The following is a 45,733-nucleotide window of genomic DNA, read 5'->3' on the forward strand; positions in this document are numbered from 1 at the left end:
TATTTTAAGTAACAGTTCAGCCATGCACAAGGATAGAAAAATCTGAGTGCAAACTCGTCCAAAAACAATGGCTGAACGATTACTATTTTATTTAGAATACAGCTCGACGATAAGCACTTCGTTAACCGGAACATCGATCACTTCTCTGGACGGAAGCTCTTTTACTGTTCCTTTCAGTGTCTCTGTATCAACATCCAGCCATTCCGGTACAAGGCGTCCGCCTGTTACCTCAAGAATGTCTTTGTATCTCTGAGAACCTTTGCACTTCTCTTTGATCTCGATTGTATCGCCAGCCTTTACGATGTAAGACGGAATATTTACCTGCTTACCGTTTACAAGAACATGCTTGTGGTCAACGATCTGTCTTGCTTCTCTTCTTGTTCTTGCAAGACCCATACGGAATACTACGTTGTCCAGACGGCACTCCAGAAGCATCATCAGGTTGTTACCTGTCTGTCCCGGCATTCTGTCGGCTTTCTTGTAGTAGTTACGGAACGGCTTCTCCAGCACACCGTAGATGAATTTTGCTTTCTGCTTTTCGCGCAGCTGCAGACCGTACTCACTTACTTTACGGTTTGCGCGCTTTAACTCTCTGTTTGATTTTTTATCTATTCCTAAATATACCGGATCAAGACCAAGTGATCTGCATCTTTTAAGAACTGGAACTCTGTTAACTGCCATTTCTATAGACCTCCCTGATTAGACTCTTCTGCGTTTTGGCGGACGACATCCGTTGTGCGGTACCGGCGTTACGTCGCGGATACTTACTACCTCAAGACCGTTTGCGGAAAGTGCGCGGATCGCTGCCTCGCGTCCTGATCCCGGTCCCTTTACGAATACGTCAACTGTCTTCAAACCATGTACTAAAGCTGCCTTTGTAGCAGTTTCTGCAGCCATCTGTGCTGCATACGGAGTAGATTTCCTTGAACCTCTAAATCCAAGACCACCAGCACTTGCCCATGATAAAGCATTTCCCTGTGCATCCGTCAGAGTAACGATCGTGTTATTGAAGGATGACTGGATATGTGCCTGTCCACGTTCAACGTTTTTCTTTACACGCTTTTTTGTCACTTTCTTTGTAACTTTTTTAGCTGCCATAATCTAAACTAACCTACTTTCTGTGTTTTCCTAATTATCATTTACGGGTAGGTTCGATTCTCCAAGCTCTGCCTTCGCCTGCGGCTGTCAGCGCTAAGGTCATCGAACGAAGTACGCATCAGGATTTCAACTTCGCTGCTCGCTCGTTTTATCGAGTGCTTACTTCTTCTTGTTTGCTACTGTTCTCTTCGGACCCTTACGTGTTCTTGCGTTGGTCTTTGTCTTCTGACCACGAACCGGAAGGCCTTTTCTATGACGGATACCTCTGTAGCATCCGATCTCCTGCAGTCTCTTGATGTTGAGCGCCGTATCTCTTCTGAGGTCACCCTCTACCATGTAATTCTCATCGATAATATCGCGGATACGTCCTACTTCCTCATCTGTCAAATCTCTGACACGTGTATCAGGATTTACATTCGCTGCAGCCAGAATCTTGCTTGCACTTGTTCTACCGATACCGTAGATGTAAGTCAAACCGATTTCTGCACGTTTTTCTCTTGGTAAGTCTACACCAGCAATACGAGCCATGTAATTGTTCCTCCATTTTCTTTTATTGGTTCTAATTGGGGCAAACATCGTCGCCCAGCCACCGAAGTGACCTTTCCGTTCCATTAAGCCATGAACCTCTCACACGCACCGAATCTGTATCGGCACTGTCTGTCGGATGGCGTCCGCCAGACTGTTCTTGCAAGGCATGCTCATCCTGTGCACAGCGGTTTTCGCACAGAATCGTATACTGCCAAAATCCTGGACCGGTATCAAAATCAATATCGCAACGAAATAAAATCCAGATCTCATTTATTTCATCGTTATATTGTCATGACGAGTGAACTGTAACAATCCACTGTCATTTCCGCCGTTTTCATTTTGCACAATGTTTCAGGATGTGCGTGTTGCCTAGCCCTGTCTCTGTTTGTGCTTCGGGTTCTCACAGATAATCCGGATGCTTCCCTTTCTCTTGATAACCTTACACTTTTCACAGATAGGCTTTACTGATGATCTAACCTTCATGGTTAATCCTCCTTTCACCTTTGTTCTGTTTTTGAGCATAATAAATGGGCGCACTGCACCCGTGCTCACAAAAGTACAGATGTCATTATAGTACAGCTCCCCCGGAAATGCAAGAGGAAATTTGCTTTTTTCCATTCTTTTTAGGTTGACAAATCCCGCTTCTTCAATTAGTATACTTTGTGAACTAATTATGGCAATACTGTTTTTTATTTCAGAATGAAAGAAAGAGGTACATAAATGATCCGAATACTTGTAGACTCATCCTCTGATTATCCTGTGGAAGAAATCAGACAAAAAAATCTGGAGCTCGTCCCCATCTCCATCACTATCGGGGAGCATAATTATATAGAAGGAAAAAATCTCGACCGGGATACATTTTATGAAATACTCACGGATGGCCGGGAGATCCCAAAGACATCACAGCCATCTCCGCAGGATTTTCTGACCTGTTTTGAACAGGCAAAGAAAAACGGCGATGAGCTCATCTGTATCCTGCTCTCCTCCGCATTGAGCGGCACATATCAAAGTGCAGTTCTTGCCAAAAGCATGGCAGATTATGATGGTATCTATCTGATCGACTCGCTTGCAGCTACAGTTAATATTAAAATTCTGGCTGACTACGCGCTTTGCCGCATTGCTGCCGGAGACAACGCTGCAGAAGTGGTTGCGGCTGTCGAATGTCTGAAGCCGCGCGTTAAAGTCATCGCAGCGCTTGATACGCTGGAATATCTGCGCCGTGGCGGACGTATTGGACGGGCAGCATCATTGATCGGGGAAATGGCCAATATCAAGCCAGTCATTACGCTCCTGGAAGATGGCACGATCGGCGCTGTCGGGAAATGTCTCGGCCGCAATAAAGCAGTCTCTTCCCTGATCAACCGGGTCGCAGAGCTTTCCCCGGATCCAGCCTTCCCGGTCTACTCGATTTACACGTACGGCACCGATAATTCCGAACGGTTCGAGCAGAAGCTTGTAAAAACCGGTATTTCCATCGCAGGCCGTATGCAGATCGGAGCTACCATCGGTACACACATCGGTCCCGGAGCCTTTGGGCTTGCGTTTGTTGCCAACGAGTAATAAAATGTCACAATGAAAGAGGTTGTCACAAAAATACGGACAACCTCTGACTTTTCATATCTTTAAGTTTTTCTGAGAAACAATATACCTTTAGATTTACTCATTTAAAAAGTATTTTATACACTCTGAAATTCTCCATACAGTAAAAGCAAACTCTATTATTGATCGCCATGCAAGCCTGCTTTTGCAAAATGCGCTTTATATACACCCGCTCTTTTCCAAAACCTGCTGCAAATGCATCTCCTGCTTCCCATTCAGCGGCTGAAAAGGATTTCACAGTATTTCTCCCGATAGCCGCGATCCGTTTTGTGCCATCGCCTTGTTCAAAGGACGCTGCCAATTCTGATCATTTCAAAGTAAAGCTTACAAAAATGCCCTACTCCCACTCGGTTTCGACAACTATATATTGTGTCTAATCAAGTTTTATATTTCGATATTTTATATAATCATTCTTGATATTCTATGCATTCTTCCTAATTTCGGGACCTTTTGCAAGCATTTTGCAACCACAATTACTTCGAAGCATTCCTCAGATATTTCTCTATGTATTCCCGGCACCCATCCTCTAAAATATGGAACGCACAGCTATTGTCGGTTAAAATCTGCTTACGATTTGATGTAACCATCTCATATATTTTATTAGCCTTCTTCTGAATTCGCTCTGCATTTTTCATACAAAATTGATATTCTTTATTTAACAATAGTCTGTATTTTTCATCCTCGACATCTTTGATTACCAGTTTTTCAATACATTCATCCCATTTACTTGCATAACAGCACCAAATGCAAACTTATTACGGTCTGTATACCGGATATTCGGCACTTTTGTCACTCCTCTTTTTTCCTTTTCGTATCTTTGGAGAAATCTATTATACTCCTCGTTTATGCGGTAAAAATCCATTTATATCCTCCGTTGTATAAACAAAACAGGGAGATAAGATACTTATCTCCCCGAAATTAACGATTCGCATTTTAAGCTGCGAAACACTTAAATTAAAGGTTCACATTCAAAGTAGTGAAGCACTTAAATTAAAGGTTTGCACTCAAAGTAGCAACGCACTTAAATCGAGCAAATTCCTTTGCTCACTTATATTATATGCAGTTCTGATAAAAAAATCAATATAACTTTTCAAAAACACAAGAGCCAGTTGCTGTAAAATTCCGTCTCTGAAACCAAAACACCCGCAGGATCTTCTCCAGCAAACTGCTGCAAATATATCCTGCGGGTGTGCGTGTTATTTATCTCTCCAGATGATTCTACCCTTTGTCAGATCATACGGGGAAAGCTCGATCGTAACCTTGTCTCCCGGAAGAATGCGGATAAAGTTCATACGGAGTTTTCCGCTGATATGCGCCAGCACGACGTGCTTATTCTCAAGCTCTACGCGAAACATCGCATTCGGAAGCTTCTCCAGCACAGTACCCTCTACTTCAATGACATCTGCTTTTGACATATGGACCTCCTGTCATTTCTACAATAATACGGACAGCATCACTGCCCCAAATGTTATCCCTGTTCCTGCAGCCTGCGATAATCCGCCAGAAGCTTCCTCACGTGTGCGTCCAGTGTAATGCTTTGCATCTGGTCAAGGATCTCGTCCGGCAGGTGCTTGATCACCTGCACGTGCTTACATTTCTTTTTTTTCGGCGACTCTAAAAGACGCCTTTTTCCGTCCGCCAGCCAGACGTATGTCCCGTCGTTTTCAAGAACCAGATACAGCGTATCCCTGTCATGTCCGGCTCTTGATACAGCCAGCATCCCGGCGGTCATTTCCTTCATATATTTCCTCCTAGAACGGAAACTTTCTTCCCTCTGGGCTGTCCGCACTGAGCGTCAGGATTTCCGGTTCGCCGTCTGTGATCAGGATCGTGTTTTCGTAGTGTGCAGACAGGCTCCCGTCCTCCGTCACTACTGTCCAGTCATCATCCAGCCACTCAACATCAGCACGGCCTGCATTGATCATCGGTTCAATGGCAAGCGTCATGCCCGGTACCAGACGGATACCACGGCTTCTCTGGCGGAAGTTTGGTATCTGAGGATCTTCATGGAGCTTATGACCAATCCCGTGTCCGACCAGATCTCTTACTACGCCGTAGCCAAAGGATTCTGCATAGTCACCGATCGCCGCTGAAATTTCGTGAAGACGATGTCCTGCTCTGGCAAATTCAATCCCACGGAAGAAGGATTCCCTTGTCACATCGATCAGCTTCTGCGCCTCCGGAGAGATCTTTCCCACACCGTATGTGCGCGCCGCATCGGAGTGCATCCCCTTATAGATCAGCCCTGCATCGATGCTGACGATATCGCCCTCATGAAGGATTTTTTCTTTATATGGAATCCCGTGCACAACCTCGTCGTTTACTGAGATACAAAACGACGCCGGATATCCGTTGTAGTTCAGGAAGTTCGGCTCGCATCCAAAACTGCGTATCACTTTCTCCCCAAGTTTATCCAGCTCATACGTAGATATTCCCGGACGGATCGCGTCTGCCAGCTCCTTGTGCACAATCTCAAGAAGTCTCCCGGCTTCGCGCATCAGTTCGATCTCTTTTGCCGATTTCACTGTAACTGCCATTTTTATGCCTCCAGAATCTTTGTGACTGCTGCAAATACGTCATTCATATCCTGTGTGCCATCCACGGTTTTAAGGATACCCTGTTCCGTATAGTAATCGATCAGCGGCTGCGTCTGCTCGTGATAAACACTCAGTCTCTTGTGTACTGTCTCAGGCTTATCATCCTCGCGCAGGATCAGTGTTTCCCCGCATACTTCACAGATATCGCCTTTTTTTGACGGATTGTGTACAATATGGTACGTTGCCCCGCAGCCTGTGCAGGCACGTCTTCCAGACATTCTTGTTACGATATTCTCATCCGGTACGTCTACATTGATCGCGTAGTCCATCTTCTCCCCGCGTTTTGCAAGTGCGCCGTCAAGCGCCTGTGCCTGCGGGATCGTTCTTGGAAATCCGTCCAGGATATATCCTCTGCTGCAATCGTCCTGGCTCAAGCGGTCGATCACGAGATCTACGGTCAGCTCATCCGGAACGAGAAGCCCCTGATCCATGTATTCCTTCGCTTTTTTGCCGAGTTCTGTACCGTTTTTAATATTTGCACGGAAAATATCGCCTGTTGAGATATGCGGCACCTGATATTTTGAGGCAATCATCTTTGCCTGCGTGCCTTTGCCGGCACCTGGTGCTCCCAGCATAATTATCTTCATAATTTAACACCGCCTTCGTATGTGCACTGATGAATGAACTATTCAATATCTTCATAGTTATAAAATTTTAGTGCACCTCCTCCCACCGCGTCATAATCGTCCCACGGGCCGGTTATCTTACAGCAGAAGTGAAGTACACCAATATTTAGGTAACGATGTGACCTGGATCGTTACATATTTTGCATCCGGCAGGGTCTGCCGGAGCAATCATTAATCTGTCAGGAATCCTTTGTAGTTACGAACTAACATCTGGGATTCAATCTGCTTGATCGTCTCAAGGATAACACCAACGATGATGATAAGAGAGGTTCCGCCAAAGGAAACCTGCGCTCCAAACACACCGTTAAAGAATACCGGAATGAGGACTACAAGGATAAGTCCTGCAGCACCGATAAAGATGATGTATCCAAGCACCTTATTCAGGTAATCAGTAGTCGGTTTGCCCGGACGGATGCCTGGGATAAATCCACCCTGCTTCTTCATATTATCTGCCACTTCAATCGGATTGAAGGTGATAGAAGTATAGAAATATGCAAAGAAAATGATCATTGCGATATAAAGAAGCAAACCTACTGAATAAATCGGCTGGCTGAAATTAAACCAGTTATTCTGGCTGAGCATTCCGACGATCGTAGCCCACACTCCTTTCGGAGTCGCATGAGAAAATGCGATGACGATCTGCGGAATAGACATCAGCGAGGAAGCGAAGATGACAGGAATAACACCTGCAGTGTTGACTTTAAGCGGAATGAAGGTAGACTGACCGCCGACCATCTTTCTGCCCTGCATCTTCTTCGCATACTGTACCGGAATCTTTCTCTGCGCATCGTTCAGGACAATGACCAAAACGACAGTAAGAAGGATTACGCCCAGAATGATGATTACTGCGAGTGCTCCGTGTGCAAGGGATTTTCCCTTTACGAACATCTCAAATAATCCTGTAATGTCTGAAGGAACGCTGGAAAGGATGTTCACCATCAGGATGATGGAGATACCGTTTCCGACTCCCTTCTCTGTGATTCTCTCACCCAGCCACATCAGGAATGCACTTCCTGCAGTGAGGGCAATGACTACGGTAAGGCCTTTCAGGAAGGTGATATCCGGGATCAATCCGGATTTTCCAAAGCCTACTGTCATGGCAGTACCCTCAACGAGTGCCAGAGCAACTGTGACGTAGCGTGTGATACTAGCAATTTTCTTACGTCCGTCCTCTCCATCCTTATGCATCTCCTCAAGCGCCGGAATGGCGATCGTGAGGAGCTGGATAATAATGGATGAAGTAATGTACGGCGTAATGCTCAGTGCGAAAATTGACATTCTCTCGAATGAGCCACCGGTGAATGCGGAGAAGAAATTCAGTGCATCATTGGACTGCTGTGCAAACCACTGTGAAAAGTAATTTCTGTCTACTCCCGGCACCGGAAGCTGTGACCCGAGTCGAACCACGATAATCATGCAAAATGTGAAAAACAGCTTTTTGCGGATATCTTTAATTCTGAACGCATTCTTCAGTGTCTCTAACATATTAGATCACCTCTGCTTTTCCACCGAGCTCTTCGATTTTTGCTTTTGCGCTTGCGCTGTATGCGTTAACCTTTACGTTAAGCTTCTTTGTCAGAGTACCGTTTCCGAGTACCTTAACACCGTCTTTTGCACTCTTGATGATGCGCTTCTCGAGCAGAGCCTCGATCGTAACGTCAGCATCATTGTCGAATACTTCCAGTGCGCTGATATTGATAGCTTCGATGTCCAGAGTGTTTCTGTTTGTGAAGCCTCTCTTCGGAATACGTCTGTATAAAGGCATCTGTCCACCTTCGAAGCCGATTCTCGGTGCTCCTGAACGTGCTTTCTGACCTTTATGTCCCTTACCGGCTGTCTTGCCGTTTCCTGAACCGTGTCCGCGTCCTCTTCTGAAGTTATCACTCTGTACAGAGCCAGCTGCCGGCTTTAAGTTTGATAAATCCATGATGACACCTCCTTATCCAAATAATCTATTATGCTTCTTCTACTTTTACGAGATGAGAAACCTGAGCGATCATGCCCTTAACTGCATCATTGTTCGGCATCTCTACCGTCTTGTGCATCTTTGTAAGACCAAGAGCCTTCACTGTTGCACGGTGCTTCGGAATCGCACCGATCGGTGATTTTACTAATGTGATTTTCAATGTATCTGCCATTGTTCAAACCTCCTAGCCTAAAATCTCTTCTACAGATTTTCCACGGAGTCTTGCAACCTCTTCCGGGGATTTCATCTGCTTCAGAGCTTCCAGTGTTGCAAGAACAACGTTCTGCTTGTTGTTAGATCCCAGTGACTTTGTACGGATATTCTTGATACCAGCAAGCTCCAGTACGTTACGTGCCGGACCACCAGCGATAACTCCAGTACCCTGCGGAGCTCTCTTCAGAAGTACGGAAGCACCTCCGAATTTTCCGATAAAGTCATGCGGAACACTTGCATTGTCATCCATTGCAATATAAATCAGTTTCTTCATAGCGTCTTCTTTACCCTTACGGATCGCCTCCGGAATCTCCGTTGCCTTTCCAAGTCCGGCGCCCACGTGTCCGTTGCCGTCACCAACAACTACCAGAGCTGTAAAACGCATGGTACGTCCACCCTTTACAGTCTTAGATACACGCTTGATAGACACTACCTTATCAGTCAGTTCGAACTGAGTCGGATCAATAATCTCATGTCTCATGTGTCTTTTCCTCCTTCTTAGAATTCCAGTCCAGCTTCTCTCGCAGCCTCAGCCAGTGCTTTTACCTTGCCCTGGTAGATGAATCCGCCTCTGTCGAAAACAACCTCTTTGATTCCCTTCTCCAGTGCCTTCTCTGCGATTACTTTTCCAAGATAAGCTGCTGCATCAACGTTGTTGGTCTTCTCCAGTTCTGCCTTTACATCTTTCTGAAGTGTACTTGCAGCTACCAGAGTGTTTCCAACGGAGTCATCAATAATCTGTGCGTACATATGATTATTGCTTCTGAACACAGCAAGACGCGGTCTTTCAGCAGTGCCGCTGAAACGATTACGAATTCTTTTATGCTTATTCAAACGAACTTTAGTTCTTGATTCTTTGCTAACCATTCTTCACACTCTCCTTACTTATTTTTTACCGGTCTTACCAACCTTACGTCTGATCACCTCATCAGCATACTTGATACCCTTGCCCTTATACGGCTCCGGTTTTCTCTTTTCTCTGATTTCGGCAGCGTACTGGCCAACCTTCTCTTTGCTGATACCTGAAACAACGATCTTGTTTCCATCAACCTTTGTCTCGATTCCCTCTGGATCCTCCATCTCTACCGGATGAGAATATCCAAGAGCCAGCGTCAGCTTCTTACCGCTCTTCTGAGCTCTGTAACCAACACCATTTACCTCAAGTGTCTTTGTATAGCCTTCACTTACGCCAACGATCATGTTATGGATCAGTGTTCTTGTAAGTCCGTGGAGAGATTTCATTCTCTTCAGATCGTTCGGTCTTGTAACTACTACGTGACCATCTTCGATCTTAATTTCCATTTCCTGCGGGAGCTCTCTTACAAGTGTTCCCTTTGAACCTTTTACGGTAACCTTGTTACCCTCGGCAATCTCTACAGTAACGCCTGCCGGGATTGCTACTGGCATTCTTCCAATACGTGACATGCCTTTTTCCTCCTTACTTAGATTTTCGGAGCGACACTGGCGGTCGCTCTGTTTTCAGTATAACAGTCCAGTCATGCGACAAAACAGGAAAGCAGGCTGCGCAAGTTTACTTGCAGCAGACTGGTGACTGTTTTGTGGATGGGCGGGACGCCCAGTGAGTCACAGACGAAAGCTGCTGTGCAGCGGACAACTCGCAACGCGAGCGGTCTGTGACCTGCATGACACGACATGCTTGCTTAATACGGGTAGCCGGGTATGTTCGGGCTTTTACACCAGACTCGCTACGCTTCGCCAAGTGTTCAATGCCAACGGGGCCTACCAAACGAACGCCAGAACCTCGCCGCCGACCTGAAGCTTTCTAGCTTCTTTATCTGTGATAACGCCCTGGTTTGTAGACAGGATTGCGATACCCAGTCCGCCAAGTACCTTCGGAAGATTGTCCTTGCCTGCGTATACACGAAGACCCGGTTTGGAGATCTTCTTCAGACCTGTGATGATTTTCTCATTCTTATCAGCACCGTATTTCAGTGTGATGTGGATGGTCTTGAATACGCCATCCTCTACCAGATCATATTTCTTGATGTACCCCTCATCCAGAAGAATGTTTGCGATAGCAATCTTCATCTTGGAAGCTGGTACGTCTACAGTGTCATGCTTTGCTGTGTTTGCATTACGGATACGCGTAAGCATATCTGCGATCGGATCGCTCATTGTCATGATAGTTTCCTCCTAATAATTCAGACTTTTCACGTCATTTATATATTTGCTATTTATTACCTTTTGGGGGCTGAATACCCGTTTCCTAAAAAACGGGTATGTTCGCTCAACTAAACTCATGCTGCACCTTGCGGCTTGCATTCGTTAGGTCAAGGAAGTTCGATTCACTAAGCTCTGGCGTCGCCTTACGGCTCGCCAATCGCTAAGTTCCTTCGAACGACCTTCGCACTAAATTCATGCTGCGCCTTGCGGCTTGCATTCATTAAGTGCTCTAGGTCACCAGCTGGCTTTCTTTACACCCGGGATCTGACCCTTGTAAGCCAGCTCACGGAAGCATACACGGCAGATGCCGTATTTTCTCAGTACAGAGTGCGGACGTCCGCAGATTCTGCAGCGTGTATATTCTCTTGTGGAGAATTTCTGTTTGCGCTGCTGTTTGATTTTCATTGCTGTCTTTGCCATGAAATTTCCCTCCTGTTATTTCGCAAACGGCATGTTGAACAGTCTCAGTAACTCACGTGCCTCTTCGTCTGTCTTTGCTGTTGTAACGAAGATAACATCCATACCTCTTACCTTGTCGATCTTGTCGTACTCGATCTCCGGGAAGATGAGCTGCTCTTTGATACCAAGTGCATAGTTACCTCTGCCGTCGAAAGCATTCGGGTTAACACCTCTGAAGTCACGTACACGCGGCAGCGCCAGATTGATCAGGCGGTCTACGAAGTCATACATCTTCTCGCCACGCAGTGTTGTCTTACATCCGATCGCCATACCTTCTCTGATCTTGAAGTTAGCAACGGAATTTTTTGCCTTTGTGAGAACTGCCTTCTGGCCGGTAATTGTCTCCATATCCTTTACAGCAGATTCCAGAACCTTAGCATTGTCCTTAGCCTCACCAACACCCATGTTGATGACAACCTTGTCAAGCTTCGGCACTTCCATAATATTCTTATATCCAAATTTTTTGATCATAGCATCTACGATCTCATTCTGATAAACTTCTTTCAGTCTACTCAACTTGTGCGACCTCCTCTCTCAATTAGTCAATCACTTCGCCTGTAGCCTTTGCTACGCGGACTTTCTTGTCTCCCTCTACCTTGAAACCAACGCGTGTCGGCTGTCCTTTGTGAAGGAGCATAACGTTGGAAGCATCAATAAAGGACTCTTTGTTTACGATGCCGCCCTGCTGGTTTGCTGCTGACGGTTTTGTGTGCTTTGTCACCATGCCGATCCCCTCAACGAGAACCTTGCCGTCCTTTACGTGCAGAACCTTGCCGTCTTTTCCTTTATCCTTACCTGCGATCACCTTTACTGTATCGCCCGTTTTGATCTTCTGCATTCCTGTGGCCCTCCTTATAATACTTCCGGAGCCAAAGATACGATCTTCATAAACTTCTTATCACGAAGCTCTCTGGCTACTGGTCCAAAAATACGAGTTCCTCTCGGATTCAGATCATCCTTGATGATAACTGCTGCGTTCTCATCAAATCTGATGTATGAACCGTCTTTACGGCGAACGCCTTTTACTGTACGAACTACGACAGCCTTTACAACATCGCCCTTTTTAACAACACCACCTGGCGTTGCATCTTTAACAGAAGCAACGATGATATCGCCAATACCTGCATATCTTCTTGTAGAACCGCCCATAACACGGATGCAGAGAAGCTCCTTCGCACCAGTATTATCAGCAACTCTCAGTCTGGTTTCCTGCTGTACCATGCCGATATACCTCCTAATTATTTAACCTTTTCTACGATCTCGACAAGTCTCCATCTCTTGTCCTTAGACAGCGGTCTTGTCTCCATAACTTTTACTGTATCTCCGATATTGCATTCGTTGTTCTCATCATGAGCTTTCAGCTTGTAAGTTCTCTTTACGATCTTTTTGTAAAGCGGATGTCTTACGTGGTCTTCTACTGCAACAACGATCGTTTTATCCATTTTGTCACTGACAACCTTACCCGTACGGGTTTTTCTAAGATTTCTCTCCACGGAAAATTCTCCTTTCTTTCAACCTGAGCTGCGATTTAGGCGTTTGCCTTCTCTGTGATAACTGTCTGAATTCTGGCGATGTTCTTGCGAACCTCTTTGATTCTGCTTGTGTTATCGAGCTGGTTTGTTGCGTTCTGGAATCTCAGATTGAAAAGTTCCTTCTTAGCAGCTACTAATTCTTCATTTAATTCTGCAGCTGATTTGTTCTTTAAATCTTCCACATACTTATTAATTTTCACTGTTATCACCGCCTTCTAAGTCTGCACGAGAAACGATTTTACATTTACAAGGTAACTTGTGCATAGCAAGACGCAATGCTTCACGAGCAACTTCTTCAGGAACTCCTGCAAGCTCGAACATTACACGACCTGGTTTTACAACTGCTACCCAGTACTCCAGCGTTCCTTTACCGGAACCCATACGTGTTTCTGCTGGTTTCGCTGTTACTGGTTTATCCGGGAAAATCTTGATCCAGACTTTACCGCCACGCTTGATATAACGTGTCATCGCAATACGGGCTGCCTCGATCTGGTTGGATCTGATCCAGCACGGCTCTGTAGCCACAAGACCGAATTCACCGTAAGAAATTGTATTTCCTCTTAACGCTTTTCCTTTCATGGAACCGCGGAACTGTTTACGACGTTTTACTCTCTTCGGCATTAACATAATTATTTATCGCTCCCTTCTTTTTTAGATGGAAGTACCTCGCCCTTATAGATCCAAACCTTTACGCCAACCTTGCCGTAAGTTGTATCTGCCTCTGCGAAGCCGTAGTCGATATCTGCTCTCAGTGTCTGAAGCGGAATAGTTCCTTCGCTGTAGAACTCTGTACGTGCCATATCAGCGCCGCCGAGACGTCCAGATACAGAAGTCTTGATACCAAGCACGCCTGCCTTCATGGATCTGCTCATTGTAGATTTCATAGCACGACGGAAGGAAACACGGTTCTCAAGCTGTGCTGCAATGTTCTCTGCAACGAGCTGAGCGTCCTTATCCGGTCTCTTGATCTCTTTAATATCAACGATCAGTTTCTTGTCAATGAATTTCTGAAGCTCTGCTTTGAGCTTTTCGATCTCTGCACCGCCCTTACCGATCACAACGCCCGGCTTAGCTGTGTAGATGATCACCTTAACACGATCAGATGCTCTTTCGATTTCAATCTTGGAGACACCTGCGCTGTATAATTTCTTCTTCAGGAATGTTCTGATCTCGTGATCCTGTACGAGGCAGTCTGCGAAATCAGCTTCTGCATACCATCTGGAATCCCAGTCTTTAATTACGCCAACTCTAAGACCGTGTGGATTAACTTTCTGTCCCATGATTGTCCTCCTTATTTCTCATTAAGCACGATTGTGATGTGGCTCATTCTCTTTTCGATTCTGTAAGCCCTTCCCTGTGCTCTCGGTCTGACTCTCTTCATTGTCGGTCCCTTGTTTGCGTAGCACTCCTCTACGTACAGGTTCTCAACATTCATTCCGTTATTATTCTCAGCGTTTGCGATAGCTGATTTTAATAATTTTGCGATCAGTTCAGAAGCGTATCTCGGGTTGTATGTTACAATACCGAGTGCTGTCTGTACATCTTTACCTCTGATGGCATCCAAAACGTAACATGCCTTCTGAACAGAAACACGTGCATATGATAACTTAGCTGACGGTCTCGTATCCTTCTGAGCATTTCTCTCTCTCTTGATCTGGGATCTATGTCCTTTAGCCATTGGATGTAGCCTCCTTTCAAATTTTACACCGCGAAGGTTTCCCCGGTACCCGCCTGGCAGGTACCGCCTCCGCTTCACATCAATTCCGCGCGGATTATCTTACGCCGGATCTCTTCTCATCTTTTCCATGTCCTCTGTATGTTCTGGTTGCTACGAACTCTCCGAGCTTGTGTCCAACCATATCCTCTGTGATATATACCGGAACATGCTTTCTTCCGTCATGAACGGCGATCGTATGACCTACGAACTGCGGGAAAATTGTGGAGCGACGTGACCACGTCTTGATTACCTGCTTATTTCCTGCTGCGTTCATGGCATCTACTTTTTTCAGTAAGCTTTCGTCAGCGAAAGGTCCTTTTTTCAGTGAACGAGCCATTGGTTACCTCCTTATATATTCAAACATTAGTTGATCGCTTTTCCGTCTCTTCTTCTTACAATCAGCTTGTTAGAAGCTTTCTTCTTCGCTCTTGTCTTCAAGCCGAGTGCCGGTTTGCCCCACGGTGTGCATGGACCTGGACGTCCGATGCCGGCCTTACCTTCACCACCACCATGCGGATGGTCGTTCGGGTTCATTACAGAACCGCGGACAGTCGGGCGGATACCCATGTGACGTTTTCTACCAGCCTTACCGATGTTGATCAGGTTGTGCTCTGCGTTTCCTACTACACCAACTGTAGCACGGCAGTTGAGCGGAACCATTCTCATCTCACCGGACGGAAGTCTCAGTGTTGCGTACTTTCCTTCCTTAGCCATCAACTGTGCGCCGTTACCAGCGGAACGAACCATCTGTCCGCCGTGTCCGGCATAAAGCTCGATGTTGTGTACCATAGTACCAACCGGGATCTCGGAGAGCGGCAGGCAGTTTCCGATACGTACTTCTGCTTCCGGTCCGTTCATGACCTTCATGCCCACCTTGAGTCCCTGCGGAGCAAGGATGTAAGCCTTCTGACCGTCTGCGTAGCAGATCAGTGCGATGTTGGCTGTTCTGTTCGGATCGTATTCGATACCGATTACTGTTGCCGGGATACCATCTTTATTTCTCTTGAAATCGATGATTCTGTATTTCTTTCTGGAACCGCCTCCGCGGTGTCTTACTGTGATCTTACCCTGGTTGTTACGACCAGACTGCTTCTGCAGAGATACCAGAAGAGATTTCTCCGGCGTGCTCTTTGTGATCTCAGAGAAATCAGAGCCCGTCATGTGTCTTCTGGAAGGTGTATATGGGTTATATGTCTTAATTCCCATGATGTTTCTCCTTTCGATATTAGTTATCCTACTTCGCAGTAGATATGCCCCGTCGAGCAGGACGGGTGGGTTCGCTCAGCTAAGGCTCACCCTTCGCCTTTGGCTCGGCTTCGCCAAGTCTTACAGGCCCTCGAAAATCTCGATATCCTTGCTGTCCTCTGTAAGAGTTACAACAGCTTTCTTTGTCTTTGCTGTCTTGCCAACTACCAGACCGCGTCTTCTGTTCTTTCCATCAAGGTTCATTGTGTTCACACTCTTAACCTTTGTTCCTTCGAACATTTTCTGAACAGCTTCTTTGATCTGATTCTTTGTTGCATCTGTATGAACAAGGAATGTGTATTTTTTCTCTGCCATAGCATTCATGCTCTTCTCTGTAACCACCGGTTTCAGAATGACATCATAGTACTTAATATCTGCCATTATGCATACACCTCCTCAATTGCTTCTACAGCAGCTTTTGTTGTCACTACTGTGTTGTATTTCAGGATGTCAAATACATTGATCGTATTTGTCAGGGCTGTTCTTACTCCCTCAAGGTTTCTTGCGGAGAGAACTACGTTCTGATCATTGTCAGCCAGAACTACGAGCGCCTTATTTACGTTCAGTGCATCGAGAACTGCCTTCATGTTCTTTGTCTTGATCTCGCCGAACTTCAGCTCGTCAAGAACGATGAACTTGTTCTCCTGTACTCTGGATGTCAGTGCAGACTTCAGAGCCAGTCTCTTCTCTTTCTTATTCATACGGAAAGAGTAATCTCTCGGTGTCGGAGCAAATACTACTCCACCGCCTGTCCACTGCGGAGCTCTTGTTGAACCCTGTCTTGCATGACCAGTTCCTTTCTGTCTCCACGGTTTTCTTCCGCCGCCGGAAACTTCAGAACGTGTCTTTGCTTTCTGTGTTCCCTGACGCTTATTTGCAAGCTGGTTCACAACTGCCATGTGTACGAGATGCTCATTGATCTCCACACCAAACACTGAATCATTCAGCTCCATTGTGCCAACTTCTTTGCCTTCCATATTGTAAACAGCTACGTTTGCCATGTGTGTCTTCCTCCTTTCCTGCATTCAGGCTTATTTGCCGGACTTCACTGTTGACTTGATCGTTACAAGTGCTTTCTTCGGTCCCGGAACAGCGCCCTTTACTAAAATAAGATTGTTCTGCGCATCTACGCGGATCACTTCAAGATTCTGAACTGTGATCTGCTTTGCACCCATATGTCCCGGCATCTTCTTGCCCTTGAATACCTTGCTCGGGTCAGATGCGGAACCGTTGGAACCTGCATGACGATGATACTTGGAACCATGTGTCATCGGTCCTCTGTGCTGTCCGTGTCTCTTGATCGCACCCTGGAAACCTTTACCCTTTGAAATCGCTGTAGCATCGATCTTCTCGCCTGCTGCGAAGACATCAGCCTTGATCTCCTGAGCTACCTCGTAGCTCTCTGCGTCATCGAGTCTGAACTCTCTTACATATCTCTTGTAAGAAACGCCTGCTTTGTCGAAAGAGCCCTTCTGCGGCTTTGCAACCAGCTTTTCTCTCTTATCAACAAAACCAACCTGTACTGCACTGTAACCGTCATTCTCAACTGTCTTAACCTGTGTTACTACACACGGTCCAGCCTGAAGAACAGTTACCGGAGTGAGAACTCCGTCATCACTGAAGATTTGAGTCATTCCGACTTTTGTTGCTAAAATCGCTTTCTTCATTCCTTTACCTCCTGTTTTTCTACAGCGGATCACCGCATGGTGATCATCCTAGTGAACAGAGAATGATATAAGTGGAACTAACGTTGCTTCTATATCAACCTGATAGGATTTGCTTCTGATTTAGTGGGTGATGCTTATTTCTGCTTCATCTTGATGTCGATGTAGACACCAGCCGGCATTTCCAGTCTGGACAGTGCATCAACTGTCTTCTGGGTCGGTGTAATGATATCGATCAGTCTCTTGTGTGTTCTCTGCTCGAACTGCTCTCTGGAATCTTTGTACTTGTGTACTGCACGAAGGATTGTAACTACCTCTTTCTTCGTCGGAAGCGGTACTGGTCCGCTCACCTGTGATCCGTTTTTCTTTACAGTTTCGATAATTTTCTTTGCAGATGCATCAACAAGCTGATGATCATACGCCTTCAATGTAATTCTCATTACCTGACTTGCCATAAAAAAAGTCGCCTCCTTTTCGCACTTTGTTTCAGTACGACAAGCGGTGACTGTACACTCTCCCGTGCGTATCATCAATCTACACGGTGTCCGATTGCTTTGGACCATTAAAATTTTGTACAGTGACTTGTCGCCAGTTTTATAACTTGACATTCGCTCCACGGAAAACCTGCAGTTCTAAAGCTGCAGCAACCTCGCGCTTCTACGCTATCAATGTCACAACGCCAATATTATAAAGGAAAGCTCCCGCAAGCGCAAGAGCTCTTCCGGAAAAATATTGTATTTTTTTCAGTACATTCTCCGAAACAGGAATATCTCTTCTCTTCCCCGGAAGACAGAGAGGATTGTAAGCGGCCAGCCGGCAGCTCCTGATGCTTTATGTTTTCTTTATGTTTTCTTTTTGTTCTCCTCACGCTGCTTCCTGCGGTATGCGGCCGCAGTCATCCCGTATGTTTTCCGAAAGCACTGCGCAAAATAACTCGGCGAAGAGAATCCGGAAAGCTGGGCAATCTCTGCTATGCTGTAATCCGCCGTTTTCAGAAGATCGCAGCTCATCTGCAGACGCCGCATGGACAGATAGCTCATAGGCGACTGCCCATAAAATTTTGTAAACGCATGGACAAAATAGTATTTGTTCAGGTGCGCCATCTGCGCCAGAGAATCCAGTGTGATATCTTCCTGATAGTTGGAATCAATATAGCGCTTCATCCTGCTGCACTCTCTGCTCGCATCCCTCGATACGATCTGCTCTGCTCCCGAACCGATCAGGCGGTTCAGATACAGGCACAAAAGCTCGGCGAGATTCTGGCAGACTCTCTGATAGCCGGCAGCCTCGCCTTCTACCTCTTTTAAAATTGTGTCAAAATACATTCCGACCGGATAGGGGACAGATGTACAGTCCAGCATAAAGTGCTCCTCTCTGGCCCCGAAGGAGAAACGCATCTGTTCCATCCCCAAAGCGATATACTCAAGCGGTGCACTCCCTTCCAGGGATACCTCTGTGTGCTCTACGTCAGGATTTATGATGATCAGATCGCCCCTTATAATAGGAAACTCTATTTCTTCAATAACAAATTTTCCTTTTCCTGATTTCACGTAAAACAGCTCCGCAAACCGATGGGTATGCCGGATGCTCTTCCACTCGCCCTCATACACAGAGTACGTCACATAGGTCAAAATCCCGGCCCTTGGTCCCGCTTCCTCTCCGGTTATCTGATATTTGCGTATACCCATATAATAGCATCTCCATTTAGTAATCTTGCTTTGCCCAAATGATAATTTTATTTTACCAGAGCCTTTTCATGGTTACAATATAAAATTTCTGTCAAAACCATCTTTTCTTTTTGTATATTTTGAAGAATAAACGATTCTCCATTTCGGCATATATGATATATCTTTGTCGAAATAAATCGGTTTTTTTCTGCATGAGAGCAAGATTTCTAAATTTTAGAACAATATACAGCTTGAAAACTTCGGCAGAACTATGTATGATAGAGACAGAAACAAAAGTTGTTTGAGCGTTTTTCAATCAAAAGGAGGACAAGTATGAAAGCAAAAAAAATCACCAGTTTGTTACTGACAGCTTCCATGGCTGCTGGTCTTGCAACAGGAATGGCTGTTCCGGCATCTGCTGAGGAAGAGCAGACTCTGAAGGTTGCAGTTGTGGAGACTGCATACGGACAGGATATGTGGAAAAATGTCTGTGCAAAATTCGAAGAAGCAAACCCGGGCGTAACAGTTGAGCTTACGATCGACAAGAAGCTGGAAGATATCATCACTCCGGCAATGAAATCTGGCGATTATCCGGACGTGATCATGCGTGCAGTCGGATCAGAATCTGCTCTGACAGAGACATTTGTAAAGGACAACAACGTTGAGGAAATGACAGATGTACTCGAGATGACAGTTCCGGGCGAGGACGTGACTGTAAAAGAAAAAATCCTTCCGGGATTCGTTGAGAACTCCATCACAAATCCGTACGGCGACGGCAAGACTTATCTGATGCCGATGTTCTACGGACCATGCGGACTTTTCTACAACAAGGGTCTCTTTGAAGAAAAGGGCTGGGATGTACCGACAACATGGGATGAGATGTGGACACTGGGCGATACAGCCGCTGAAGAAGGAATCGCACTGTTCACCTATCCGACAGCCGGATACTTCGACGCATTCTTCTATGCACTGCTTCATGAAGCAGCAGGCAACGACACTTTCCAGGAAGCTCTGAAATACGGCGAGGGCGTATGGGATACAGAGGGCGCTCAGGCTGCATTTGATATCATCGAAAAGCTTGCTTCCTACACAGAAAAAACAACACCGGCAAATGCAAACGACAATGACTTCCGCAAGAACCAGCAGCTCATCCTTGACAACAAGGCTCTGTTCATGCCGAACGGAAACTGGGTAATCGGCGAGATGGCTGACGCTCCGAGAGCAGATGGCTTCGAGTGGGGCTTCACAGCACTTCCGGCAGTGACAGAAGGCGGCGAGAGAGCTTCCTACACATTCTTCGAGCAGGTTTGGATGCCGAAGGGAGCTGTAAACAAAGATCTTGGAAAGCAGTTCATCGCTTACCTGTACTCTGATGAGGCAGCTACTATCTTCGCTGAAGACGGCGGAGCGATCCAGCCGATCCAGGGAATGGCTGACAAGCTTGAGGGTGACGCAAAGATCTACTACTCCATCTACGATGACGGCGCAGTTGCTGTTATGGATGCATTCGCAACGACAGATCCGGTAGAGGGCGTAACAGTTCGTACTACATTCTTTGACCCGATCAACTCTCTTGTAAGTGGAGATAAGACAAAAGACGAATGGGTTGAGCAGATTAAGAAAGACAGCGATGCACTTCGCGCAGCTCTGAAATAATCCTATTCCCATATCTATAAGATGAAGAATGAAAACGGACGGTGTTACCACCGTCCGTTTTTCGGAATCAGAGAGGAGAAAATGTTATGACAAAGAAAAAGGGAAGGAGCCGTTTTATTTTCTGTTGCCTGGCTCCCGCAGCAATTCTCTTTATTATTTTTATGATCATCCCCACCATCGATGTATTTCGGATGTCCCTGTACAAATGGGGCGGCTATACTGCCGAAAAAACGTTCGTGGGACTTAAAAATTTCGTTACCCTGTTCCAGAGCGACCGCTTCTATCAGGCGTTCCAGAACAGTATTCTTCTGATCGTTCTTGTGACGATCGTGACCTTTGCCCTCGCGATCATCTTTGCCGCAGTCCTTACACGCGAAAAACTCAAAGGGCAGACCTTCTTCCGGGTTGTGTTTTATATCCCGAATATTCTTTCTGTAGTTGTCATCAGTGCGATCTTCTCCGCGATCTACGATCCGACTCAGGGTCTTCTCAATTCTTTTTTGAACCTGTTTCGCAATGCGGATGAGCCGATCCTGTGGCTGGGCAGTCAGAAGCTGGTTATCTACAGTATCGTCATCGCTATGGTATGGCAGGCGATCGGTTATTACATGGTCATGTACATGGCCAGTATGGCAAATATCCCGGAAAGCCTCTACGAATCAGCCAAGCTGGAAGGAGCCGGACGACTGACACAGTTCTTCTCCATCACGCTTCCGCTGATCTGGACAAATATCAGGACAACGCTCACCTTCTTCGTCATCAGTACGATCAACATGAGCTTCCTGTTTGTAAAAGCGATGACAAACGGCGGTCCGGACGGAGCTTCCAGCGTCTTCCTGAGCTATATGTATCAGGAGGCTTACACGAACTCCTCCTACGGATATGGTATGGCGATCGGCGTTACAGTATTCCTGTTCTCATTCGCCCTTGCCGCTGTATTAAACGCTGCAACCAAACGTGATGAAATCGAATTTTAAGGAGGATCAGACATGGCAAACAATAAAAAAATCGGTCGGACAGGCTTTAGTGCTGCCAAAGTGTTGATCTATCTCATCTTATCTGCTCTGGCAATCACGATCATCGTTCCTGTCGCCTGGGTATTTGTGGCATCCGTAAAAGAGAATTCCGAATTTTACGGAAATCCGTGGGCTCTTCCACAGGGTCTGCATTTTCAGAACTTTGTCGATGCATGGCAGACTGCCAACATGGGTTCTTACATGCTCAATTCCGTTTTTGTAACTCTGCTTGGAATTTTCCTGCTGATCATCATTGCTCTTCCGGCAGCATACGTGCTCGCAAGATTTAAGTTTAAGACCGGAAAGTTCTGGAACGTAATGTTTATGGCAGGCCTTTTTATCAATGTGAACTACATCGTTGTTCCAATCTTCCTGATGCTCAACAACGGTGACGCAAAGCTCCGCCAGATGTTCGGGGCACCGTTTTTCCTCAATAACCTGTTTATCCTGGCTCTCGTTTACGCATCCACAGCGCTTCCGTTTACGATCTACCTTCTGTCCGGATATTTCAAATCTCTGGCGAAGGATTACGAGGAGGCAGCCTATGTCGATGGCGCAGGTTATTTCAGGACCATGTTCCAGGTCATCATGCCTATGGCAAAGCCAAGCATCGTCACTGTCATTTTGTTCAACTTCCTCGCATTCTGGAACGAATACATCATTTCCATGACACTGCTTACGAAGCCGGAGCTGAAAACACTTCCGGTCGGTCTGATGAACCTGATGGCAGCACAGAAATCTGCGGTACAGTACGGTCAGATGTATGCCGGCCTGGTAATCGTAATGCTTCCTACGCTTCTGCTTTACATCTGTGTCCAGAAGAAACTGACACAGGGCATGACGCTGGGCGGACTCAAAGGCTGATAAGGATACCGGATTGGAGGATATGAAAATGGATGAAAGAATGAAAAGCAAACTGATTGCTCTTCTCGCAGGGATCTTTTTTATCATCTGTGTGGCTTTGGTAATCGTTGGTCAGAGACATATCGGCCCTCAGGGCACTCTGGTCATGCTCGCAGGCCTTGCAGGACTGATCCTGCTGTTATACTGCTACAATAGAAAATTCAAATAAACAGGAGGTATTTTCCAGATATGAGTACAACAAAAGGACGCGTAACCATCCCGACCGATATAGACGTAATACCGCAGACACTGGAGCTGATGGAGCGCTGGGGCGCTGACGCAGTGCGTGACTGCGACGGAACCGACTTTCCTGCTGAATTAAAGGATGTCAGTGCAAAGATCTACTCTACCTATTATACAACCAGAAAAGACAATGCCTGGGCACTGAGCCATCCGGAAGAGATCCAGCAGATGTACCTGATGACACCGTTTTATACCGCAGAGGATACTTCTCTTGAAATCGTTCTGATGAAGGGTCTGTATCCGGACATGCTCACACCCAACTGCCGCGATGATATCCGCCGCTGGTGGGAGGTCGTTGACCGGACGACCGGCGAAGTCGTAAGCACAGACCGCTGGTCCTACGACAGTGAAAAGGGCAGCGTCCATATCGACAGCGAACCGTTCCATGACTATACGGTAAGCTTCCTCGCGTATATTATGTGGGACCCGGTACATATGTATAATGCTGTCACAAACGACTGGAAGGATGTAGAGCACCAGATCACCTTTGATGTACGTCAGCCGGAAACACATAAATATACCATGGAACGGCTCCGGAGATTTATCAAGGAGCATCCGTACGTAGACGTCCTTCGCTTTACTACCTTTTTCCATCAGTTTACTCTCGTATTTGACGAGCTTGCCCGTGAAAAATACGTAGACTGGTACGGATACTCAGCATCTGTCAGCCCGTATATTCTGGAACAGTTTGAAAAGGAATGCGGTTATCCGTTCCGCCCGGAATATATCATTGATCAGGGCTACTACAATAATCAGTACCGGATCCCTTCCAAAGAATATCAGGACTTCCAGGCCTTCCAGCGCAGACATGTCGCACGCCTTGCAAAAGAGATGGTAGACATCACTCACGAAGAAGGAAAAGAAGCTATGATGTTCCTCGGAGATCATTGGATCGGCACAGAGCCATTCATGGAGGAATTTCAGCAGATCGGTCTGGATGCCGTAGTCGGAAGTGTCGGTAACGGCTCTACTCTCCGTCTGTTGAGCGATATCCAGGGTGTCGACTGTATCGAAGGCCGTCTCCTGCCCTACTTCTTCCCGGATACCTTCTACGAAGGCGGCGATCCTGTAAAAGAAGCAAAGGTAAACTGGGTGACTGCACGCCGCGCGATCCTGCGCAAGCCGATCGACCGTATCGGTTACGGCGGCTACTTAAAGCTTGCTCTCCAGTTCCCGGATTTCGTGGATTATGTAGAAACAGTCTGCGACGAATTCCGCTGCCTGTATGAAAATATCAAGGGCACCACACCTTACTGTGTAAAGAAGGTAGCCGTATTAAACTGCTGGGGCAAAATGAGAGCCTGGGGCGCACATATGGTACACCATGCACTGTATCAGAAGCAGAATTACTCCTATGCAGGCATTATCGAATCACTCTCGGGTGCTCCATTTGACGTGGTATTTATCAGCTTCCAGGATATTTTAAATGATCCGTCCATCCTTGACGACATTGACGTGATCCTGAACATCGGCGACGGAGATACCGCTCATACCGGCGGCTTCTGGTGGACAAACCCGACCATCGCTCAGAGCATCAAAGCCTTCGTTCACCGCGGCGGCGGACTGATCGGCGTCGGAGAGCCGACCGGCCATCAGGCACAGGGCCGCTATATCCAGCTTGCCAGCGTCCTGGGCGTAGAAAAGGAGACCGGCTTTACGCTCGGATATGACAAATACAACTGGGAGAACCACCCGCAGCACTTTATCACAGAGGACTGCAAGGGCGAGATCGACTTCGGAGAGGGCAAGAAAAACATGTACGCGCTTGAAGGAACAACAATCCTCGTCCAGAAGGACAAGGAGGTACAGCTTGCTGTAAACGAATTCGGCAAAGGGCGCAGCGTATACATCAGCGGTCTGCCGTACAGCTTTGCAAACAGCCGTCTTCTGTACCGTGCGATCCTCTGGAGCTGCCACGCAGAAGAGCTCCTGCACCACTGGTTCAGTACGAACGAAAACGTAGAGGTGCACGCTTATCCTGCCAACAAAAAGTACTGCGTCGTAAATAATACATACGAACCGCAGGAAACAACCGTTTACAAAGGGGACGGTGAAAGCTTCACCCAGAAATTAAAAGCAAATGAGATCTTATGGTATGAATTATAAAACAGACTGGGATGATACTATATCCTGGGAAAACAGCATCTGCCGCTGGGACGAGGGGATTCCCCTCGGCAGCGGCAGATGCGGCTGTTTATGCTGGGGAACACCTGACAGCCTGCGTTTTTCCCTGGACCGCACCGATATCTGGGACAAAACAGCACAGTGGTCCCCGACAGAAGCGTTCACCTATCAGAACATGGTCGATCTGGTGCATAAGGGCGATGAGGAGCAGATCCGGAAAATCTTTGACGCCCCGTATTACTATCCCACCCCTACAAAACTTCCGGCAGGAAAAATTCTGATCCACTTTTCCCCCCTGTCTGCGCATTCTCCTGTACATTCCCACTTATCCCTCAAAAATGCCTGTGCCTGTATGCACATCGGAAACGGGCAGACGGCTGCCGCTCTGGAGGCCTGGATCCACGCAAAACGTCATGTGGGGATCATCACCATCGCCGCTCCCCCCGATTGCTTTGAGGCAGAGCTCCTCTCTCCGGATTTTGGGATCGCCGGTGAAGCAGACACTGTCACATGCAGGGACAAAGACCGTCAGATCTCCCAGGGGACTCTCAGGGATCTGAAGTACGCACCTGCGCGCTATGGAGCAAAGCTGCACGGTCCTCTCCGGCTTGAGTGGTTTTTACAGGAGATCTGCGCAGACTTCTCCTACGGCATCGTCATGGCGGTAGAGACAGGCCGCACGCAGACGCGTCTTGCATGGCAGATCATCTCCAGCGAAGACGGAAGCTGCTATCTGGAGCAGGGCAAACGCGCAGTCACTGACGCACTTCTTGCCGATCCGGATGATCTGTTTGCGGAGCATAAGGACTGGTGGCACACGTACTGGTCGCAAAGCGGCATTTCTCTGCCGGACGCCCGGATGCAAAAGCAGTGGTATCTTTCTAATTATCTTTTTGCCTCTGCCTCCCGCAAGGGCAGCGCTCCCATGCCGCTGCAGGGTGTATGGACGGCCGATGACGGGACGCTCCCGCCATGGAAAGGCGATTATCACCATGACCTGAACACAGAGCTTTCCTACAGCCATTACCTGAAAGCGAACCATCTGGAGGAGGGCGAAAGCTTTCTCGACCTGCTCTGGAGCCTCCGTAAGCGCGGCCAGGACTTTGCAAAAACATTTTATCATGCAGACGGCTGCTGTCTGCCCGGCGTCATGACGATTGACGGACAACCACTTGGAGGATGGGGCATGTACTCCCTTTCTCCCACCAATCAGGTCTGGATCGCCCGGTGCTTTTCTGAGCATTACCGCTACACAGGCAGCAGAACCTTTCTGCGGGACCGCGCCTACCCCTATCTGCGCGACACCGGATGCTTTATCGAGGATCTCCTGGTGGAGCAGGCAGACGGCACACTGGCGCTTCCGATCTCCAGCTCGCCGGAGATCCACGATGATACGATACGCGCATGGCTGACCCCCATGAGCAATTACGATCTGGCTTTGATCCAGGACCTGTATGCGACTCTTCTGAAGCTGTCAAAAGAGCTGGGGCAGGATGACGATACACGGAAATGGGAACGGCTGCTCAAAAAGCTGCCTCCTCTGTCCATAAACGAAGAGCATGTGCTGATGCTCTCCCCGGACGAACAGCTCACAGAGTCACACCGCCATCTGTCAAATGCCATTGCCATCTCTCCGCTCGGCCTTCTGTCCTATAAAAATGAACAGGACGCTGCCATTATAGATGCCTGCATCCGTGACTACGAGAAGCTTGGTACGAACAACTGGGTAGGATATACCTTTCCGTGGATGTCGCATCTCTATGCAGCCGCCGGAAACGGAGAAAAAGCTGCCGGGATGCTTGCTGTCTTCTGGGACTGTTTCTGCGGTCCGAACGGCTTTCACCTCAATGGGGACTATAAGCATACCGGGCACTCTGATTTTACGTACCGCCCCTTTACGCTGGAGGGAAATATGTTTGCCGCTGACGCGCTTCAGGAAATGCTGTTTCAGATGAAAAACGCAGAGATCGTGCTCTTTCCGGCAATCCCGACTGACTGGGCACGGCGCGGCGTCTCCTTTGCTACGCTGCGCGGCGAAAATGGCCTCCTGTGCAGCGCCTCTCTTTTTGAGTCAGATCGTGTCTGCTGGGAAATTTATGCGCCACAGGCAATGACGGTAACCGTACATTTTAAACAGAGCCAAAAAACCAGGAGGCTTGACGCTAAAGAGACGTGGCGTGACACATTTTCTTAAATAGTTTGCGGAAGCTGTGACTTTATCTTGATTCTGTCCCTTTCATCGAGTATACTTTTGGGGAAAACAGCTTATTTTTGTGGAAAAGAGCTTATACAGGAGGGCTTTATGTGGATTGCAGATAACTGGAACGATTATGAAGTAATAGATACATCCTGCGGAGAAAAGCTGGAGCGCTGGGGAGATTACCTGCTCGTGCGTCCGGATCCGCAGGTCATCTGGAATACGCCGAAGCGCCACTTCGGCTGGAAGCATCTGAATGGTCATTACCACCGCAGCAAAAAGGGAGGCGGCGAATGGGAGTTTTTTGACCTTCCGGAACAGTGGAGCATCCGCTACCGCGATCTTACGTTTCATCTGAAACCATTCAGCTTCAAACATACCGGACTCTTTCCGGAGCAGGCGACAAACTGGGACTGGTTTTCGGAAAAAATCAGACATGCCGGGCGTCCGGTCAAAGTCTTAAATCTTTTTGCCTACACAGGCGGCGCTACGCTTGCCGCAGCGGCAGCAGGAGCAGCCGTCACACACGTAGACGCATCCAAAGGCATGGTCGGATGGGCAAAGGAAAATGCAGCAGCCTCCGGGCTTTCTGACGCGCCGATCCGCTGGCTCGTAGATGACTGTGTCAAATTCGTAGAACGGGAGATCCGCCGCGGGAATCACTACGACGGCATCATCATGGACCCTCCCTCCTACGGACGCGGTCCCAAAGGCGAGATCTGGAAGATCGAAGAATCGATCCATCCATTCATCCAGCTTGCCGCAAAGCTTTTAAGTGATGATCCGCTGTTCTTTCTCGTCAACTCCTACACAACAGGGCTTGCTCCGGCCGTCCTGACCTACATGATCTCAACCGAGCTGAAAAAATTCGGCGGTCACGTAGAGTCGCAGGAGATCGGGCTGCCTGTGACCGAAAGCGGTCTCATCCTCCCGTGCGGAGCATCCGGACGGTGGAGCCGCTGACCGTTCTGTCGCCAGACAGGACATACAAAAACAGAGAGATTGAAAGGAATGCCGCAAAATACATCCCTTTCAGTCTCTCTGTTTTGTTATCTGCTGTTTTGTTATCTGCTGTTTTGCTTATCACTTTGCCGGCTGCCTCTGAAACAACCGGAATGCTCCCGTCTGCTCGATCAGTCGAAGGAGCGTATAATAAATCACCGAATCAATGGGCCACATGATCATATTTTTCAATGCACGGGCCGGAAGAATCGCCACAAAACCTTTTCCATACAGCATATCCAGCCACAGGGTGCTTAACAAAATATTGATGACCACTACGACAATCAGTTTCGTAATAAGTACACGTTTAAAAGTCAGCTTATGGCGATAATAAGAGCATCCATAAATGAAAGCACCAAGCATCGCATTAAAAGTAAAACCAAAGAAAAACGGTCCGTCCGGTCTGACAAAATATTTTACAACATCAAGCACGCCGGCAAATAATGATCCGGAAACCGGACCAAACAAATAATCTACAATCTGATTGGGAATACCGGAAAATCCGATTTTCACATACGGGCCAATGTTAATGGACGCTACCTGGTTCAAAATGAAAGCAAGGGCAGCCAGCATTGCACACATGGTCAGAGCAGATGTTTTTTTCAACTCTCTGGCCGACTCGAGGAACATGTTGTTTTTCTTCATAAAAAAATTACCTCCTTTTCTTTTTCGCACACAATAGGAGATAATCTTTCTTGTATTAACTATCTTCTGTTGCAGCGAGACGCAATCCATGTACCGCAAGATAACTCTTTTCGACCTTCGGCAACTCTCCATCCAAAGGGACTTTACGCACATGAATTTACTCTGCATTCCTTTACGTTCGATAGTATAGTACATCTTACACACGAATACAAGCAGAAATTATCCGTATTTACTACTTTTTTGTACTTTTTCGTACAGCTATGTCTTTTCTTGTAATCCTTGCAGATTTTCTGTAACGCTACCGGAGCCGGGGCGCAAAAAGTGCTTTCAGACCACGAGCTTTTCTCATGGCTGAAAGCACTTTTCCTTATCACTATCCTATTTACTCTGCCTCAGGTTTTTCTGTCTTTATCTCCTGCTGCTCTGTACGCTCTGACTGCGCATCCTCCTGCGGCTGCTCTGTGCGCTCTGACTGCGCATCCCCCTGCGGCTGCTCTGTGCGCTCCGGCTGTGCATCCCCCCGCGGCTGCTCTGTGCACTCTGTCTGCGGATTCTCTTCGACAGCTCCCGGAAGCTCTATCACAGTACCTGGCTCTACCATTTTGGCGCTGTCCTGCGGACCATCCTCACGGATACGCTCAGAGATGCGGGAAGAGGAAGTCTTTCCTTCTTCCTCATGGATCCCTTCCACCTCATGGAAGATCGCCATAAATTCTTTTCCTGTGATCGTCTCTTTCTCGATCAAAAACTCTGCGATCCGGTCGAGCGCTGTGCGGTGCTCTGTCAGCAGACGCTTTGCTTCCTCGTAGGAATCCTTGAGCACCTGCATAACCTCCTGATCCACATCTGCAGCCGTCACATCACTGCAGTTCATGACCGGACGATTATCCAGATACTGGTTCGCCTGTACCTCAAGTCCCATCAGACCAAAGCGCTTTGACATACCATACTGCGTCACCATCGCACGTGCGATGCGCGTTGCCTTTTCAATGTCATTGGCTGCGCCCGTCGTCACTGTATCAAATACGATCTCCTCTGCAGCACGTCCTGCTACAAATTCAACCAGCATAGCCCGGATCTCTTTTTCTGTATTTAAGTACTTCTCTTCCTCCGGCACATTCATAACGTAGCCGAGGGCTCCCATCGTACGCGGTACGATCGTAATCTTCTGCACGGGCTCAGAATCCTTCTGAAGCGCGCTGACAAGCGCATGTCCTACCTCATGGTAAGAAACGATCCGGCGCTCCTCCTTGCTCAGGATACGGTCCTTCTTCTCCTTACCGACAAGAACGATCTCCACCGCCTCAAACAGATCCTTCTGTGAAACTGCCTTGCGCCCCTTCTTGACTGCCAGGATCGCCGCCTCATTGATCATATTCGCCAGATCTGATCCGACTGCTCCTGACGTCGCCAGCGCGATCGCCTCCAGATCGACCGTCTCGTCCATGTGAACATCCTTGGAATGGACCTTGAGTACATCAATACGTCCCTTCAGGTCCGGCTTATCCACGATCACTCGTCTGTCAAAACGTCCCGGACGCAGCAGCGCCTGATCGAGCACCTCCGGGCGGTTCGTTGCCGCCAGCACCAGAAGTCCCTTTGATGTATCAAAACCATCCATCTCGGCAAGGAGCTGGTTCAGCGTCTGCTCCCGCTCGTCATTGCCGCCGCCATACCGGCTGTCACGGCTCTTTCCGATCGCATCGATCTCATCGATAAAGATGATACACGGAGCATTCTTCTTTGCCTCTTCAAAAAGGTCGCGGACACGGGAGGCGCCGACGCCGACGAACATCTCCACGAAATCGGAACCCGATAAGGAGAAGAACGGACATTTCGCCTCTCCTGCAACTGCTTTCGCAAGCAGCGTCTTACCGGTTCCCGGAGGTCCTACGAGCAGAGCGCCCTTTGGCAGCTTTGCACCAATCGTTGTATATTTCCCGGGATTCTCCAGGAAATCGACAACCTCCTGCAGGGATTCCTTTGCCTCATCCTGTCCGGCAACGTCCTTAAAGGTAACTCCTGTTTCCTTCTGCACATAAACCTTTGCCTTGCTCTTTCCGACGCCCATGATGCCGCCGCCTCCGCCGCCACCCATCTTGCGCATCGCAAAACCAAAGATCAGCCAGACAAACAGCACCGGCACAACAAAGGTAAAGATCATATTCAGGATCAGCGATGATGTCGTATCCGGGATCTCTGCCTTATATTTGACTCCGGCTTCGTCGAGTCTGCGGATCAGATCCGGGTCATCCGGGTTGCCGGTATAGTACGTAAGCCTTCCGCGGCCATAATACTTATCTACGGTCTCCCCTACTGCATTCTGCGTGATCTCGATCTCATTCGGAGATATCACAACGCTCTCGACAAGCCCGCTGTCAAGACGCTCCAGGAACTCATCATATGTGATCTCTACGGATGACGTAGATTCTCTTAAATTATTCAGCATTGCCACTGCCAGCAGTGTGAACAATGTGATCAGAAGAAGCGCTGTAAAAGTAGAACGTTTCTTCTCAGGTCCTCCCGGACCGCCTGGTCCGCCCGGGCCCGGATTTCCGGATGGACGGTTCGTATTTTGTTGGTTATTTTCCATTTCTTCCTCCTAAACCGACTCCCGTGCGCTGTGCATCGATCCAGCATCTTCGCCGGGGCCAGCAGCCTTCCTTCGGGAAAACTGCGAGTTCACTGTGTGAACTCAGATAAACTACATTATAGTTCATACCGATCCTATAAATCAATAGCAGAAATATAAATGTTTTCTAAATTTGTAGCCCTTTGGCCATCCGCCCGGATCAGCTGCCACGCAGCTGATATCGCCGCATATGCGTCTGCATTTCCCGAAAAATCAGGCTGTCGCGATGATCCTCTGCCGGCTCAGAACATCGCTTCTATATCATGCGCCTCCATGCCAAAGCTGTCCGTTACATTTTTGCAGGTGCAGTATCCGCCATACGTATTTACAGCAGAATAGATCACCGGATTTTCCTGACATGCTCTCTCCAGTCCTTTTCCTGCGATCTGCAGACCGTACTTCAGGGTAGCGTTCGTCAGCGCGATCGTAGATGTGCGCGGCACTGCCCCCGGCATATTGCCGACACAGTAATGGATCACCCCGTCTACCGTATAGATCGGATCGTCATGGTAGGTGACTCTCGTCGTCTCGCAGCAGCCGCCCTGATCTACTGCGACATCCACGATAACGCTGCCCGGCTTCATCTTCTTTAAATACTCCCGCTTCATCAGCTTGGGGGCTGCCTTGCCCGGGATCAGCACGCAGCCGACCACAAGATCCGCATCCGATACGGCCTTTTCGATCACTGCATCCGTGCTGTAAAGTGTCTGGATCCGCGCGCCGAACAGATCATCCAGATAGGCAAGCCTTGAAAGGTTCATGTCGATCACCGTCACATCTGCTCCCATGCCCACTGCGATCTTGCATGCGTTCGTACCGACATTTCCGCCTCCCAGGATCACGATCTTTGCTTTTGGAGTACCCGGAACGCCTGCAAGCAATACCCCTCTTCCTCCAAACGTCTTTTCGAGATATTTTGCTCCCTCCTGGATACTGAGCCGCCCTGCGATCTGGCTCATCGGCGCTAAAAGCGGAAGGCTTCCGTCACGCTCCATCAAAGTCTCGTACGCGACGCCCTTCACGCCGGCTTCCATCAAAGCCTCCATCTGCGGCTTGTCTGCCGCAAGATGCAGATACGTATACAGGATCAGGTCCTTGTGGAAAAACGGATACTCCTGCGCAAGAGGCTCCTTGACCTTCACCATCATCTCGGCGATATTCCACACTTCCTCAGGCGTATCGAGGATCCTTGCCCCTGCCTGCTCATATTCCTGCGTATCAAATCCGGAGCCAAGCCCGGCATCGCGCTCCACATACACCTCATGTCCGGCCGCTGTATAAGCTCTTACATTGTCTGGCGTCAATCCTACCCTGAATTCTTTGTTCTTTATTTCTTTTACGCATCCAACTCTCATGATCCATCCTCCACTTTCTGACAACTAGTATTGTATGTTTCATTTTTAGTATACATCATTCTAAAATAGAAAGAAATGAAATTTTCGTAAAATATCTCACCGACAGCACTCAGGATGTCACGTGTACATCCATCTGCGGATATGGGATATGGATGCCTTTTCGGTCAAATTCTGCCTTGATCTGCTCATTCATTCTCCACAGCACCGGAAAATACTGCTCCGTTCTTACCCAGCAGCGCATGCCGATCACCACACTGCTCTCTCCCAGCTCTGCCACAAACACCTGCTGCTCCTCTTCCCGGATCACATCCGGGTCGCGCTCCATCAGATCATGGATCACCTGCTTTGCCTGCTCCACACTGTCCTGATACGAAATCCCGACCTTTATTTCCAGCTTGCGCTTATCAGCAGCTGTCACATTCACCATCACATTATTTGCAAGGCTGCCATTTGGCACAATGACTCTGCGGTTGTCCACCGTCTGAAGTGTGGTATAGAGGATCTCGATCTTCTGAACCGTTCCCTCTACCCCCTGTGTGATAATATAATCCCCGACATGAAATGGCTGGAACAAAAGCAGCAGAAAACCGCCTGCAAAGTTTGACAGTCCTCCCTGCAGTGCGAGCCCGACCGCCACTCCGCCAGAAGCTACAATGGCAGCCACCGATGATTCTTTCAGACCAAATTGCGTTGCGATACCAAGGATCAGGATCAGATACAGGACAATCTTTGTCATAGACACGGCAAACGTCACCGCTCCGGCCTGAACCCTTGCACGCTCCAGCAGCCTGCGCACTGCCCTTACCGCAAAGGCGATCAGCTTTTTCCCGATCATATATACAGCAAGGCAGATCACCACCTTGAGCAGAAATGCCGCTGCTCCGGGAAGCTGCCGCTGCAGGCTCTGCATGATCTGTGATACAACCTTTTCCATCTTTGTGTTCCTCCTCTGATAAAAGTAAACTGTTTTCGTCTGTTCTGCTCCCTGCGCCTGAATGCGTGAGATGTTCCTATTATACCATAAAATTCAAAAAGGAGCGCTGCAAAAGGTACCGAAACCTCCGGTATCTGTTTTGCAACACCCCTTTATAGCATCAGATGCATCCTGCGAAGCTGCCGCCGCCTCCGCATCTAAGCACGTGTATCAGACTTTTTCCTGTTCAGACGATCTCCAGTCCCTGTGCAAACACGATGCGGTCGTCGTGCAGACAGTCCTCAAAGGACCGGATACATGGGACATCCGTGTCGCCCCCGCACGCCCTGTGCGGCGGAGTATACCAGACGCCATGCAGTCCGCATGCAGCTGCCCCGATCACATCCTTTTTCAGGCTGTCCCCGATAAACACACACTCCGCTGCAGCGCAGCCCATCTTCTCGACGCAGGCTGCAAAAAATCTGGGATCCGGCTTTTCTGCTCCGGTCTCCTCGCTTACTGTGATCTGACTGATCTGATCCAGTATGCCAAGGCGCTCCAGCTTCCTGTACTGCACATAGGCTGTCATATCGGAGCCGATGCCTATCGGCACCCGCTTTTTCCGGAGGGCGGCAATGAGCGCCTTAAGCCCGGGTTCCGGCTCCATGACAGCGATCAGATTGTCCCAATAAGCATGATACATCCGCATCGCATGGGACGGAGTCTGTATTCCCAGAAGTTCCAGAATACACTGAAAACGCAGCAGTCTGTTATGATTGGCAGCGCAGTCAGATCCTGTCCGCATCTTTACCACCTGCTGTGCGCGGTCAAAGGTCTGAAGAAATTCCTTTTCCGATACTGCGAGCGCCGAAGTACTGTAGTCGAGCAGAGCTCTCATCCCGGTCAGATGTGCCCGGTCATAATCATAGATTGTATTGTCAATATCAAAAATAACTGCTTTAATCATACCGCGCCTCCTGTGCTCCGGGGAGGTTATCCCAGTGTGTACATTGCGACTTCATCGATCTCGCGGTTGGTCGAGATGATGACGTCCTTTCCGTTATGCTCATAGTGATAGACATTTGCCGGTCCGCAATCCGTATCAAGCACCTCGACCTGATACTTTCCCGCCTCCTGATCGTAGGTAAAGGCAAGCAGCTCGCGCGCGCCTTTGCGATGTCCTACTACGAACGCAGGTCTGCCGCACAGCATACCGCCGTAGATGGCATGTGTAAACTCTGCCGGCTTCTCGTACTCATATACCTTTTCAAAAGCGCCGTCTTTTTTCTTATAGATGCTGATATGATCGCCATGGAACGGTGAAAGCACTCCGAGCTCCTTTTCTCCGTCCCCGTCAAGGTCTATGAGGACTGCATCGCTGGAAGCCTCAGAAAGCAGCTGTTTGATCTCCCACTGTCCGTCTGCAGAGGCCGGCGGGATAAACTGGAACACACCGTTGTCCGCGGAGATGATACTCGTTGTTACGCCCTCATCCTCTACTTTGTAGTAACCGTGATTCTTCAGCAGCCCTTCCTTGATCACCTGCAGCTTGAGCTGATTATTCTCATTAAATGCGCTCAGATCGTCCGGAAGCACAGCGGCAAATACCTTACCCGGAAATCTCCAGTCATCCTTGTATTCATGATCTGATTTCAGCGCACACGCGATCAGATATCTGACGCCATTTCTTTCTACGATGTCAAAGCGGTGTACGAATGGAAGCTCTACAAGCGTGCGGATCTCCCAGTCTCCCTTTGCCTTCGGAGTCGCGATAACAATCTTTGCTTCTTTTGAGTCATTTGGTGAATAAAACTGATGCGTCGCAAGGAATTGTCCGTCTGTCCCCGGCACCTGCACCATCGTCATGACGCCGCCTGGCTGCTCCCAGACAACATCCTCCTGATTGCCGTCCAGATCAAAGAGCAGACACTTGTCTACCTTCTCTGCCGCTACCAGAAAATGCTTTTTCCCCTGATACGTAAGCGGCGCTATAGAATAACACTTTGTCAGATTTGAGATTACTTTTTTTTCTACTTTCATCGGCTCTTCCTCCTGCTATATATCTTACCTGCTATCGTCTCTGTAAGGTCGCTGTCTTTTTCTGCCTCTTCCTGGCTTTATGCGTCCTGTCTGTCTAAGATAGCTGTCATCATCTGATTGGCAAATACGAGATCCTCCCGCCATGCTTCATTTCCTGTATACCAGAACTCTGTCACAAATTTGCGGACTCCAAGCTCCCACGCCTTCGTGATCCCTTCTTCAAAATTCACATGACCTGTCCCAAACGGGATCTCACGGAATTTGCCCGGCACAGTCTCCTTTAAATGCATGGCGCACAGATGTCCTCTTCCTGTCTCCAGATCCGCCGGCACGTCTGTGCCGTACAGCACTGCGGCATTTGTTACATTGCCCAGATCCGGATATACATTCAGGTAGCAGGAATTTACGATATTGACATACTTCATGGATTTCTCCACGGTATTCATAAATTCCGTTTCCATGGTCTCAAATCCGAGTACCACGCCTGCTCCTGCCGCCATCTTCACCGCCTCTTTGAGATTCGCCTCAAAACGTGCTACAGTCTGTGCGTCTGACTCCTCATAATAAACATCATATCCTGCAAGCTGAATGATCCGGATGCCGAGATCCTCTGCAAGACGGATCGCTTTCTCCATGATCTCCATTCCTCTTTTGCAGGTCTGCGGATCATTGCTGCCAAGCGGGTACTTCCGGTGTCCGCTCAAACACATTGTGCGGATCGGCAGCCCCACCTCATACATCGTATTTACGAGCTGCGCTCTCTCCTCCTGCGTCATGTCAAGACGCGCAAGCTTTTCCTCTGTCTCGTCAATACTGATCTCCACAAAATCAAACCCTGCTTTTTTCGCCTCTGTCAGCTTCTCTTTCCAGCTAAGAGCAGCCGGCATAGATTTTTCATAAAGCCCCAGCGTATATTTTTTCATCTCTCATCCTCCATATCGTCTCGTGCCTGCGCACGTAATATTCCCGGTCTGTACAAACGTCTGTTATTGCGCCTTTTTTACCTGATAGACATCCACATTCTGCGCCTTCATCAGCTCAAGCTCATCTGCCGGTGCCTTTTCATCTGTGATCAGATGCTTTACCCTGTCGATGCTGCAGCTCGTAAAGCTGCTGCTAAGACCGATCTTCGTATGATCAGCCAGGACATACACCTCCTGCGTCGCATGCTCGATCATCAGCTGATTGACATTTACTTCATTTGCGATCTCTGTCGTCACACCTGCCTGCGCGGAGATCCCGGAACATCCGATAAACGCTTTTTTTGCAAATATATTCTGGAGATTCCTCACGGCAAAATCTCCGACCATCGCTTCCTTTGGATAACGCAGCTCTCCGCCTGTCAGAATGATACTCACATTCTCACCCCGCTCCCGGCTGATCGCTTTTCCGTTGTTCGTGATCACTGTTACGTTATTTTTCGTAATATACGGAATAATATCCAAAGCATTCCTGCTCGTATTAATAAAAATCGTATCGCCGTCCTCCACAAGAGAAGCAGCATATCTGGCGATCATGGCCCGGCAGGTCTCCACCTCGTCCACTTCTTTTGATATATGCTCTGTCGCACGCGCCCCGCCATAAAACCGTGTAAGCAGACCATTGTCCTCCAGATACTGCAGATCCCTTCTGATCGTGATCACCGATACCTGCAGCTGCTCCGCCAGCTTATCGACCCGTACGAGGGGATTACTGCGCAGAATCTCCACGATCTGGTTCCTGCGTGCATCTACATACGCCCGTTCTCTCTTCATACTTTTCCTCCCTGCACTGCATATATATGATTGATTATACTATTTTTTATGATCTTTGTCATCATTACTCATACATGTATGCGAAAAAGTCGAAAAAAAGAACACCTCTATTTTACATAGGGGCTGTCGCCTGATCCCTCCTGCAACAGCCCCCGTGTTCTTATTCGATAACGCCTTCAGCTTTCAGCTTCTCCTCGATCTCCTTGTCAGACATGACATTCTTGAGCGGGATGACCTTAACGCCCTTTGCCTGTGCGTCTGTAAACATATTTGCAAAGTTCTGCGCGCAAAGCAGTACATCGTACTGTGCCGCAGCGCTCTTGCCCTCAGAAAGGGGGCAGTGATGTGTTTTGCATTTCATGTTGTTTCTCTTGAGAACCTTCTCAAGTGCAAGCTGTGCCATCAGACTGGATCCTGAACCGTTTGCGCAGCATACAAGGAATTTCAGATTATCATTGTTTGCCATTGTTGTATTCTCCTTTGCTTATTTCATATTGCGATAGATCGTATACATTTTTTCCGAAAACAGACCGTATTATTTTGCCTGCTGTGCCTGTTTTGCCTTGAGCTCTTTATAAGCCTCATAATCCTCTGTCATCAGGAAGTAGCCCTCTTTATCCTTGCGGTACTGGATCTGCGGGATAGCCAGCAGTCCGATAAAGATGATCGCTACGCCAATGTAGCTTAAGTACTTCATCACGACTGTGAATACCGGCCATACAACTGCCCAGTCCCACATACCAAGGTATCCGCCGTAAGCAGCCATGCCTACCCAGCCTGCGATCAGAGCAGAACCGAATACCTGGCACAGACCTGAGATAAACGGCAGGATCAGAGTCGCCTTCAGACCGCCCTTCTCGTTTGCGAATACACCGATTGTCGCGTTGTCAAAGAATACCGGAACGAATCCACAGATGATCAGTACCGGGCTCTTCATAACGATCAGAACGATGATCGCGATGATCTGTCCGATGAAACCGGCCATAAATCCTAATGTCACTGCATTTCCTGCACCGAAACCAAAGATAACTGCACAGTCTACGCCCGGAACAGAACCCGGAAGCAGTTTGCTTGCGATACCCTGGAAGGACATTGTCAGCTCTGCAACGAAAGTACGTACACCCATCTGCAGGATAGCCAGATATACTGCGAAGTACAGACATGTCTGGATCACATAGAACAGCATGCTCTGTCCTTCCTTCATGAATCCGCCCTCGATCAGATAATCCTTGCCGAGTACGCACAGGATCGTACCGAAGAATGCCAACATCAGAACTGCTGCAGATACCATATTGTCATTGAAGATAGACAGGAAGCCCGGAAGCTCCAGATCCTCGATCTTCTTTACCTCTTTACCATCTTTTTTCTTGCCGAACAGCTTGCCTGCCAGCCAGTAGTTAAATGCTACACCGAACATCTGCTGATGTGCCAGTGCGAAGCCTGCGCCGTCTGTAACCTCCTGACACGGTTTGATCGTCAGGTTGGAACCAACTGCCCAGTACGCTCCCAGAAGAAGAGCCATAACGATCAGCATCGGAACGTGCATACCCGGAGCAAGAAGTCCCGGAAGTGCAAACATGATCAGCCAGTAAGCCGTAGCAGCCTGCTGTACCTGTACGTTACCTGTTGTAAACAGAGAACGAAGCTTTGTATACTTGCTGAAACGCACCAGCAGGATATTTACGATAAACGCGATGAAGAGAAGGATCATCGCATCGCCGAAGCCTTTTCCGAATACTTCCTCAACACCTGCTGTAACTGCGTTCTGACCAAAATACGGGTCAATAACTGTCGCACTGATACCAAAACGGTCGCCAAGACCTACCAGAACCGGACGGAAGTTATTTACAAGTCCGCTGGAACCAACAGTCAGGATCAGGTAACCTACGATCGCCTTGATCGTTCCTGCCAGTACGTCGTACCACGGCTTCTGCAGAAGGATATAACCGATCAGTACGATAAAGCCGATCATAAATGCCGGCTGCTGCAAGATATTCGTTGCAAAATATGACCATATATTCATTAAAATGTCCATAAATTTTCCCTCACGCTCTCTCTGAGCTCTTTCCTCGTTTAGTCAAGATATGTCTCCTGGATCTTCAGCAGATCCTCCGGCGTCTTTGCGTCCGCCAGAGCTTTTACTACCTCCTCGTTCATCAGCATCTCCGAAAGCTTCATCATGTTGTTCAGATGCTGATCCGGATTGCAGGAAGCCAGAGTGAAGAAAAGCTGTGCATCCTTCTCCGGATCTCCCTCCTCAAAGCTTACCGGCTTCTCAAGCTTCATGAAAGCGATCGCGGTCTTGTTCACCCCTGTCGCTCCCTCCTGAGAGTGCGGCATCGCCACGTTCGGCATGATCACGATATACGGACCGTGCTTTTCTACACAGGCGATGATGTCCTCTTTGTAGTTCGCATCAACTGTGCCGTCCGCCTCAAGGCTCTCGCAGCTCATGCGGATCGCGTCTCTCCAGTCCTTTGCTTCTTCTGCGAATTTGTAATGCTTATTCTCTACAAAATCACGTAACATTTCTTTACCCTCCATTTGGTTGAAGCAAGCGCGCAGCGATATGTTTTCTCACTGCCGCGCTTCTTGCCGCCTCGTGATTATAAGCAGGAGCGGAACGGAATGTTCTGCGGCGCCTCGAAGCAGTCCTCAAATCCTCTTCTGTGATGATATGCTCTCTTGTCCTTGTCTGTCGGATATACATACTTTCCTCCGACTTCCCAGAAGAACGGATGGAACTTATAATCCAGACGATCCTTTTTCATATCATACAGCACACGGATCTCGTTGACATCTGCCATAAAGTTTGTCCATACATCGTAGTGGATCGGGATCACTACCTTGCAGCGAAGAGCTTCTGCCATTCTCAGGATATCGCAGGAAGTCATCTTATCTGCCATACCCACCGGATTCTCTCCGTAAGAACCGAATGCGACATCAATATCATAATCCTTGCCATGTTTTGCAAAATAGATCGAGTAATGAGAGTCTCCACTGTGATAGATGTTTCCGCCCGGAGTCTTGATCAGGTAGTTGACTGCCTTATCATCCATATCGGTCGGGCAGATGCCTGTCAGCTCTTCTCTGTCCGGACCTGTGGAATCTGTTGTCACCAGACAGGTACGGTCAAAGGAATCCAGCGCTACGATCTCAAGGTCTTTGATCTTGATCGTATCTCCCGGCTTCACTGTAATACAGCGGTCTGCCGGAACGCCCCATTTCTGCCACAGCTCTACGGATTTCTTCGGTCCGATGAACGGTACCGGTATCTCCTTACCATTCTCATCTGTCGTTGTCATACCGGACTTGATCACGTGAGAAGCGTACTCTGCGCTCATATGATCCTGATGATAGTGCGTCGCCAGCACAGCATCTACCTGCTTGATCGCAAAAGCATCGATCACAAACGGAACCGCACGCAGATTCGGCTGCATCGCCCTTGCACCACACATATTTGCCATCTGGTGTCCCACTGCCATCTTGCCGTTTCCGTGTGTTCTCTTTCCATTGCCCATCCACAGGTCGATCGTAATGTTTGCACCACCCGGAGTCTTGAACCACATGCCAGTACATCCAAGCCACCACATTGCCACAGTGCCCGGTTCTACCACTGTGTTTTCGATCTCCTCGTTGAGCCATGTTCCCCACTCTGGAAAGGTGTTCATGATCCAACTTTCTCTTGTGATTTCATCGATTTTACTCATATAGCCCTCCTTTTTCCAAAACATTCATATCGTTCAATTTTATGATGCTTTATGTTTGGTTATTTGAATAATATCACTTTTTATGTTCTTCTTCAAGGCTCATATATGATTGTTAATCTGTTTTATGATCGTTAGTGTATTTTTGGCTTATTGCACAATTTCAAAACATTTATTTTGTGCATTTTTACCCGGATCCCGTCCTGTTTTTTTGCCTGCGTCCTGTCAGAAATGAAAAAAAGGACAGCTGCCGCACAGATCGCCAAATAGCGACGTATTCTGCGGCAGTTGTCCTGCTGTTCCTTATCTGTATAAGAGCTTTTATTGTATCTGTTTTCCTTTTATGATCGTATCGATCCGGTCGTTTAAGATATCCTCCTGCCCTCCGACTATACCGATGACAAAAGCTTCCACGATATTGCCTTCCCCGTCAACGATGTACGTAGTCGGATAACCGCCCGGCCAGGACTGCAGCGCTTAGTGATGGAACAGACGGATCCCTGTAAATGCCATCGCAATGTCGTATTTATTGCACGTAGCGATCACATCCTCATCTCTGACTGATCCGCCTGGCTGCGCAATATACGATACGCCTGATTTGTGGGCGCGCTCGATGTTGTCACTGAACGGGAAGAATGCATCTGAGCCAAGAGTCACACCCGTCATTTTGTCAAGCCATGCCCGCTTCTCCTGTTCGGTAAATACCTCCGGTTTTTCTGTAAAGACCTTCTCCCAGGCGCCATCGGAAAGAACGTCCATGTACTCTGCTCCAATATAAACATCTATCGCATTGTCCCGCTCTGCGCGTGTGATCGTATCCTTAAACGGCAGCTCCAGTACCTTTGGATTCTGGCGCAGGAACCAGTTGTCCGCTTTCTGCCCTGCCAGACGAGTGCAGTGTACACGGGACTGCTGACCTGCTCCGATGCCGATCGCCTGACCGCCTTTTACGTAGCACACGGAATTCGACTGCGTATATTTTAATGTGATCAGCGCGATCTTCATATCAGTCAGCGCCTCAGCAGATACCTGCTTTTTCTCTGTCACAAAATTTGCAAGCAGCGCATCATCAATCTTCAGCTCCTGGCGTCCCTGCTCAAATGTCACACCATACACCTGCTTGCGTTCAATCGGATCCGGGCGATAGTTTTCATCAATCCTGATCACATTATAATTGCCCTTCTTCTTCTGAGAAAGGATCTCAAGCGCCTCTTTCGTATATCCCGGCGCGATCACACCGTCAGAAACCTCTCTCTTGATCAGCATCGCCGTATCTGCGTCACAGACATCAGACAGCGCGATAAAATCACCAAAAGAGGACATACGGTCTGCACCTCTCGCTCTCGCATACGCACACGCGAGCGGAGAAAAGTTTTTATAGTCCAGATCATCCACCCAGTAAATCTTCGCAAGCGTCTCATCAAGCAGAAGCCCTGCCGCTGCTCCTGCCGGAGAAACATGCTTAAAAGAGGTCGCTGAGGCAAGCCCTGTAGCCTCCTTGAGCTCCTTTACCAGCTGCCAGCCATTGAGTGCGTCAAGGAAATTGATATATCCCGGTCTGCCGGAAAGTACCTCGATCGGCAGTTCGCTTCCATCCTCCATAAAAATACGTGATGGCTTCTGATTCGGATTGCATCCATATTTAAGTGCCAGTTCGTTCATACCGTTACCCTCCATCTCTTTCTATTGCTCATTCTTCCTGATCCTGCTATTCATTGCTCTTTTCACAGCGCCCGCGCTGTCGCTGCTTTGTTTTATATCATCCGCAGCCGGCCGCAGGCTGTTCTGTGATATTATTTATTTTTATTCACGATTTTTGTCTTATACGCTCCTGTCTCAATATCAATGTAGCGCACAAACAGAGAAACCTTGTTTTCTTCATTCAGACTTGTCCAGAGCATATCTGTAAATGCATCCATGTCATCCGGGATCGCTACGAGTTTCGGCTCTCCCTCAAAGCTTGGCAGCGGATTGCCGTCACATTTGTATGTGTGAATGAAATGCCCCTCTCCTGCCACACAGTTCTCATATGCAAACGTATAACGGTTGCATGCGTCAGGATTTCCGTTATTGCTCTTTAAAATCGACATTGCATAGCTGTACTTTCCGCCTTCCACGTGCAGGACTCCTGAAATACGCGGTGTATAATTCGGTGCATCCGGTTCAAATTCCCGGCTGCGCAGCGCCTGCTCAAATGTCATCTGGCGGTCCATGCCTTCATAAATCGTATCTGTCTGATCTCCATTCGTTACGATCGTTTTATTTCCCAGCACACGTACCGGCGCATAAATGATCAGACTCGGATCTACAAGTTTGGACGGGTCAAATGCCTGCGTACGGATGCCCTCTCCATCCTCCACAAAAATGCGGTTTCTGCTGTTCTCACTTCTGCCCATGATAAAATAAGCAGCTACTGCCTTTTTACCATCTGCAGATCTTCCGATCACAATACCTCTTCCCGGATAGCTGTTCTCCTTCAGTTCCTTTTCCAAAGAAATCATTTCCATACGATACGCTCCTTTTCTCCTGTAATGCGATACATAAACCGCTTTTTCGTCATGGTGCGGATGCACCTTCGCACTTTCCTTCGCCGTGCTGCGCACCTCGCATCCGCTTCGCTTCTGCTCGGTCGCGGGCTTCGCCCTATAAAATCTTTGGCTGACAAAAATGTCCGCAAGCGTCCATTTTGTCATCCTCTGTCTTTGCACTTTCTTTCGCCGTGCTGCGCACCTCGCATCCGCTTCGCTCCTGCTCGGTCGCGGGCTTCGCCCTATAAAATCTTCGACTGACAAAAATGTCCGCAAGCGTCCATTTTGTCATCCTCTGTCTTTGCACTTTCTTTCGCCGTGCTGCGCACCTCGCATCCGCTTCGCTCCTGCTCGGTCGCGGGCTTCGCCCTATAAAATCTTCGACTGACAAAAATGTCCGCAAGCGTCCATTTTGTCATCCTCAGATTTTGCACGGCTCAGGTTAACGCAAAATAAGCCCACCATCGGCACTCTCATGCCCAGACGGTCGGCTCCCAACGGCTCATACTCCCTGTGGTTTTGCCACACTTTTAACTGTCAGCGTTCCACTTCCGTCAGTCATATGAGCACTATCAACATATCATTTTATCTAAGAAAAATCAAGCCCTAATTTTATTTCTTCGCTGAAAATTATAACAACCAATTTATAACAACTCTCAATTGCAAATTATATCAGCCCTCAGCCTGGATCAGCTGCTGCGCAGCTTATATCACCGCGCAGCAGCATGTTATTTTTTGTTATATAAAAATAACAGTCTAAGCAAAGGTATTCCCCTGTTTTTCTTCCGCTTCCATCTCAGCCAGAAGCTTTTCTCTGCTTTTTGGATCTTCTATCCTCTCCAGATCGCTGTAACGTTTTTTCCTGCACAGAAATGCAACGAGCTTTGCCATATACTTCTCGCCCTCGTTTTTTCCTTCTTCTCTCGCTTCTTTTTTCTTTACTTCAATGTCTTTTTCATAATCATACTGAGCGATCAACATATTTGTTACCTCCGATCCTCTTTCTGATAAATAATCTGTTAAGATTCCCTTCTGAATACACTCTTCTATTGCAGCTTTCAGTTTTTCTTTCTGCCCTTTGTACTTTGAGACAACATCGGCAAATTCGCAGTATTCCTTTAAGATAGGACATTCTTCTAAAAGCTTTGTATTCATACCTTTGTTAAGGTTGTATACGTGGACCGTTACTTCCAGATCAAATGTCGGTCTTCCCTTAACAAGAAAGGAATCAGATAGCTTTAAAAGCTTATACGCCGGATACTTCTTTTCCCCATTATAGAATACGTAAAATTCCGGCGCAGGAAGCGGAATACGTTTTTCCTTATAGCGATCCTCCACCGCCAAAAGCGTTTCGTAAAGTCTTCCGATATACAGCAAAAAACGCAACGGCATATTTTCGTTGATCGTGCTTTGGTGCTCTCCAAGAACAAATATTTTTTCTCTGATCAGAAAAGAGATATCATTCTGGAAATCTTTATACATCACATCCTCCAGCTTCAGCATCCGCACCTCTTCTGGATTGTCGTAGTGACTGCCGCTCAGCGCGTTATACAGGCTGAGCGCATTTTCTTTTGCACCTTGATAACGAAAAAATAAATCTACGAATACACTATCCCTGTAGTTTCTGTTTTCTTTGCTCAAATTTCTTCCTCCTTCTCAGGAGGGCAGCCGCAGTTCTAACGGATTTCAGCCCCCGGTACATGTTTGCAGTTTCCATATACCTCTCCCCCTCAAACCGATTACTGCGTTTCTTTTATTATACTTAATCTCTGAGCAGATTTCAATCTGAGCATTTGCAGTGTTACTGTCAAGTAATCGTTGGCAAATTTTTTCATACATGATTTATCATACGCCCGTTCAGGATACAGGCAACGCTGCTAACGCATTCTCGCTCCATTTCGCTCGCAGCGGAAGCTGACCTCA

The 45,733-nt window shown here is 48.0% G+C and carries 55 protein-coding genes, 1 pseudogene and 2 riboswitches; of the genes and pseudogenes, 8 read left to right on the top strand and 48 right to left on the bottom strand.

The genetic code is table 11. From position 1 onward, the window contains the following. Positions 1 to 87: 87 nt before the first annotated feature. The 4 genes from rpsD to rpmJ form a co-directional block, all read right to left on the bottom strand. On the bottom strand, positions 88 to 681 hold the full coding sequence (rpsD, locus tag QOX44_RS14415; protein ID WP_283684064.1) for a 30S ribosomal protein S4: 594 nt from the start codon (positions 679 to 681) through the stop codon (positions 88 to 90). 18 nt (positions 682 to 699) lie between these two features. Then, positions 700 to 1,098, bottom strand: a complete 399-nt coding sequence (gene rpsK, locus QOX44_RS14420; protein WP_176850133.1) for a 30S ribosomal protein S11 — start codon at positions 1,096 to 1,098, stop codon at positions 700 to 702. 159 nt (positions 1,099 to 1,257) lie between these two features. Beyond that, positions 1,258 to 1,626, bottom strand: a complete 369-nt coding sequence (gene rpsM, locus QOX44_RS14425) for a 30S ribosomal protein S13 (protein ID WP_283684066.1) — start codon at positions 1,624 to 1,626, stop codon at positions 1,258 to 1,260. A gap of 369 nt (positions 1,627 to 1,995) precedes the next feature. Further along, positions 1,996 to 2,109: a 50S ribosomal protein L36 gene (gene rpmJ, locus QOX44_RS14430; protein WP_003022746.1), complete on the bottom strand. Its 114-nt coding sequence runs from the start codon at positions 2,107 to 2,109 to the stop codon at positions 1,996 to 1,998. A gap of 237 nt (positions 2,110 to 2,346) precedes the next feature. Here rpmJ and QOX44_RS14435 point away from each other — a divergent pair, with 237 nt between their 5' ends. Then, the gene (locus QOX44_RS14435; RefSeq protein WP_283684090.1) at positions 2,347 to 3,186 is read left to right on the top strand and encodes a DegV family protein; all 840 of its coding nucleotides are present in this window, start codon (positions 2,347 to 2,349) and stop codon (positions 3,184 to 3,186) included. A gap of 512 nt (positions 3,187 to 3,698) precedes the next feature. Here QOX44_RS14435 and QOX44_RS18260 read toward each other — a convergent pair. The 28 genes and pseudogenes from QOX44_RS18260 to QOX44_RS14575 all read right to left on the bottom strand — a co-directional run bounded on the left by QOX44_RS18260 (position 3,699) and on the right by QOX44_RS14575 (position 19,116). Beyond that, positions 3,699 to 4,087, bottom strand: a pseudogene (locus QOX44_RS18260) (type III toxin-antitoxin system ToxN/AbiQ family toxin). A 334-nt stretch (positions 4,088 to 4,421) separates the two neighbouring features. Beyond that, a complete protein-coding gene (gene infA / locus QOX44_RS14445) occupies positions 4,422 to 4,640 on the bottom strand; it encodes a translation initiation factor IF-1 (RefSeq protein ID WP_087222625.1) in 219 nt (72 codons plus the stop codon). A 53-nt stretch (positions 4,641 to 4,693) separates the two neighbouring features. Continuing rightward, positions 4,694 to 4,966: a KOW domain-containing RNA-binding protein gene (locus QOX44_RS14450; protein WP_283684094.1), complete on the bottom strand. Its 273-nt coding sequence runs from the start codon at positions 4,964 to 4,966 to the stop codon at positions 4,694 to 4,696. Between the two features lie 10 nt (positions 4,967 to 4,976). Next, positions 4,977 to 5,762 (bottom strand): type I methionyl aminopeptidase, encoded by a 786-nt coding sequence (gene map / locus QOX44_RS14455; RefSeq protein ID WP_283684096.1) that lies wholly within the window; start codon positions 5,760 to 5,762, stop codon positions 4,977 to 4,979. A 2-nt stretch (positions 5,763 to 5,764) separates the two neighbouring features. Further along, positions 5,765 to 6,409, bottom strand: a complete 645-nt coding sequence (locus QOX44_RS14460; protein WP_283684098.1) for an adenylate kinase — start codon at positions 6,407 to 6,409, stop codon at positions 5,765 to 5,767. A 210-nt stretch (positions 6,410 to 6,619) separates the two neighbouring features. After that, positions 6,620 to 7,933: a preprotein translocase subunit SecY gene (secY, locus tag QOX44_RS14465; protein WP_283684100.1), complete on the bottom strand. Its 1,314-nt coding sequence runs from the start codon at positions 7,931 to 7,933 to the stop codon at positions 6,620 to 6,622. A 1-nt stretch (position 7,934) separates the two neighbouring features. Continuing rightward, on the bottom strand, positions 7,935 to 8,375 hold the full coding sequence (gene rplO, locus QOX44_RS14470) for a 50S ribosomal protein L15 (RefSeq protein WP_283684102.1): 441 nt from the start codon (positions 8,373 to 8,375) through the stop codon (positions 7,935 to 7,937). A gap of 28 nt (positions 8,376 to 8,403) precedes the next feature. Further along, positions 8,404 to 8,586: a 50S ribosomal protein L30 gene (gene rpmD / locus QOX44_RS14475; protein WP_176850147.1), complete on the bottom strand. Its 183-nt coding sequence runs from the start codon at positions 8,584 to 8,586 to the stop codon at positions 8,404 to 8,406. A gap of 12 nt (positions 8,587 to 8,598) precedes the next feature. After that, on the bottom strand, positions 8,599 to 9,108 hold the full coding sequence (rpsE, locus tag QOX44_RS14480) for a 30S ribosomal protein S5 (protein WP_176850149.1): 510 nt from the start codon (positions 9,106 to 9,108) through the stop codon (positions 8,599 to 8,601). 17 nt (positions 9,109 to 9,125) lie between these two features. Continuing rightward, positions 9,126 to 9,494, bottom strand: a complete 369-nt coding sequence (gene rplR, locus QOX44_RS14485) for a 50S ribosomal protein L18 (protein WP_283684105.1) — start codon at positions 9,492 to 9,494, stop codon at positions 9,126 to 9,128. Between the two features lie 18 nt (positions 9,495 to 9,512). Continuing rightward, a complete protein-coding gene (gene rplF / locus QOX44_RS14490; protein ID WP_283684107.1) occupies positions 9,513 to 10,052 on the bottom strand; it encodes a 50S ribosomal protein L6 in 540 nt (179 codons plus the stop codon). Positions 10,053 to 10,367: 315 nt separating this feature from the next. Continuing rightward, a complete protein-coding gene (gene rpsH / locus QOX44_RS14495; RefSeq protein ID WP_176850154.1) occupies positions 10,368 to 10,769 on the bottom strand; it encodes a 30S ribosomal protein S8 in 402 nt (133 codons plus the stop codon). A gap of 276 nt (positions 10,770 to 11,045) precedes the next feature. After that, a complete protein-coding gene (locus QOX44_RS14500; RefSeq protein WP_176850156.1) occupies positions 11,046 to 11,231 on the bottom strand; it encodes a type Z 30S ribosomal protein S14 in 186 nt (61 codons plus the stop codon). A 15-nt stretch (positions 11,232 to 11,246) separates the two neighbouring features. Continuing rightward, a complete protein-coding gene (gene rplE / locus QOX44_RS14505) occupies positions 11,247 to 11,786 on the bottom strand; it encodes a 50S ribosomal protein L5 (RefSeq protein WP_176850158.1) in 540 nt (179 codons plus the stop codon). A gap of 22 nt (positions 11,787 to 11,808) precedes the next feature. Next, positions 11,809 to 12,108 (bottom strand): 50S ribosomal protein L24, encoded by a 300-nt coding sequence (rplX, locus tag QOX44_RS14510; protein WP_283684112.1) that lies wholly within the window; start codon positions 12,106 to 12,108, stop codon positions 11,809 to 11,811. A gap of 14 nt (positions 12,109 to 12,122) precedes the next feature. Beyond that, complete coding sequence (gene rplN / locus QOX44_RS14515) at positions 12,123 to 12,491, bottom strand: 50S ribosomal protein L14 (RefSeq protein WP_283684114.1); 369 nt, start codon at positions 12,489 to 12,491, stop codon at positions 12,123 to 12,125. 17 nt (positions 12,492 to 12,508) lie between these two features. After that, entirely contained in the window at positions 12,509 to 12,763 is a 255-nt protein-coding gene (gene rpsQ, locus QOX44_RS14520; protein WP_176850165.1) for a 30S ribosomal protein S17, read from the bottom strand. Between the two features lie 35 nt (positions 12,764 to 12,798). Further along, positions 12,799 to 13,002, bottom strand: coding sequence for a 50S ribosomal protein L29 (gene rpmC, locus QOX44_RS14525; RefSeq protein WP_120392493.1), 204 nt, complete (start codon positions 13,000 to 13,002; stop codon positions 12,799 to 12,801). Next, positions 12,992 to 13,429 carry a 50S ribosomal protein L16 gene (gene rplP, locus QOX44_RS14530; protein ID WP_283684117.1) on the bottom strand — a complete coding sequence of 146 codons (438 nt, stop codon included), beginning with the start codon at positions 13,427 to 13,429 and terminating at the stop codon, positions 12,992 to 12,994. Before rplP ends, rpmC begins: the two co-directional genes overlap by 11 nt. A 2-nt stretch (positions 13,430 to 13,431) precedes the next feature. Next, positions 13,432 to 14,082: a 30S ribosomal protein S3 gene (rpsC, locus tag QOX44_RS14535; RefSeq protein WP_283684119.1), complete on the bottom strand. Its 651-nt coding sequence runs from the start codon at positions 14,080 to 14,082 to the stop codon at positions 13,432 to 13,434. A gap of 11 nt (positions 14,083 to 14,093) precedes the next feature. Further along, positions 14,094 to 14,480, bottom strand: a complete 387-nt coding sequence (rplV, locus tag QOX44_RS14540) for a 50S ribosomal protein L22 (RefSeq protein WP_283684121.1) — start codon at positions 14,478 to 14,480, stop codon at positions 14,094 to 14,096. 94 nt (positions 14,481 to 14,574) lie between these two features. Further along, positions 14,575 to 14,856, bottom strand: a complete 282-nt coding sequence (gene rpsS / locus QOX44_RS14545) for a 30S ribosomal protein S19 (protein ID WP_176851695.1) — start codon at positions 14,854 to 14,856, stop codon at positions 14,575 to 14,577. 26 nt (positions 14,857 to 14,882) lie between these two features. Continuing rightward, the gene (gene rplB / locus QOX44_RS14550) at positions 14,883 to 15,725 is read right to left on the bottom strand and encodes a 50S ribosomal protein L2 (protein WP_283684122.1); all 843 of its coding nucleotides are present in this window, start codon (positions 15,723 to 15,725) and stop codon (positions 14,883 to 14,885) included. Positions 15,726 to 15,845: 120 nt separating this feature from the next. Beyond that, positions 15,846 to 16,145, bottom strand: a complete 300-nt coding sequence (gene rplW / locus QOX44_RS14555; protein ID WP_283684126.1) for a 50S ribosomal protein L23 — start codon at positions 16,143 to 16,145, stop codon at positions 15,846 to 15,848. Further along, positions 16,145 to 16,765, bottom strand: coding sequence for a 50S ribosomal protein L4 (gene rplD, locus QOX44_RS14560; RefSeq protein ID WP_283684127.1), 621 nt, complete (start codon positions 16,763 to 16,765; stop codon positions 16,145 to 16,147). Before rplD ends, rplW begins: the two co-directional genes overlap by 1 nt. 30 nt (positions 16,766 to 16,795) lie before the next feature. Next, positions 16,796 to 17,431 (bottom strand): 50S ribosomal protein L3, encoded by a 636-nt coding sequence (rplC, locus tag QOX44_RS14565; protein ID WP_283684128.1) that lies wholly within the window; start codon positions 17,429 to 17,431, stop codon positions 16,796 to 16,798. 134 nt (positions 17,432 to 17,565) lie between these two features. Continuing rightward, positions 17,566 to 17,883 (bottom strand): 30S ribosomal protein S10, encoded by a 318-nt coding sequence (rpsJ, locus tag QOX44_RS14570; protein ID WP_176851700.1) that lies wholly within the window; start codon positions 17,881 to 17,883, stop codon positions 17,566 to 17,568. A gap of 387 nt (positions 17,884 to 18,270) precedes the next feature. Beyond that, positions 18,271 to 19,116: a helix-turn-helix transcriptional regulator gene (locus QOX44_RS14575; protein ID WP_283684130.1), complete on the bottom strand. Its 846-nt coding sequence runs from the start codon at positions 19,114 to 19,116 to the stop codon at positions 18,271 to 18,273. A 312-nt stretch (positions 19,117 to 19,428) separates the two neighbouring features. Between QOX44_RS14575 and QOX44_RS14580 the strand changes: the two genes are divergently transcribed. The 7 genes from QOX44_RS14580 to QOX44_RS14610 all read left to right on the top strand — a co-directional run bounded on the left by QOX44_RS14580 (position 19,429) and on the right by QOX44_RS14610 (position 28,197). After that, positions 19,429 to 20,751 (top strand): carbohydrate ABC transporter substrate-binding protein, encoded by a 1,323-nt coding sequence (locus QOX44_RS14580; RefSeq protein ID WP_283684131.1) that lies wholly within the window; start codon positions 19,429 to 19,431, stop codon positions 20,749 to 20,751. An 86-nt stretch (positions 20,752 to 20,837) separates the two neighbouring features. Continuing rightward, entirely contained in the window at positions 20,838 to 21,728 is an 891-nt protein-coding gene (locus QOX44_RS14585; RefSeq protein ID WP_283684132.1) for a carbohydrate ABC transporter permease, read from the top strand. A 12-nt stretch (positions 21,729 to 21,740) separates the two neighbouring features. Next, the gene (locus QOX44_RS14590) at positions 21,741 to 22,631 is read left to right on the top strand and encodes a carbohydrate ABC transporter permease (RefSeq protein WP_283684133.1); all 891 of its coding nucleotides are present in this window, start codon (positions 21,741 to 21,743) and stop codon (positions 22,629 to 22,631) included. A gap of 28 nt (positions 22,632 to 22,659) precedes the next feature. Beyond that, the gene (locus QOX44_RS14595) at positions 22,660 to 22,839 is read left to right on the top strand and encodes a DUF6903 family protein (RefSeq protein WP_283684134.1); all 180 of its coding nucleotides are present in this window, start codon (positions 22,660 to 22,662) and stop codon (positions 22,837 to 22,839) included. Positions 22,840 to 22,859: 20 nt separating this feature from the next. Then, complete coding sequence (gene gnpA / locus QOX44_RS14600; RefSeq protein WP_283684135.1) at positions 22,860 to 25,019, top strand: 1,3-beta-galactosyl-N-acetylhexosamine phosphorylase; 2,160 nt, start codon at positions 22,860 to 22,862, stop codon at positions 25,017 to 25,019. Beyond that, the gene (locus tag QOX44_RS14605) at positions 25,009 to 27,231 is read left to right on the top strand and encodes a glycosyl hydrolase family 95 catalytic domain-containing protein (protein ID WP_283684137.1); all 2,223 of its coding nucleotides are present in this window, start codon (positions 25,009 to 25,011) and stop codon (positions 27,229 to 27,231) included. The genes gnpA and QOX44_RS14605 overlap by 11 nt, the downstream gene beginning before the upstream one ends. Positions 27,232 to 27,339: 108 nt before the next feature. Continuing rightward, positions 27,340 to 28,197 (top strand): class I SAM-dependent methyltransferase, encoded by an 858-nt coding sequence (locus QOX44_RS14610; protein WP_283684139.1) that lies wholly within the window; start codon positions 27,340 to 27,342, stop codon positions 28,195 to 28,197. Between the two features lie 120 nt (positions 28,198 to 28,317). Here the strand turns inward: QOX44_RS14610 and QOX44_RS14615 are convergent, their stop codons facing one another. The 16 genes from QOX44_RS14615 to QOX44_RS14690 form a co-directional block, all read right to left on the bottom strand. Further along, positions 28,318 to 28,881 (bottom strand): folate family ECF transporter S component, encoded by a 564-nt coding sequence (locus tag QOX44_RS14615; protein ID WP_283684140.1) that lies wholly within the window; start codon positions 28,879 to 28,881, stop codon positions 28,318 to 28,320. Positions 28,882 to 28,951: 70 nt separating this feature from the next. Then, a riboswitch (THF riboswitch) is annotated at positions 28,952 to 29,048 on the bottom strand. Positions 29,049 to 29,263: 215 nt separating this feature from the next. Next, a complete protein-coding gene (ftsH, locus tag QOX44_RS14620; RefSeq protein ID WP_283684142.1) occupies positions 29,264 to 31,474 on the bottom strand; it encodes an ATP-dependent zinc metalloprotease FtsH in 2,211 nt (736 codons plus the stop codon). Between the two features lie 281 nt (positions 31,475 to 31,755). Next, the gene (gene ald / locus QOX44_RS14625; protein ID WP_283684144.1) at positions 31,756 to 32,868 is read right to left on the bottom strand and encodes an alanine dehydrogenase; all 1,113 of its coding nucleotides are present in this window, start codon (positions 32,866 to 32,868) and stop codon (positions 31,756 to 31,758) included. A 109-nt stretch (positions 32,869 to 32,977) separates the two neighbouring features. Further along, positions 32,978 to 33,802, bottom strand: a complete 825-nt coding sequence (locus tag QOX44_RS14630) for a mechanosensitive ion channel family protein (protein WP_283684146.1) — start codon at positions 33,800 to 33,802, stop codon at positions 32,978 to 32,980. 226 nt (positions 33,803 to 34,028) lie between these two features. Continuing rightward, a complete protein-coding gene (locus QOX44_RS14635) occupies positions 34,029 to 34,748 on the bottom strand; it encodes an HAD family hydrolase (protein WP_283684148.1) in 720 nt (239 codons plus the stop codon). A gap of 26 nt (positions 34,749 to 34,774) precedes the next feature. Then, positions 34,775 to 35,821, bottom strand: coding sequence for a hypothetical protein (locus QOX44_RS14640; RefSeq protein ID WP_283684150.1), 1,047 nt, complete (start codon positions 35,819 to 35,821; stop codon positions 34,775 to 34,777). A gap of 77 nt (positions 35,822 to 35,898) precedes the next feature. Then, positions 35,899 to 36,744 (bottom strand): L-ribulose-5-phosphate 3-epimerase, encoded by an 846-nt coding sequence (locus tag QOX44_RS14645; RefSeq protein ID WP_283684152.1) that lies wholly within the window; start codon positions 36,742 to 36,744, stop codon positions 35,899 to 35,901. Positions 36,745 to 36,807: 63 nt separating this feature from the next. Continuing rightward, positions 36,808 to 37,575 carry a DeoR/GlpR family DNA-binding transcription regulator gene (locus QOX44_RS14650; RefSeq protein ID WP_283684154.1) on the bottom strand — a complete coding sequence of 256 codons (768 nt, stop codon included), beginning with the start codon at positions 37,573 to 37,575 and terminating at the stop codon, positions 36,808 to 36,810. A 160-nt stretch (positions 37,576 to 37,735) separates the two neighbouring features. Then, a complete protein-coding gene (locus QOX44_RS14655; RefSeq protein WP_283684155.1) occupies positions 37,736 to 38,041 on the bottom strand; it encodes a PTS sugar transporter subunit IIB in 306 nt (101 codons plus the stop codon). 69 nt (positions 38,042 to 38,110) lie between these two features. Continuing rightward, positions 38,111 to 39,610: a PTS ascorbate transporter subunit IIC gene (locus tag QOX44_RS14660; protein ID WP_283684158.1), complete on the bottom strand. Its 1,500-nt coding sequence runs from the start codon at positions 39,608 to 39,610 to the stop codon at positions 38,111 to 38,113. 38 nt (positions 39,611 to 39,648) lie between these two features. Beyond that, the gene (locus QOX44_RS14665; RefSeq protein WP_283684160.1) at positions 39,649 to 40,104 is read right to left on the bottom strand and encodes a PTS sugar transporter subunit IIA; all 456 of its coding nucleotides are present in this window, start codon (positions 40,102 to 40,104) and stop codon (positions 39,649 to 39,651) included. A 77-nt stretch (positions 40,105 to 40,181) separates the two neighbouring features. Next, on the bottom strand, positions 40,182 to 41,285 hold the full coding sequence (gene ulaG, locus QOX44_RS14670; protein ID WP_283684163.1) for an L-ascorbate 6-phosphate lactonase: 1,104 nt from the start codon (positions 41,283 to 41,285) through the stop codon (positions 40,182 to 40,184). A 474-nt stretch (positions 41,286 to 41,759) separates the two neighbouring features. Next, complete coding sequence (locus QOX44_RS14675) at positions 41,760 to 42,944, bottom strand: phosphoribosylaminoimidazolecarboxamide formyltransferase (protein WP_283684165.1); 1,185 nt, start codon at positions 42,942 to 42,944, stop codon at positions 41,760 to 41,762. Between the two features lie 131 nt (positions 42,945 to 43,075). Continuing rightward, complete coding sequence (locus QOX44_RS14680; protein ID WP_283684175.1) at positions 43,076 to 43,789, bottom strand: IMP cyclohydrolase; 714 nt, start codon at positions 43,787 to 43,789, stop codon at positions 43,076 to 43,078. Positions 43,790 to 44,052: 263 nt separating this feature from the next. After that, a complete protein-coding gene (locus QOX44_RS14685; protein WP_283684167.1) occupies positions 44,053 to 44,229 on the bottom strand; it encodes a hypothetical protein in 177 nt (58 codons plus the stop codon). A gap of 51 nt (positions 44,230 to 44,280) precedes the next feature. Then, positions 44,281 to 44,382, bottom strand: a riboswitch (ZMP/ZTP riboswitch). A gap of 184 nt (positions 44,383 to 44,566) precedes the next feature. Next, positions 44,567 to 45,451: an Rpn family recombination-promoting nuclease/putative transposase gene (locus QOX44_RS14690; RefSeq protein ID WP_283684168.1), complete on the bottom strand. Its 885-nt coding sequence runs from the start codon at positions 45,449 to 45,451 to the stop codon at positions 44,567 to 44,569. Between the last annotated feature and the right edge of the window lie 282 nt (positions 45,452 to 45,733).

The organism is Parablautia sp. Marseille-Q6255 (assembly GCF_951230155.1).
Lineage (GTDB): Bacteria > Bacillota > Clostridia > Lachnospirales > Lachnospiraceae > Choladousia.

Excerpts from the sequence above, each read along its gene's own strand:
- rpsC (WP_283684119.1), bottom strand. The coding sequence starts at position 14,082 with ATGGGACAGAAAGTTAATCCACACGGTCTTAGAGTTGGCGTAATTAAA.
- QOX44_RS14630 (WP_283684146.1), bottom strand. The coding sequence starts at position 33,802 with ATGGAAAAGGTTGTATCACAGATCATGCAGAGCCTGCAGCGGCAGCTT.
- rpsE (WP_176850149.1), bottom strand. The coding sequence starts at position 9,108 with ATGAGACATGAGATTATTGATCCGACTCAGTTCGAACTGACTGATAAG.
- rplP (WP_283684117.1), bottom strand. The coding sequence starts at position 13,429 with ATGTTAATGCCGAAGAGAGTAAAACGTCGTAAACAGTTCCGCGGTTCC.
- rpsH (WP_176850154.1), bottom strand. The coding sequence starts at position 10,769 with ATGACAATGAGCGATCCGATCGCAGATATGCTTACGCGTATCCGTAAT.
- QOX44_RS14635 (WP_283684148.1), bottom strand. The coding sequence starts at position 34,748 with ATGATTAAAGCAGTTATTTTTGATATTGACAATACAATCTATGATTAT.
- QOX44_RS14610 (WP_283684139.1), top strand. The coding sequence starts at position 27,340 with ATGTGGATTGCAGATAACTGGAACGATTATGAAGTAATAGATACATCC.
- rplC (WP_283684128.1), bottom strand. The coding sequence starts at position 17,431 with ATGAAGAAAGCGATTTTAGCAACAAAAGTCGGAATGACTCAAATCTTC.
- QOX44_RS14590 (WP_283684133.1), top strand. The coding sequence starts at position 21,741 with ATGGCAAACAATAAAAAAATCGGTCGGACAGGCTTTAGTGCTGCCAAA.
- QOX44_RS14460 (WP_283684098.1), bottom strand. The coding sequence starts at position 6,409 with ATGAAGATAATTATGCTGGGAGCACCAGGTGCCGGCAAAGGCACGCAG.
- rplO (WP_283684102.1), bottom strand. The coding sequence starts at position 8,375 with ATGGATTTATCAAACTTAAAGCCGGCAGCTGGCTCTGTACAGAGTGAT.
- rpsK (WP_176850133.1), bottom strand. The coding sequence starts at position 1,098 with ATGGCAGCTAAAAAAGTTACAAAGAAAGTGACAAAAAAGCGTGTAAAG.
- rpsS (WP_176851695.1), bottom strand. The coding sequence starts at position 14,856 with ATGGCTCGTTCACTGAAAAAAGGACCTTTCGCTGACGAAAGCTTACTG.
- QOX44_RS14640 (WP_283684150.1), bottom strand. The coding sequence starts at position 35,821 with ATGAAAGTAGAAAAAAAAGTAATCTCAAATCTGACAAAGTGTTATTCT.
- QOX44_RS14685 (WP_283684167.1), bottom strand. The coding sequence starts at position 44,229 with ATGACAAAATGGACGCTTGCGGACATTTTTGTCAGTCGAAGATTTTAT.
- QOX44_RS14595 (WP_283684134.1), top strand. The coding sequence starts at position 22,660 with ATGGATGAAAGAATGAAAAGCAAACTGATTGCTCTTCTCGCAGGGATC.
- QOX44_RS14650 (WP_283684154.1), bottom strand. The coding sequence starts at position 37,575 with ATGAAGAGAGAACGGGCGTATGTAGATGCACGCAGGAACCAGATCGTG.
- rplF (WP_283684107.1), bottom strand. The coding sequence starts at position 10,052 with ATGTCACGTATTGGAAGAATGCCAGTAGCAATCCCGGCAGGCGTTACT.
- rpsD (WP_283684064.1), bottom strand. The coding sequence starts at position 681 with ATGGCAGTTAACAGAGTTCCAGTTCTTAAAAGATGCAGATCACTTGGT.
- rpsJ (WP_176851700.1), bottom strand. The coding sequence starts at position 17,883 with ATGGCAAGTCAGGTAATGAGAATTACATTGAAGGCGTATGATCATCAG.
- rpmJ (WP_003022746.1), bottom strand. The coding sequence starts at position 2,109 with ATGAAGGTTAGATCATCAGTAAAGCCTATCTGTGAAAAGTGTAAGGTT.
- rplD (WP_283684127.1), bottom strand. The coding sequence starts at position 16,765 with ATGGCAAACGTAGCTGTTTACAATATGGAAGGCAAAGAAGTTGGCACA.
- QOX44_RS14575 (WP_283684130.1), bottom strand. The coding sequence starts at position 19,116 with ATGGGTATACGCAAATATCAGATAACCGGAGAGGAAGCGGGACCAAGG.
- rpmD (WP_176850147.1), bottom strand. The coding sequence starts at position 8,586 with ATGGCAGATACATTGAAAATCACATTAGTAAAATCACCGATCGGTGCG.
- QOX44_RS14435 (WP_283684090.1), top strand. The coding sequence starts at position 2,347 with ATGATCCGAATACTTGTAGACTCATCCTCTGATTATCCTGTGGAAGAA.
- rplV (WP_283684121.1), bottom strand. The coding sequence starts at position 14,480 with ATGGCTAAAGGACATAGATCCCAGATCAAGAGAGAGAGAAATGCTCAG.
- QOX44_RS14500 (WP_176850156.1), bottom strand. The coding sequence starts at position 11,231 with ATGGCAAAGACAGCAATGAAAATCAAACAGCAGCGCAAACAGAAATTC.
- ulaG (WP_283684163.1), bottom strand. The coding sequence starts at position 41,285 with ATGAGTAAAATCGATGAAATCACAAGAGAAAGTTGGATCATGAACACC.
- ftsH (WP_283684142.1), bottom strand. The coding sequence starts at position 31,474 with ATGGAAAATAACCAACAAAATACGAACCGTCCATCCGGAAATCCGGGC.
- QOX44_RS14675 (WP_283684165.1), bottom strand. The coding sequence starts at position 42,944 with ATGAACGAACTGGCACTTAAATATGGATGCAATCCGAATCAGAAGCCA.
- gnpA (WP_283684135.1), top strand. The coding sequence starts at position 22,860 with ATGAGTACAACAAAAGGACGCGTAACCATCCCGACCGATATAGACGTA.
- rplN (WP_283684114.1), bottom strand. The coding sequence starts at position 12,491 with ATGGTACAGCAGGAAACCAGACTGAGAGTTGCTGATAATACTGGTGCG.
- map (WP_283684096.1), bottom strand. The coding sequence starts at position 5,762 with ATGGCAGTTACAGTGAAATCGGCAAAAGAGATCGAACTGATGCGCGAA.
- QOX44_RS14450 (WP_283684094.1), bottom strand. The coding sequence starts at position 4,966 with ATGAAGGAAATGACCGCCGGGATGCTGGCTGTATCAAGAGCCGGACAT.
- infA (WP_087222625.1), bottom strand. The coding sequence starts at position 4,640 with ATGTCAAAAGCAGATGTCATTGAAGTAGAGGGTACTGTGCTGGAGAAG.
- rplW (WP_283684126.1), bottom strand. The coding sequence starts at position 16,145 with ATGGCAGATATTAAGTACTATGATGTCATTCTGAAACCGGTGGTTACA.
- QOX44_RS14665 (WP_283684160.1), bottom strand. The coding sequence starts at position 40,104 with ATGTTACGTGATTTTGTAGAGAATAAGCATTACAAATTCGCAGAAGAA.
- QOX44_RS14660 (WP_283684158.1), bottom strand. The coding sequence starts at position 39,610 with ATGGACATTTTAATGAATATATGGTCATATTTTGCAACGAATATCTTG.
- rpsM (WP_283684066.1), bottom strand. The coding sequence starts at position 1,626 with ATGGCTCGTATTGCTGGTGTAGACTTACCAAGAGAAAAACGTGCAGAA.
- QOX44_RS14585 (WP_283684132.1), top strand. The coding sequence starts at position 20,838 with ATGACAAAGAAAAAGGGAAGGAGCCGTTTTATTTTCTGTTGCCTGGCT.
- rplR (WP_283684105.1), bottom strand. The coding sequence starts at position 9,494 with ATGGTTAGCAAAGAATCAAGAACTAAAGTTCGTTTGAATAAGCATAAA.
- secY (WP_283684100.1), bottom strand. The coding sequence starts at position 7,933 with ATGTTAGAGACACTGAAGAATGCGTTCAGAATTAAAGATATCCGCAAA.
- rplB (WP_283684122.1), bottom strand. The coding sequence starts at position 15,725 with ATGGGAATTAAGACATATAACCCATATACACCTTCCAGAAGACACATG.
- QOX44_RS14615 (WP_283684140.1), bottom strand. The coding sequence starts at position 28,881 with ATGAAGAAAAACAACATGTTCCTCGAGTCGGCCAGAGAGTTGAAAAAA.
- QOX44_RS14645 (WP_283684152.1), bottom strand. The coding sequence starts at position 36,744 with ATGAAAAAATATACGCTGGGGCTTTATGAAAAATCTATGCCGGCTGCT.
- QOX44_RS14655 (WP_283684155.1), bottom strand. The coding sequence starts at position 38,041 with ATGGCAAACAATGATAATCTGAAATTCCTTGTATGCTGCGCAAACGGT.
- QOX44_RS14605 (WP_283684137.1), top strand. The coding sequence starts at position 25,009 with ATGAATTATAAAACAGACTGGGATGATACTATATCCTGGGAAAACAGC.
- QOX44_RS14680 (WP_283684175.1), bottom strand. The coding sequence starts at position 43,789 with ATGGAAATGATTTCTTTGGAAAAGGAACTGAAGGAGAACAGCTATCCG.
- ald (WP_283684144.1), bottom strand. The coding sequence starts at position 32,868 with ATGAGAGTTGGATGCGTAAAAGAAATAAAGAACAAAGAATTCAGGGTA.
- rplX (WP_283684112.1), bottom strand. The coding sequence starts at position 12,108 with ATGCAGAAGATCAAAACGGGCGATACAGTAAAGGTGATCGCAGGTAAG.
- QOX44_RS14580 (WP_283684131.1), top strand. The coding sequence starts at position 19,429 with ATGAAAGCAAAAAAAATCACCAGTTTGTTACTGACAGCTTCCATGGCT.